The following is a 55447-nucleotide window of genomic DNA, read 5'->3' as shown; positions in this document are numbered from 1 at the left end:
CCCTGGATGTGGCTGGCGGCCTGGCCGGTGATCGCGGTCATGGCGCTGTCCAATGAGCCGACGCCGCTGTACGTGCTGTGGCAGGACCGGATGGGTTTCTCAGCCGCGACGCTCACGCTCATCTACGCCGGATACATCGGTGGGCTGCTGCTGACCTTGTCCCTCGGCGGCACCTTGGCCGACCGGTACGGGCGCCGTCCGGTGCTGCTGCCGGGCCTGGTACTGGGACTTATGGCCTCCGCCCTGTTCATCACCGCCCACTCCGTGGCGGTACTGGGGCTGGCCCGCGTGCTCAGCGGCATCTCGGTGGGGGCGATCCTGTCGGCCGGCATGGCCGCCGTATCAGACCTGGCACCGGAGGGTGACAAGAAGCTCGGCGGGCTGATCGCCTCGACCGCGATGGTCGCTGGTGCGGCGTTCGGGCCGCTGCTCACCGGCGTGCTCTCGGAGGCCCTGCCGTACCCGACGGTGACGGTGTTCGTGGTGCAGCTGCTTGTGATGCTGGTGGCGTGGTTGCTGGTGCTGCGGATGCCGCTGGCGAAGGCAACCAGCGTGCATCGATCAGGGCGGGTGCTGCGGATGCCGTCCGTGCCACGGGCCCATCGCCGCGCCCTGTTGACGAGCCTGGCCGTCTTCGCCCCGGCCATCACCGCCACCGGCTTCGTCCTTAGCCTGGGCCCTCCCTGCTCGCTGGACTCCTGCACTCGGACAACCGGCTGCTGTCCGGCGGCCTCATCTTCCTGCTCTTCACCGCAGCTACCGGCATCCAGTTCACGGTCCGCGCCGTGCGCGTCTGGGCGCTGTTCCAGATGGGTGCAGTGCTGACCATGGCCGGAATGGTGGCGCTGATCGCAGCGGTGGCGCTCACGTCGGTGCCGCTGCTGCTGGTCACGGCGGTGCTGTCCGGCCTTGGCCAGGGCGCATCGCAGCTGGGCGGCCTGTCCACGCTGGCCGAGGTGGTGCCGTCCGAGCGTCTTGGAGAGGCGAACGCGGCCCTGACCGCGGGCGGCTACCTCCTGGCCGGAACGCTTCCGGTGGCGGACGGCTATCTCAGCGACGCCGTCGGACTGACCGCCGGCACCACGGCGTTCGGAGTCGTCATCGCGGCGTTGGCGGCCCTCGGCGCCCTGACAGCCCGTCAGCGTCCACACATGTCACAGCCCGAACATCCACGCCTTGGACCGGAGGATTCTTGAGCAGCACCACGCGCCGCACCGTCCTGCTCCTCGTCGGCGCTGCAACTGCCACCGCCGCAGCGGCATTGCTCGCGGGAACCGTAGAACGCGACGACCCACCAGCCCCTACCGCATCCCCTCAGCTCTACACAGGAGATCTCATGCGCCCCACCTCCAGTGGCAAGCACCACACCACCTTCGAGTTCGGTGACCTGACAGTTGTCTCGCTGCGCGACGGCTACGTCGACATGCCGCCCACACGGCTGCGTGACGATAGCGGACACACGCTCGAGACGGTGCCGGACACGGTCCCGCTCATCGACGGCAATCTGCGTCTGTCGGTCAACGCGTTCTACATCACCGACGGCACCAGCTCGGTCCTCATCGACACCGGCGCGTCCAATGCCTGGCACTCCACCATGGGATCGCTTCTCGACGCCCTGAACGAGGCCGGCATCGACCGCGGTGACATCACCGACGTGGCCATTACCCACAACCACGAAGATCACGTGAACGGTCTGATCGCGCCCGATGGATCACAAGCGTTCCCCGCGCTGGAACGCGTATGGATCGGCGAGGGCGACGCGGCGGTGTTCACCGGGCGTCTCGCGCCGATCCGAGACCGGGTCGTGCCGGTCTCCGAGAAGGTCGCAGTCACCGACCGGGTCACAGCGCTACCCACTCCCGGACACACACACGGCCATACCGTCTATGAGGCACGCAGCAGCAGTGGCCGCCTTCTTGTGTGGGGTGACACCGTGCACGTGCCCTCAATCCAGTTCGACCAGCCGAACGTGTCATGGGAGCTCGACGGCGACCAGCCGCAGGCCCGCCAGGCCCGCAACGCACTGCTTCAGCAGCTCACCGAACCGGGATACTTCGTCGCTGGAGCCCACCTGGACTCCCCCGGCATCGGCAGGGTGACACGCCACGGATCCGGCTATGCACTCGAGTACGTAGCAGCACCCACCTCCTGACACGCCGACCATCCGCCAGCCCCGCCGCTCGGCCCGTCGGTACTCCCGAATCTGCGCCCCGGTGTCCTCGACCTGCGTCGAGGACACCGGGGCGCGCGCAGGTCGTCATGCTCCGTGCCCACGTACGGCCGAAATTTCCCAGCGCGCCGTTCAGAGAAGCGGGGTGCCCCAGAGTTCGTCGGTGAAGTCCTTGACCGCCCGGCCGACGATCTCCTCGCTGCTTCCGGCGCTGTACCCATTGGCCGTGTCGAGGAAGTTGACGCCGCCCTCGAGGGCCTGCTTGATGATGTCCCGGCTGGCGTCCGCGCCCAGCGACCAGGGCTCGCCGCCTCGGTCCGGCTCGCCGAAGCTCATACAGCCGAGGGTGATGGCGGAGACTTCCAGTCCGGTCGTCCCGAGTTCGATGCATCACATGCTTCCGAACCTAGGAGTTGGAGTGCGGGCTAACGCACATACGTCTCGGCCCGGAATCGTCAACCCCACACGCCTGGCCACGCTGACCCCACGGGAACGAGAAGTGCTGACCCTGGTGGGCACCGGTCTGGCCAACGACGAGATCGCCGAGCGGCTCTTCGTCACACCGGTCACCGTCAAGACCCACGCCAACCGGGCCATGGCCAGACTCGGCGCCCGCGACCGCGCCCAACTCGTCGTCATCGCCTACGAGACCGGCCTCGTTCGCCCGGGAGAACGACAAGCTTGAGGGCCCGCCCGGCCGTGGCCGGGGTCTTGGCTCTCCGGGGCGCTCTCCGGGGTGACGCCCACCTCACCTCTGTCGCGCGGCGGCGAGCGCCGCCTCTGCCTTCGTGCGGTAGACGGCGAGCTTCTCCGCGGGCGCGACGATCTGATGGCTGCGGGACCTGATGGAGACGTCGTGGTCTCCCGCGGCCCTGCGCAGGGCTCCCACGGTGGCCTGTTCGCGGGGAACATGGGCGAACGGGTCGAAGGAGTACCAGCGCATGGCGTTCTCGTGCGTCATCTTGTTGATGTCGTCGTCCGGCACGGAGTTCGCGGTCAGCACCTCGTGAAGCTCCTCGGGGGCGTTGGGCCACATCGAGTCGCTGTGCGGGTAGTCGGCCTCCCAGCAGATGTTGTCGATGCCGATGTCGTGACGGAGCCTCACCCCGATCGGGTCGCTGATGAAGCAGGTCAGGAAGTGCTCGCGGAAGATCTCCGAGGGCTGCTTCCCGCCGAAGTCCTGAAGGGTCCAGGTGGCGTGCATCTCGTAGGTGCGGTCCAGACGGTCCAGGAAGTAGGGGACCCAGCCGGTGCCGCCCTCGGACAGCCCGATCTTGATGGTCGGGTACTCCTTGAGGACACGGGACCACATCAGGTCGGCCGCCGCTTGGACGAGGTTGATCGGCTGGAGAGTGATCATCACGTCCGGCGGGGCGTCGGGCGCGGTGATGGCGAGGCGGCCGGAGGAGCCGATGTGCAGGTTCATCACCGTGCCGCAGTCGGTCAGGGCCCGCCATACCGGGTCCCAGTACTCGGAGTGGAAGCTCGGGTAGCCGAGGGGGACCGGGTTCTCCGGGAAGGTGAGGGCGTGACAGCCCTTCTCGGCGACCCGCCGGATCTCCTGGGCGCACAGTTCGGCGTCCCAGATCGCCGGGAGGGCCATGGGGATGAAGCGGCCGGGGTGGGCGGCGCACCACTCGTCGATGTGCCAGTCGTTGTAGGCACGCACCAGGGCGAGGGAGAAGTCGGAGTCGTCGGTGGCGAACAGCCGGGCGGAGAAGCCGGGGAAGGAGGGGAAGTTCATCTGGGCGAGGACGCCGCCGGCGTTCATGTCGGCGACGCGTTCGTCCACGTCGTAGCAGCCGGGCCGGATCTCGTCCAGGCCCTGCGGCTCCATCCCGTACTCCTCCTTGGGACGGCCCGCGACCGCGTTGAGCGCGGCGTTGCCGATCTTGGCGTCCCGGAACTGCCAGACGTCGCTGCCGTCCTCCCGGTGGACCAGCCGCGGGGCGTCCTTCTTGTAGCGGGCGGGCAGGTGTTTCGCGAACAGGTCCGGCGGTTCGATGATGTGGTCGTCGACGCTGATGAGGATCATGTCATCGCGGTCCATGGGACTCCTTGTGGCTGAGGTCGGATCAGTCCGAGGCGGGCAGGGCCTTGGGCGGTTTGACCGCCAGGGGCTTTCCTCCGTACGTGAGGTGGCCGGCGCCGGAGGCGGTGCAGAGGAGTTCGAGCGTGTCGGCGGGGTCGACGTAACGCTTGCCGATGAGGGTGTCCGGCGCCTGGCCGGTAGCCTGCGGGGCAGGGGCGTCCCGGGCCGGGAGCATCGGCGTGCCGCCGCAGGCGACCGGACCTTCGGCCTCCTGCGGGGCCCGGATCACGATGACGCGTGTGGTGCCGGTGGCCGAGGCCAGTTGGTCACCGGGGCGCAGGGCCGGGATGCGGGGTGACGGCATGGCGCGGTTCTCCTTGGGGTGCGGGTGCGGGTGCCGCTGGCGTGAGCATGTCTCCCAGCCGGTCCAGATCGTAGGACTGGCGGGCGAGCCAGAAGCGCAGGAATCCGGTGAGCGAGTAGCGCAGGAAGAGGGCACCGCCCACTACGGCGGCGGTGACGCCGCCGAGGCCGATGGCGAGGGCGTCGCCCTGGGCGAGGGAGTTGTCCGTGGCATGGGCGAGCGGGAAGGCGAGCGCGCCGAGCACCAGCCCCGCGGCCATCAGCAGTCCGCCCAGGCGCAGCCAGAGCGTCGCGCGTGCGGTGGCGGGGTCGGGGATCTTCAGCTCGGCGAGTTCGCGGACGAACCGTTCCGCACGGGTGTCGGGTGGTGCGGTCATGTCGGGCTCCCCAGGTAGTAGGAGGAGAGTTCGGCGTGCAGGGACCGGCCGGGAGGCCCCTGCCACTGGATGCGGCCGCCGACGAGGACGGCGGCTCGGTCTGCGATCCTCAGTACGGCGGTGGCGAACTGCTCGACGACGAGGACGGCGACGCCCTGCCGGGCGATGTCGGCGACCAGTTCGTAGAGTTCGGCGACGACCAGGGGGGCGAGTCCCATGGAGAGTTCGTCCAGGAGCAGGACGGCGGGGTCGGTGGCCAGGCCCCGGGCGAGGGCCAGCATCTGCTGTTCGCCGCCTGAGAGGGTGCCGGCGGGTTGGGTGCGCCGGGTGCCGAGGACGGGGAAGCGGGCGTAGGCGATCTCCTCGATCTCCTCCTGGGTGCGGCCCGTGAAGGTCATCATCAGGAGGTTGTCGCGCACGGAGAGATTGGGGAAGACGCCACGGCCCTGGGGCACCAGGCACACGCCGGCGCGGGCGAGTTCGCGCGGGTGGATGCCGGTGGCGTCCCGGCCGCCGAGCAGCAGTCGGCCTCCGCTGGGCGGATGCACTCCGGCGGCGACCGTCAGCAAGGTGGTCTTGCCGGCTCCGTTGGGACCGAGGAGGGCCACGACCCGGCCTGCCTCGATGACCAGGTCGACGCCGTGCAGGACGGCGATGCCCCCGTGGGCGGCGTGGACGCCGTCCAGCTCCAGCACGGGTCCGGTCATGGCGGGGCCTCCCCGAGGTAGGCCGCGAGCACCGTCTCGTCCTGCCGCACCAGGGCGGGTGGGCCACTGGCGACGACGGTGCCGAGGTCGAGGACGTGCACCTCGTCGCAGACGTTCATCACCAGGTTCATGTCGTGCTCGACGAGCAGGACGGCCGTGCCCTCGTCGGCGAGGGAGCGCAGCAGCGCGGCGAACCGCTGCGTCTCCTCGGCGTCCTGCCCGGCGGCGGGTTCGTCGAGGAGCAGGACGCCCGGGCCGAGGACGAGGGCGCGGCCGACCTCGACCAGGCGGGCCAGGCCGGTGGGGAGCGCGTCGGCGAGGTCGTCGGCCACGCCGGTCAGGCCGAGCCGTTCCAGTACGGCGTCGGCGGTGCGAGGCGCGTGGCGGCGCTCCGGGCCGAGTTCGGCGGCGACGAGCAGGTTGTCGCGCACAGTGAGGCGGCCGAAGAGTTCCAGGTGCTGGAAGGATCGGGACATTCCGCGTCGGGCACGGCGGGCGGGGCCCTCGCGGGTGACGTCGCGTCCGTCGAGTCGTACCCGGCCGGTGCGGGGGCGGCGCAGGCCGCACAGCACGTCGAACAGGGTGGACTTTCCCGCGCCGTTGGGGCCGATGAGGCCGGTGACCCGTCCTGCCTCGGCCGTCAGTGACACGCCGTCGAGAGCGGGGCGTCCCCCGAAGGAGAGAGTGATCTCCTCAGCTCGCAGCACTGGTGGCACGGCTCAGCACCTCCCCGTCCTCCGGCCGCCAGGGGCGGCGCAGTCCCCACCACTCGGGGGGTATGTCGCTGGGCGGCCGCTGGGCGGCGGCGCGCGTGCGCAGCAGCAGGGCCGTGCCGACGGCGATCACGAGGAGCAGCCATCCACTCGCCGTGTCGAGCGCCGCGAGCAGCCAGCACACACCGAGGACGCTGAGCAGCGTGTACAGCAGGGGCCGGTCCCGGCCGAGCGGTGCCCATTCGGCACGTATCCGGGCGACCACACCGCTGGGGCTCTGGGCCAGGCCCATGCCGGCGAGGGCGACGAGCAGCGCGGTCACGTCATGGGCCCAGGGGCCGGCTCCGTGCAGCAACTGCGCCGGGACGACGAAGGCGATACCGGTGAACAGGCCTGTGCCGACGGCGCCGAGGCCGCCGATGACCGCGATCAGGAAGACCGGTAGTCCGGCGACGAGGTTGAACTGCTCGGCGGTGACGGTCTGGAGCTGCATGCCGTACAGGGCGCCGCCCAGCCCCGCGATCCCGGCGGACAGGGTGAAGACGGCGGTCTTGGTGACGAGGAGCCGTCCGCCGAGGGTGGCGTAGGCGGCCTCGCTGTCGCGCAGCGCGATCAGCCGCCGGCCGAACCGGCCACGGCGCAGCGCGGCCACGCCGAGCGAGACGAGTGCGAGGCAGACGGCGGAGAGCAACAGCAGCTGGGCGGGGGAGGTGAGGTGCAGGCCGAACAGGTCAGGGCCGGTGACCGCCACCGAGCCCTGTTCGAAGAAGGCGACGCGCACGCCCAGTATCTCGAAGGCGGGCAGGGTGAAGATCCAGCGGTCGAGGACGACGGCGAATGCGGCGGTGCCGAGGGCCAGGTAGATGCCCGACAGGCGCAGCGCGGGCAGCGCGATCAGCGCGCCGACGGCTGCGGCGACCAGGATGGCGGCGGGGAGCGCCCACGGCTCGCCGTGGGCGCCCAGGTGTCCCCACACCACGGCGCCGATGCCGGCGATGGACAGCTGGCACAAGGAGATCTGCCCGGTGTATCCGGCGAGTGGCACGAAGGACAGGGCGATGACGCCGAGCGGGAAGAGGGTGCCGTAGGAGACGACGACGTCCTCCGTCAGGACCGTCACCAGGACCAGGCCGAACAGCACTGTCGCGCCCGCGAGGAGGAGGCTGCCGCGTGCCGTCGGCAGCGGAACCCGCACCGGGGTGCGGTCCCTGCCGCGCAGCCTGCGGTGCGGGAAGGCGAGCAGGGCCAGGAACAGCAGCAGGGCGGGGGCGGCCAGGCGCAGGCCCGGCAGGTAGTCGTTCCGCGGCAGGTATCCGGCGAGGTAGGCCTCCAGCAGACCCACGACGAGCGCCCCGAGGAAGGTCAGCGGCAGACTGCGCAGGCGGCCGAAGACGGCGGCGGTGTAGGCGCTGACGATGAGCAGGGACAGTTGCTGGGCGTCGAGCGCGACGGCGGGGGCGATGAGGATGCCGCCGACTGCGGCGAGCTGGATGCCGAGCACCCAGGCGAGGCGGGTGGCGCGCAGGGGGTCGGCGCCGGTGAGGCCGGCGAGCGACCGGTCGTCGACGGAGGCGCGCATCTCCGTGCCGACGCGGGTGCGGTGCAGCAGGAACCACAGGGCCGCGGCGATCGCGAGGGCGACGGCCATGGTGATCGCCTGGTGCCAGGTGACGGCTGCCGGGCCGATCCCGAGTGCGGGCCTGTCGGCGAAGAACGGGGTGAGCGGGCGCGCGGTGTTGGGGTCCCACACCCAGCGGGCGAGCGCGATGCACCCGGTGAGCAAAGCGACGGTCATCACGAGGCGTTCGGCCTCGCCGAGGGCCTGCACCGGCCGCATCAGCACGCGTTCGACGAACAGCCCGAAGGCCGGGGCCAGGACGAGCAGGACGAAGGCGAGGGCGAGCGGGACCGGCCAGCCCCAGCCGACGGCCAGTTGCCAGTAGGCGAAGGCGGACAGCATCCCGGCGGCACCGTGGGCGAAGTTGAACACACCGGTGGTGGCGTGGGTGACCACAAGACCGGTGCCGATCACGGCGTAGACGGCGGCGGTGCTCAGGCCCACCACCATGAAGGCCAGGAACTGATCCATGGCTTGGAAATTAGCTTCTCCCTATTGGAGAAGCAAGCATCCGGAGCAATACTCCTTGAGCGAGAATGGCATTCTCGTAAGGTTCGCAGAACGTCCGGAGACGGTTCGCAGACGAGAGGACGAGGCCCTTGAGCGACAGCGACGACCTGGTGGAGATCGAACAGCTTCTCGCCCGCTACGCGGTGGCGATGACCCGCGGGGACCTGGACCGAGTGCTCGCAGTGTTCACCCCGGACGGCAGCTACAGCGCCTTCGGGGACACCTACCCGCTCGACGAGTTCCCGGCGCTCGTCTCCGCTGCCCCGAAGGGACTGTTCCTCGTGGGAACACCGGTGCTCGAGATCGACGGCGACTCGGCCACCGGCACCCAGCCGCTGTGTTTCGTCGAGCACTCCGCGCACGAGATGCGCATCGGCTACTACAACGACACCTACGTCCGCACCCGCGACGGCTGGCGGCTACGCACCCGCGCCATGACCTTCATCCGCCGCAGCGGTGCCCACGACTCGGGCCGGCCGCACGCCTTCGAACGCACCCGCTCATGACGATCGAGGAGTTCCGGCAGGCGCTGGGCACCTGGTTGGACGGGCGTGACCTGTCCCCCGGCACGGACCACGGCCTGGACTCCCAGGTCGCCCAACTGGCCCGCGTCCGGCGGGAGCTGTGGGCAGCGGGCTGGATGCGGCACGGCTGGCCGGAGGCGATCGGCGGACTCGGAGGGCCGAGCGTGCTGCGGGCGGTGCTGGGCGAGGAGGTGGCCTCGCGGGACCTGGCGGAGCCCGGCCTGTGGTCGATGGTCGAGGTCCTCGTCCCCACGCTGATCGACTACGCGCCGCCCGCGCTCGCCGCCGAGGTGGTGCCCCGGCTGCTGGGCGGCGAGGAGCAGTGGTGCCAGGGCTTCTCCGAGCCGGGCTCGGGGAGCGACCTGGCGTCCTTGTCCACGCGCGCGGTGCGGGACGGGGACCACTGGGTGGTGACGGGGCAGAAGGTGTGGACGAGCCTCGCCCAGTACGCGGCCCGCTGTGTCCTGCTGGCCCGGACGGGAGGGCCGGGGCACGGCGGCATCAGCGCGTTCTTCGTCGACATGGACTCTCCCGGCATCGCCGTACGGCCGCTGCGCACGATGCACGGCGTGGACGAGTTCGCCGAGGTCTTCTTCGACGGCGTACGCGTCCCCGTCGGGCGCCTGCTGGGGGCCCCCGGTGACGGCTGGCGGCTGGCGATGGACCTGCTGCCGCACGAACGGTCCACCTGCTTCTGGCACCGCGTCGCCCATCTCTACAGCCGCCTCGACCGCCTCCTGGCCGACGGCTGCGAGCCGGACGCGGACGCGCTCGGCGCGGTCTGGCTCGACCTGCACGGTGTGCGCTGCCGCTCGGCCGCCACCCAGCGGGCCCTGGCGGACGGCGGGCGGCTCGGCCCGGAGACCTCCGTGGACAAGATCCTGCTGGCCGGTGCCGAGCAACGGCTGTTCGACACCGCGCGGGACCTGTTGCCGGGGGCGGTGGAACTGGCGCCGGACGGGGCGTGGCGCACGGAGTACCTGTACTCACGGGCCGCGACGATCTACGGCGGCACCGCCGAGATCCAGCGCAACATCGTCGCCCGCCGCCTGCTGGGCCTCGGGAAGGAGTGAGACGCGGTGGACGCCACCGATCGCGCACTGCTGGAAGGCGCCCTGCGCAAGACGCTGACGAAGAACGCGCCGGGCGTCGGCCCGGACGCGGGCCTGGCCGAACTGGGCTGGGCGGAGATGCTCACACAGGAGCCGGACGCCGCGATCCCGCTGGTGTTCCGGCTGCTCGGGGAGACCGGCGTCCAGGCCGCCGTCCTCAACGACGTCGTCCTGCTGGCGGCGGGCCGCCCGCTCGGGGGCACACCGCCGCTGCCGTACGCGGGCGGGGCCTGGGTGCGGTGGGCCCGGGGGGACGGAGCGCCGACCGGACCGCTGGACCCCGGACTCCCGCTTCGCCACGCCGAGCCCGGTGACCTTCCCGCGCCGGCCCTGTCGGCGGGCCGCCGGGCGCTGGGCTGGTGGCTGCTGGGCACCGGACGGGCCATGCTGGCACTCGCGCGTGAACACGTCCTGGACAGGGAGCAGTTCGGGCGCCCGCTCGCCTCCTTCCAGGCGCTGCGGCACCGGCTGGCGGAGACATACGTGGCGCTGGAGGCGGCCGAGGCGGTACTCGCCGCGGCCCGGCCCACCGACGCCCTGGACCACACCGGCGCGCTGCTCGCCAAGGCCGCCGCGGGCCGGGCCGCTCTGACCGCCGCCCGCCACTGCCAGCAGGTACTCGGCGGCATCGGCTTCACCGCCGAGCACCCCCTGCACCGGCATGTGAAACGTGCCCTGGTGCTCGACGGTCTGCTCGGCTCCACCCGTGAACTGACTCGCGAGGCCGGCCGGGTGCTGCTGCGTGAGACGCGCGCACCCCGCCTCGTCGACCTCTGAGGAGCCATCGTGACGGACCTGTGGAACGACCTGCTCGGCTGCCTCGACCTGACGCCCTGTGGCCCGGACGCGTACGAGGGCCGCTCGCAACAGCTGGAGTACCGGCGCCTGTTCGGGGGGCAGTTGCTCGCCCAGTGCGCCCGGGCCGCTCAGCTCGCCGCGCCGCACAAGGGCCTGAAGTCGCTGCACACGCAGTTTCTGCGGGAGGGACACACGGACGAGCCTGTGCGCTTCCAGACCGAAGTGGCGCAGCAGGGCCGGACCTTCGCCGCGGTACGGCTCACCGCACGCCAGGAGCACGGCGTCATCGCGGTGGCGAACGCGAGCCTGCACGCCTGGGAGGAGGGCCCGGACCGGCAGACGACGGGCCCCGTGCCGGCGCTGCCCGGTCCGGAGCGGGTCGTGGAACTCGGCCTGCTGCCCTGGGAGTCCAGGGCGGCGGACGATCTCGACACGCCGAAGGCCGAGGGCCCCGAGTATGAACTCTGGACCCGGATCCCGGAGGCTCCCCCTCTCCTCTCCCCCGCTCTCCTCGCCTACGCCACCGACCTCACACCGATCGGCACCGCCCTGCGGCCCGTCGAGGGCCTGACCCAGGCGGACGCCGGCCGGGCGTTCACCTCGGCCGTCACCTCGCACACCGTGTGGTTCCACCGGCCGTTCACGACCGGGGGCTGGCTGCTGCTGCGCCAGCACAGCCCGCTCGCCGCGCACGGACGGTGCTTCGGGCGCGGCGACGTCCTCGCACCGGACGGCGCGCTGCTCGCGTCGTACGCGCAGGAGGCGCTGTTGCGGTTCACGGTCTAGCCGGGGTCACGGTGTGGGCACCTCCAGGACCAGGGCGGAGCCCATGCCACCCCCCGCGCACATCGACGCGACCCCCACTCCCCCGCCCCGGCGGCGCAATTCGTGGACGAGCGTGACGACCATGCGGGTGCCGGTCGCGGCCACCGGGTGACCCAGCGAGCAGCCGCTGCCGTTGACGTTCACCGTGTCCGGGTCGAGGCCCAGGCGGCGGATCGCGGCGAGCGGCACCGATGCGAAGGCCTCGTTGATCTCGAACAGGTCGACGTCGGAGAGGGACATTCCCGACCGCTCCAGTGCCTTGGGGATGGCGCCCACCGGGGTCAGGCCGGTCTCGGCCGGGTCCAGGGCGACCGAGGCCCAGGAACGCACCCTGGCGAGTGCGGGCAGACCGAGCCGTTCGTCGGCCACGGCGACGGCGGCCGCCGCGTCGTTGGCGCCGCAGGCGTTGCCCGCCGTGATCGAGAAACCCTCGATCTCCGGGTGGAGCGGCTTGAGCGCGGCCAGCTTCTCCGCGGTGGTGTCGCGGCGCGGGTGCTCGTCGGCCTCGAAGGGGCCGTGCGGGGTGTCGACCGGCACGGTCTCGTGCTTGAAGCGGCCCTCGTCGAGCGCGCGGACGGCGTTGCGGTGGGAGCGCAGCGCCCAGGCGTCCATCTCCGCGCGGGTGAGGCCCTCCCGTACGGCGGTGTTCCAGCCGACCGTGACCGACATGTCCAGGTTGGGGGCGTCCGGGCGGTCGGGGTGGGAGGGCGGCACCCAGCGCTCGCGGCCCAGGAAGGACAGCTTGGGTGCGGTGGACGCGGAGTTGACGCCGCCGGCGAGCACCAGCCGGTCCATGCCGGCCCGGACGGAGGCCGCCGCGGTCGAGACGGCGGCGAGCCCGGCCGCGCAGTGCCGGTTCAGCGCGAGTCCCGGGACCTGTGGCAGGCCCGCTGTCACGGCGGCGTGGCGGGCGATGACTCCGCCGCCGTAGTGCGATTCGGCGAGGACCAGGTCGTCCACGAGGTCCGGGTCCAGGCCTTCGGCGACCGCCGTGACGACACGGTCAGCCAGGTCGTAGGCGGTCGTGTCGCGCAGGCTTCCCTTGAAGGCGGTGCCGATCGGGGTGCGCAGGGCGGCGACGAGCACGGCTTCAGGCATCGGTGGCCTCTTCCAGTTCGGCGACCAGGGTGCGGCGCAGGAGCTTTCCGGTGGGGGTGCGGGGCAGTTCGGGGCGGAAGACGACGGTGTCCGGCGTCTTGGAGGAGCGCAGGCGCTGCTTCGCGAAGGACCGGATCTCGTCCGGGTCGCCGGCTCCGACCAGCACCGCGACCAGGCGCTGCCCCCACTCCGGGTCGGGCAGCCCGAGGACGGCGGCCTCGCGCACCCCCGGGTGCTGGAGCAGGACGTCCTCGATCTCGGCGGGGGCGATGTTCTCCCCGCCCCGGATGATGGTGTCGTCGGCGCGGCCCTCGATGAAGAGGTAGCCGTCCTCGTCCAGTCGGCCCCGGTCGCGGGTGGCGAACCAGCCGTCCGTGTCCGCTCCCCCGCTCGTCTCCGTGTACTCACCGGAGATCTGTTCGCCTCGCACGAAGACCAGCCCCGTCTCGCCGGGCCCCGACGTCTTCCCCTCCTCGTCCCGGATCTCGATCCGCACACCCGGCAGGGGGCGGCCGACCGAGCCGAGCCGCGCCCGGACCGCCGGGTCGCCGGAGGCGATGGCCCGCCAGTGGTCGTCGGGGCCCAGCACACAGATGGACGAGGCGGTCTCCGTCAGGCCGTAGGCGTTGACGAAGCCGGTCCGCGGGAACTGCCGCAGTGCCCGCTCCACCACCGGCCGGGGGCAGCGCGCGCCTCCGTAGGCCAGGGTGCGCAGGGTCGGTGTCCCCGCCTCCGCGTCACCGAGTTCCGCCGTGATCCGGGCGAGCATGGTCGGCACGACCATGGCGTGGGTGACGCCCTCGCGACGCACGGTGGCCAGCCAGTCGGCCGGTTCGAAGGCGGACCGGTACACGGCACGGCGGCCGGCGTACAGGTTCGTCAGCAGGTTCATCAGTCCGCCCACGTGGTAGGGCGGGAGGGCCACGAGGCTCGCGTCGGACGTCTCCGCCGAACCGAAGTCCTGGGTGTTGAAGACATAGGCGAGCAGATGGCGGTGGCGGAGCAGGGCCGCCTTGGGGGCGGCGGTGGTGCCGCTGGTGTAGAGGACGACGGCGGTGGCGTCGCGGTCCTCGGGGACGGGCCTCGACTCGGGCTCGCCCGGCGGCGGGGCCAGCAGCGCGTCGAGGTCGGCCGGGTGCAGCACCTCGGCCCCAGGGTGCCGGTCGATCAGCGCGCCCAACTGCTCCTCGCCCAACCGGTAGTTCAGCGGGACGAACGGTAGGCCGGCCAGCGCCGCGCCGAACAGGGCGACGGGGTAGGCGAGGTGGTTCGGGCCCAGGTACAGGACCGCGGTGCGGTCGCGGAAGCGGTCGGCGGCCGCGTGACGTGCGAGGCGATGGAGCTCGGCCGCGGAGAGCGAGCGGCCGCCCTCCGTGACGGCCGGCCGGTCCCCCGCGGAGGCGGCCATTTCCAGGATCACGACTATATTCATGAGAACGTCATTCTCATACACTCAGATCGTGACTCGCAAGAGAGGGGAACGACGTGCGCATCGATGATTCGGCGGCCCTGGTGGTCGGAGGCGCGGGCGGCCTCGGCGAGGCAACGGTCCGGCGCCTGCACTCCGCGGGCGCCCGGGTGGTGGTCGCCGACCTCGCCGACGACCGGGGCAAGGCCCTGGAGGAGGAGCTGGGCGTGCGGTACGTCCGCACCGACGCCACGGACGAGGGCTCGGTGGCCGCCGCGGTGACAGCGGCCGAGCAGTCGGGCGAGTTCCGGATCGCCGTCGACTGCCACGGCGGTCCGGCCGGCGGCGGCCGGCTGGTAGGCAAGGACGGCTCACCCCTGGACCTCGCCGGCTTCCGCACCACCGTCGACGTCTATCTGACCGGCGTCTTCAATGTCATGCGCATGACTGCGGCAGCGCTCGCCCGCACCACCCCCCGCGGAGAGGACGGCGCGCGTGGCGTGATCGTCACCACGTCGTCCATCGCCGCGTACGAGGGCCAGGTCGGCCAACTGCCGTACGCCGCCGCGAAGGGCGGCGTGAGCGCGATGACGCTGGTCGCCGCCCGGGATCTGTCACCCCTCGGCATCCGGGTGGTCTCCGTCGCTCCGGGCACGGTCCTGACACCCGCGTACGGAAAGGCGGCCGACCACCTTCAGGCGTACTGGGGTCCGCAGGTGCCGCATCCGCGGCGCATGGGACGGCCGGAGGAGTACGCCGCACTCGTCCAGCACCTGTGCGAGAACGACTACCTCAACGGTGAAGTGGTCCGTCTGGACGGCGCGTTGAGGTTCCCACCGAAGTAGCACGACTCCCCCACGAAGGAGTGTCATGCGTACGAGAACCAGGGGCTTAGCCGCCCTGGTGGCCCTGGTGGGCGTTACCGCCTTCCTGTCACCCGCGCAGGCCGCCCCGGCCTCCGCGTCCCGTCCGGCCTCACCGTCCCCTCCCGCTCCCGAGCGGATCAAGGCGGAGCGGCTGCCGCTGCCGCCGACCGCCCCATCCAACGCGCAAGGAGCGTGCACCAATGCCGTGAACCCGCGCGGCACGGGGTGCATGGCCGCCGGCTGGAGCTCCGGCCTGCGCACCGGCGGCTTCCTCCCGGACAGCCGAACGGTCACCGTGAACGTGCGGTTCGCCGGCGCCCCCTCCGCGCCCGACCCCGCGAGCGTCTACAGCGGAGACCAGCTGATCCTGGTCCGGACCGACGGCAGGACCTTCCCGAACGGTGACGCCTGGAAGTGCCTCACCTGCGGCACACCGCCCGCCAACCAGCAGGGCATGAACGATGACGTGAGCTATCCGCAGCCGTTCTCCGACGGCAAGCGGGTGCTGTACGGGACGAACATCGTCGACTGCGGTCCGTACGGCCTCGCCTCGGCGGCCTGCACCCCGGCCCGCCTGCACATCTACCCGATCCGCTGGAACAACACCGCCGACGGATCCGGGCCGGGCGGCTCCATCCGGGAGCTGCGCCTGCATCCGGACCAGGTGCACCTCGGTTTCAACGGCATCTCCGTCACCGGCGGACGCCTCGACCAGTACGGCTACTTCGGCCGGCTGCGCTTCGAGCCGGCGCCGAGGACCGGGACGCCGCTCGTGCCCCGCTACGAGGTCGAGAAGGTCACGCAACTCTTCGACGCCTCCCCCACCGCGCAGCCGGTGCACGCCGACCCCCGCAACCCGTCGAGACTCGTGTTCGACCCGGCCCTGCCCGGCTTCGGTGAGCTGCGCGGCTTCTCCAAGGACGGCCGGGAGGTCTTCTACGTCGGCTATCCGGTCGAGTCCTCCAACATGGACCTCATGGCCATCGACCTGCGCACCGGCAAGGTCCGCCGGATGACGGCCGACCCCGGGTACACCGATCCCGTGGACGCCTCCCCGGACGACCGGTGGATCGTCGCCCTGGACACCCGCGGCTACGACCGCATGATGTTCACCTCGGGCATGACCGGCGTACCGGCGATCACCGACCTGCTGACCACGTCCGTGGTGTCCTCGGTGCGCAACAACGGCCAGCGGCGCTTCTTCCAGCCGTATCTGATCGACCGTCACGGCGACCGCGGCTCCTACCGGGGCCAGCAGCTCAACTACTCGGACACCTCGCCGGACTGGAACGCCGGCGCGGACCCGCGCTGGTCCCCCGACGGCACGGCGGTCGCCTACCACGAGCGCCTGGTGTCGGCACCGGCGTGCGGCGGAGCCAACCCGCTGCCGTGCCCGGTCTCCACCGAGCCGGGCGGCCGCCGCACCCGGATGATGATCGCCCGCCTGGTGGACCGGGAGCCCGTGCACCGGCGGCCGGTGAAGCCGGTGTCCGACACGGTGCCATGGGGAACGCCCTACGTCCCCGGCAGCGCGGCGCCGGAGCGGCCGTATCCGCCGCAGGGCACGTACACCCTGCGCGGCAAGGCGTCGGGCAGCGCGAAGGTCGACATCGTGTGGGACGACGCCAAGACGTCCGTGAAGACGGTGTCCGTGGACTACCGGCGCTACTCGGACGACGGCAGGAACTTCGTCGACGGCTCCGAGAAGGTGACACGCACCAGTACCAGCACCACGCTCACGACCCTCGACTGGCACTCGGACCTGGTGAAGACCGGGCGGAGCGGCAAGGTGCTGGCCACCAAGAAGACCAGTGCCGACGGCTTCCACGTGACGATCGACCTCTGGGAGACGGTCTTCCAGGCGACCGGCACGCTCACCACGACAGTCGGCGGACGGACCTACCACCAGCCGGCGAACGGGACCTGAGCGGGCGGTGAGGGCGAGGGCCGCCGCGGTCACAGCCGCGGCGGCCCCGCTGCCGGAGGACTCAGCCTGTCCTGGCTCCGGTGTCCCGATGTGTGCCGGTCGCCGGGCCGCCCGGGATGCCACCCAAGCCGCTCATGATGGCGTCGATGACGCCCCGACGGGTCACCGCAAGGTACGCCGGCTGATCAGCCCGAACCCGTAGCGTCCGGTCGCGCCGTTGTCCCGGTAGACCGTGGCCGATCCGTGCTTACTGGCCGTGGAGACGACGGCGCGCTAGTCCGCGCGGTACCTGGGGTTCCCCCGAGTCGAAGGCCGACTTGTCCATGGCACCGTACTCACCTACGACCACCGGATATCCCCGCACACGGACGCCGGCGAGCTGCGCGTGAACGTCGGCCAGAACCAACGCTGGGACGTCAACGCGAACGGCACGATCACCAGTGCTCGGTCCGGTCTGTGCCTCGACGCGTACAACGCCGGAGCCGCGAACGGCACCCAGGTCGTCCTGTGGAACTGCAACGGCGGGGCCAACCAGCGGTGGACCGTCGGCTAGAGCGGCCAAAGCCTGTTCCCGAGAACGGGGCAAGCCGAAGTACCCGGACACGCTCGGCACTTCGGCCACCGCCTCCACCCGACTCGCATGCGCGGCTTCGCACCACGCTCAAGAGGCCGATTCGCCATTACCGAACCTTGACAATCAGCCCTCACCTGCACGGATACACACCCCGCCATGATCTAAACACTCCGTGTATACATGCCACGTATACACGGAGTGTAGAGTCCACATCATGTCCATCAGTCACACCCTTCTGGGGCTCCTGGAATCGGGGCCCCGCCATGGCTACGACCTGAAGCGGGCCTTCGACGAGAAGTTCGGTCACGACCGGCCGCTCCACTACGGCCAGGTCTACTCGACGATGTCCCGCCTGCTGAGGAACGGGCTCGTCGAGGTCGACGGCATCGAGGCGGGCGACGGGCCCGAGCGCAAGCGGTACGCGATCACCGAGGCCGGCATCACCGATGTCGAGCGCTGGCTCGCGACCCCGGAGAAGCCGGAGCCGTACCTCCAGTCGGCCCTCACACCAAGGTCGTCCTCGCGCTCCTCACCGAACGGAACGCGGGCGACGTCCTCGACACCCAGCGCTCCGAGCACCTGCGCAGCATGCGGATCCTCACCGACCGCAAGCGCAAGGGCGATCTGGCCGACCAGCTGATCTGCGACCACGCCCTGTTCCACCTGGAGGCGGACCTGCGCTGGCTGGAACTGACCGCGGCACGTCTGGACAAGCTTCATGAGGCGGTGGCCCGGTGACCGTTCCCTCCGGCTCGCTGCTCGCCGCCCGGGACCTGCGCAAGGCGTACGGCCCGACCACAGCGCTCGACGGCGCCGAGTTCTCCATCCACCCCGGCGAGGTCGTCGCCGTGATGGGCCCCTCGGGCTCGGGCAAGTCCACGCTGCTGCACTGCCTCGCCGGGATCGTGACACCCGACTCCGGGTCGGTCACGTACGACGGCCGTGAGCTGGCCACCATGAGCGATGCCCGGCGCAGTGCGCTGCGCCGGTCGGAGTTCGGGTTCGTCTTCCAGTTCGGCCAGCTCGTTCCGGAACTCACCTGCGTGGAGAACGTCGCGCTCCCGCTGCGCCTCAACGGCACCTCCCGCAAGGAAGCCGAGCGGACCGCCCTCCGCTGGATGGAGCGGCTGGAGGTCGATCATCTGCGCAAGAAGCGCCCCGGAGAGGTCTCCGGCGGTCAGGGACAGCGCGTGGCCGTGGCCCGGGCGCTGGTGACCAACCCGCGTGTGATCTTCGCCGACGAGCCGACCGGCGCACTCGACTCACTCAACGGCGAGCGCGTGATGGGGCTGCTGACGGAGGCGGCCCGGACGGCCAACGCGGCCGTCGTCCTCGTCACGCACGAGACCCGGGTCGCCGCCTACTCCGACCGCGAGATCCTGGTACGGGACGGTAGGTCGCGGGACATGGAGCACGCCATATGAAGGCGCTCAGGGGACACCACCCGCGCGAGCGAAGCGTGGCGTGGGGTTGGTCCCGTGATCTGAGCACGGGGGTCAGGTTCGCCTTCGCCGGCGGACGCGAGGGATGGGTGCGGTTGCTGCTCACCGGCGTCGGCGTGGGGCTCGGCGTGGCGCTGCTGCTGCTCACCACCGCGATCCCGAACGCGCTGGCCGTCCGGCACGACCGGGAGGAGGCACGCACCGACTTCACGTACAACACCTCGCCGGTGAAAAAGGCGGACGACACACTGCTGGTCGGACAGGCCGGGACGACCTTCGGCGAGAAGAGCGTACGCGGCCGGGCGTTGCAGCCCGAGGGCCCCGACGCACCGATTCCGCCGGGGGTGGCGAAGTTCCCCGGGGCGGGCGAGATGGTGGTCTCCCCCGCGCTGAAGCGGCTGCTGGGGTCCGCCGACGGGAAGCTGCTTCGGGAACGGCTGCCGGAACGGATCGTCGGCACCATCGCCGAGCCCGGCCTGATCGGTTCCCAGGAACTCGCCTTCTACCGCGGCGCGGACGACCTCGTACTCAAGAAGGACAGCTTTCTCGTCACCCGCGTCGACCAGTTCGGCGACCCGCATCCGGCCTCGAAGAAGACGGACCCCGTCCTGGTCCTGCTCGTCCTCGTCATGTTCCTGGTGCTGCTGATTCCGGTGGGGGTCTTCATCGCCACGGCCGTGCGGTTCGGCGGCGAGCGCCGGGACCGGCGACTCGCGGCCCTGCGGCTGGTCGGCTCGGACAGCGGGATGACCCGGCGGATCGCCGCCGGCGAGGCCCTCGCCGGCTCCGTGGCCGGCCTGGCCCTCGGCATCCTCTTCTTCCTGATCGGCCGGGAGCTCGCCGGCTCCGCGGACCTATTCGACGTGAGCGTCTTCCCGAGCTATCTCAACCCCTCCCCCGCGCTCGCCCTGCTGGTCGTGTTGGCGGTCCCGGCGGCCTCCGTGCTGGTCACCCTCCTCGCGCTGCGGGGCGTGGTGATCGAGCCCCTCGGCGTGGTGCGCACCGCGAAGCCCCCACGGCGCCGACTGTGGTGGCGACTGCTGCCACCACTGGGCGGACTCGGACTGCTCTACCCGATGATCGGCAACGGCCGGGACAGCGGGGAGTTCAACCAATACCAGGTCACCGGTGGCGTTCTGCTGCTGCTCGTCGGAGTCACGGCACTGCTGCCGTGGGTCGTGGAGACGGTCGTGAACCGGCTCGACTCCGGCGGGGTCGCACAGCAACTGGCCGTCCGACGGCTTCAGCTGAGCAGCGGCACGGCCGCCCGCATGGTCAACGGCATCGCGGTCGCCGTGGCCGGCGCCATCGCGCTGCAGATGCTGTTCTCCGGACTGGAGGGCCAGTACACCAAGCACTCCCCCAACGATCTCACCCGTGCCCAGATGCAGGTCACCCTGCCGGACAGGGTTCCCCTGGCCCGGGCGGCGGCCGACTTCAAGGCGACCAAGGGAGTCGAGAAGGTCTACGGCTTCGAGGAGGGCTACGTCGCCGACCAGCGCAAGTTCGCCGAGCACAGCGCCCAGGTCACCATCGCCGACTGCGCGTCCCTGCGCCAAGTGGCTTCGTTCGGCTCCTGCAAGGATGGTGACTCCTTCGTCGTCCACGGTGGCGAGGACGGGGACACGGCGGCGACACCCGGCATGTCCAGACCCGGCAGCACACTGTGGTTCGACCCGATCGACGGCTCGGAGGGTGTGCACAGGCCGGTGCCCTGGACTGTTCGGGCGGACCTGAAGCAGGCGCGGGCGATCAAGGACCCGAGCGGCATGAAGCGCGGCGGCCTGCTGCTGACACCGGGCGCGCTGCCCCCGGGTGCCGAGCGGGGTCTGTCCCGGCAGATCTATCTCGGGCTCGACCAGACGCTGGCCGGCGCGCCCGACTACGCGCGGAACACGGCCCGCCGGGTGGGCCTGCCCACCGACCCGATGCTGTGGGTGGCCAGCAAGCGCGCGGAGAGCTACGACTCCATCCGCACCGGCCTGCTGCTCGGCGCCGCCGGAGTGCTGGCGTTGATCGGCGCGAGTCTGCTGGTCTCTCAGCTGGAACAGTTGCGCGAGCGCCGCAAGCTGCTGTCGTCGCTGGTGGCCTTCGGTACCCCGCGCCGCACGCTGAGCCTGTCCGTACTGTGGCAGACGGCGATCCCCATCGGTCTCGGTCTGGCCCTGGCCACAGCGGTCGGGCTGGCCCTGGGTGCGGTACTGCTGAAGATGACGGACACCCCGTTGGGCGTGGACTGGGCCAGCGTGCTGTCGATGACCGGCATCGGCGCGGGAGTCGTCCTGCTGGTGACCCTGCTCAGCCTCCCACCCCTGCTGCGGCTGCTGCGACCCGACGGGCTGCGCACCGAGTAGGACCACTGGAGGGCCCTCTCCGGGCAGGATTCGGCCTGGTCCGTCCCGACACGTCCCGGCCGTCGGGTCCGGCTCAGAGGCTGCCCGGGCGCACCAGTCCGGTCCTCTTGACGCCGGTCAGGATGGGGGTGACCTCGACGGTGGAGATGTGTGCGAGGGCGCCGACGGTGTCGCTCATGAAGTGGTAGAGCGCGTCGAGGTCTGCTGCCGCGACAGCCACGAGCAGGTTGGCGCGGCCGGTGGTGGCGGAGGCGAAGCGGACCTGGGGGTGGCGGCTGAGCCGGGCCCTGCGGCATCAGACCGGGTCGTCGTGTTCCCCCAGTCCCGGCGGCGGCCCGTACTCCGGCTCGTACCCCGCGATCCGGTACGGGCTGCCGACCAGGCGGTGCTCCCCGGCCCGCACCACCGCGTCGGGGAACTCGACCAGCGCCTGAGGCAGAGTGCGCACGGCCGCCGCCGGCACTCCCAGCGGGCGCAGGCGGCGCTCCCAGCTCGCCGCCGTGTCGGCGGCGAGCGCCTTCGTCACCGCGGCCACCACCTCCTCACGGTGGGCGGCGCGCTCGGCCATCGTCGGGTAGCCCTCGATCCTGGCCTCGGCGGTGAAGGAACGCCAGAAGCCGTCGTGGGTGATGAAGAGGGCGAGGTGTCCTTCGGCGGTGGGGAAGAGCTGGGCGGGGACGTAGTACGCGTGTGCGCCTCCGAGGCGGCGCGGGGCCTTGCCGTCGTTGAGCCAGGCGGCGGCGTGGTAGTTCAGCTGGGAGAGCATGACGTCGCGCAGCGAGACCTCGATCTGGCCGCCGCGTCCGGAGTGGACCTGGGCCAGCAGGCCCAGCGCTGCCGCCATCCCGGCCGAGTTGTCGACCGCTGAGTAGCCGGGCAGCGCGGGCGGTCCGTCCGGGTCGCCGGTCATGGCCGCGATGCCGGTGGCGGCCTGGACGACGTAGTCGAAGGCGGGTGTGTCACCGGCGTCCGTGCCCCAGCCGGTGACGGCCACGCACACCAGGCGCTCGTTGAAAGGCTTCAGCGCGTCATAGGTGAGGCCGAAGCGCTCGATGGCGGACGGTTTGAGGTTGACCAGCAGGGCGTCGGCGTGGCGCACCAGCTCGTGCAGGCGGTCCTGGCCTGCCGGAGCGCTCAGGTCCACGCGGACCGAGCGCTTGTTCCGGTTGAGGCTGGCGAAGTAGGCGTCGGAGACCTGCCGGGACAGGTCGCCGCCGGGCGGCTCGACTTTGGTGACCTCGGCGCCGAGGTCGGCGAGCAGCATGGTGGCGTAGGGGCCGGCCAGGATGTGGCCGACCTCCAGGACCCTCAGCCCCGCCAGAGGGCCGCTTCCCTTCACCGGAGGTCCGCGGCGATGGCGGCGACGGCGTCGCGGGTGCGCAGCTTGGAGGCGACGAGTTCGTCGCGGCCGCTGCCGATGGGCAGCAGGCGGACGGACAGGTCGGTCACGCCCGCGTCGGCGAACCGCCGGAAGCGGGCCGCGATGGCCGCCTCGTCGCCGGCCGCGCACAGGTCGCCGACGTCACGGGCGTCGCCGTACTCCAGTAGGCGCTGGTAGTTGGGGGAGACCTCGGCCTCGCCGAGAATGCGGTTGGCGCGCTCGCGGGCGGCGTCGACCTCGTGCGGTGCGCACAGGCACACCGGGATGCCGGCGACAACGCGGGGTGCCGGACGGCCCGCCGACTCGGCCGCCTTGGTGATGGTCGGGGCGACGTGCTCGGCGACCGACCGCTCGTCGGCCATCCACAGGACCGTGCCGTCGGTGTACTCCCCCGCGATGCGCAGCATCACCGGGCCCAGCGCGGCCATCAGGACCGGCAGGGAGGTGAGCGGGGCGATGGTGAGCGGGTTGTGGACGCTGAACACGTCGTTCTCGACGTCCACCGAGCCGTCCCCGGACAGCGCCGAGTTGAGCACTTGCAGGTAGGCGCGGGTGTATGCGGCGGGCTTCTCGTAGGGCAGGCCCAGCATGTCCCGGACGATCCAGTGGTGCGAGGCGCCGACGCCCAGGGCGAGCCGTCCGCCCGCCGCCGCCTGCGCCGACATGGCCTGGCGGGCCAGCGCGATCGGGTGCTGGGCGTAGACGGGGACTACGGCGGTGCCCAGTTCGATGCGCTCGGTGGCCTGCCCCATCAGGGCGACGGCGGTCAGGGCGTCGAAGTCGGTCGGCACCTGGGGCACCCACACGGTGTCGAACCCGGCCTCCTCGGCCCACCGGGCGTCGTCGACCATGCGGGCCGCCTTGTGCGCGGCATCACCCCGTTCGGGGCCGCTCATCACGCCGACTCGCATGTCAGTCCTCCGGGGCTGTCAGGGCGCGGATGTCCGCGACGATCGCGTCGAGCGGGGTGCCCGTGGGGTACACCCCGGCGGCTCCGGCCTCCCGCAGCCGGGCCACGTCCGAGGCGGGGATGGTGCCGCCGACCACGACGGGGATGTCGTCGCCGCCCGCGGCGCGCAGCGCGTCGACCGTGCGGCGGGTGAGGGTGAGGTGGGCGCCGGAGAGGATGGACAGGCCGACCAGGGCGACGTCCTCCTGCACGGCGGTGACGGCGATGTCGTCCACGCGGTGCCGGATGCCGGTGAACACCACCTCGAACCCGGCGTCCCGCAGGCCGCGGGCGACCAGCTTCGCGCCCCGGTCGTGGCCGTCCAGGCCGGGCTTGGCGACGAGTACGCGTACCGGTGCGGTCATCAGAACACCACCGGCTGCCGGAACTCGCCCCACACCGCGCGCAGGGCGTCGGCCATCTCGCCGACCGTGCAGTAGGCGCCCGCGCAGGCGACGAGCGGGTCCATCAGGTTGGTGTCTCCTTCGGCGGCGCGCCGCAGGTCGTCGAGGCGGGCGCGCACCTCGGCGGCGCTGCGCTCGGACTTGACCCGCGCGAGCCGCTTGAGCTGGCGTTCGCGGCCCTCGGCGTCGAGTTCGTAGGTGGCGAGGTCGGGCGGGGGCTCGTCCGCGGTGAACCGGTTGACGCCGACGACCGGCCGCTCGCCGGAGGCGGTCTCCTGGTGCAGCCGCCACGCCTCGTCGGCGATGAGTCCCTGGAGGTAGCCGTCCTCGATGCAGCGCACCATGCCGCCGTGCGCCTCCAGGTCGGCCATGATCTCGACGATCCGCTCCTCGGTGGCGTCGGTCAGTGCCTCCACGAAGTACGAACCGCCCAGCGGATCGGCGACCTTGGTCACCCCCGTCTCGTGCGCGAGGACCTGCTGGGTGCGCAGGGCGAGCGTGGCCGACTCCTCGCTCGGCAGGGCGAACGGCTCGTCCCAGGCGGCGGTGAACATCGACTGCACGCCGCCGAGCACGGAGGCGAGCGCTTCGTAGGCGACGCGCACGGTGTTGTTGCGGGCCTGCGGAGCGTGCAGGGAGGCACCGCCGGCGACGCAGCCGAAGCGGAACATGGCCGCCTTGTCGGTGCTCGCGCCGAACCGCTCGCGCACGAGGGTCGCCCAGCGCCTGCGTCCCGCACGGTACTTGGCGACCTCCTCGAAGAAGTCGCCGTGGGTGTAGAAGAAGAACGAGACCTGTGGGGCGAACTGGTCGATGGTCATCCGGCCGCGTTCGAGGACGGTCTCGCAGTAGGTGACGCCGTCGGCGAGGGTGAAAGCCATCTCCTGCACGGCGTTGGCGCCCGCGTCCCGGAAATGCGCCCCGGCGACGGAGATCGCGTTGAAGCGCGGCACCTGCGCGGCGCAGAACTCGATCGTGTCGGCGATGAGCCGCAGCGAGGGCTCCGGGGGCCAGATCCAGGTGCCGCGCGAGGCGTACTCCTTGAGGATGTCGTTCTGGATCGTGCCGGTGAGCTTCGCCCGGGGGATGCCGCGCTTCTCGGCGGCGGCGACGTAGAACGCGAGCAGGATCGCCGCGGTGCCGTTGATGGTGAAACTGGTGCTGATCCGGTCCAGCGGGATGGTGTCGAAGAGGATCTCGGCGTCGGCGAGGGTGTCCAGCGCGACCCCGACGCGGCCGACCTCGTCGGCGTACTCCGGGTCGTCGGAGTCGTAGCCGCACTGGGTGGGCAGGTCGAGCGCGACCGACAGGCCGGTGCCGCCCTGGTCGAGGAGGTAGCGGTAGCGGCGGTTGGACTCCTCGGCGGTCCCGAAGCCGGAGTACTGGCGCAGGGTCCAGGTGCGGCCGCGGTAGCCGGTGGGGTAGTTGCCGCGGGTGAAGGGGAAGGCGCCCGGCTCGGGGGGTTCGGCGCGGCGGTCTGCGGGCCCGTACACCGGCTTCAGGGGGATGCCGGAGTCGGTGCGGAAGTCCTGGGTCATGACAGTTGGTCCTTCATCACCTTTCCGGTGGCGTTCAGCGGCAGTTCCGCACGGAACTCGACGCGGCGGGGCACCTTGAAGCCGGCCATCCGCTCGCGCGCCCAGGCGATCAGCTCGGCCTCCGTGATCCCGGTGCGCGAGACCACGAAGGCCTTGCCGACCTGCCCCAGCCGCTCGTCGGGCACGCCGATGACGGCGGCCTGGGCGACGGCCGGGTGTCTCAGCAGGAAGCCCTCGATCTCGGCGGGGTAGGCGTTGAAGCCGCCGACCACGAACATGTCCTTCTTGCGGCCGACGATCCGCAGGCGGCCCTCGGAGTCCAGTTCGCCGAGGTCGCCGGTGTGCAGCCAGCCGTCGGCGTCGACGGCCTCGGCGGTGGCCTCGGGGTCGTCGAGGTAACCGCGCATGACGGCGTAGCCGCGCACGAGCACCTCCTGGTCCTCGGCGACGCGCACGTCGAAGCCCTCGCACGGCCTGCCCACGGTGGTGGCGACGGCCTCGTAGGGGTCGCCGGGGCGGGACGCGGTGACGGTGCCGGCCTCGGTGAGGCCGTAGCCGGTCATCAGGTGCGTGAACGGCAGCTCGGTGGTGATGCGCCGGACCAGCTCGACCGGGATGTCCGCCGCGCCGGTCACCGCGACCCGCAGGGAGGACAGGTCACGGTCCACGCCGGCCTCCAGGAGGGAGTGGTACAGGGTCGGCGGTCCCGGCAGGACGGTCACCCGTTCCTTCTCCACCAGGTCCAGCACCCGGTCCACGTCGAAGACGGCGACCGGGAGGACGGTGGCGCCCCGGATCATCGACGCGACCAGGCCCGCCTTGTAGCCGAAGATGTGGAAGAAGGGGTTGACGATCAGGTACCGGTCGCCCTGCCTCAGCCGGGCCAGGTCGCACCACTCGGTGTACAGGCGCAGCGTCTGGCCGTGCGTGGTCATCACGCCCTTGGGGCGTCCCGTCGTACCGGAGGTGAAGACGATGTCCGCCAGGTCGTCCTCGCTGCTCCTGGGTTCCTTCGGGTCACCGGAAGCGAGAAAGCCGGAGGTCTTCAGGTCGATGACGGGAATGCCGGGCGGACCGGTGAACTCCCGGTCCAGGAAGCCGTTCTGGACGAGCAGCGCCTTGGCGCCGCTGCGTACGACGATGTCGTGGGCCTCCTCGTCGAGGAAGCGGGTGTTCACCGGCACCAGCACCCCGCCGGCCGTGAGCAGGCCGAACGCGGCGACGATCCACTCGGCGGAGTTGGGCGCCCATAGTGCCACTCGGTCGCCCGGGCCGACGCCCGCCGAGGCGAACGCCCCGGCGGTGCGGCGGACCCGGTCGGCCAGGTCGCGGAAGGTGAGGCGCACCTCGCCGTCCACGACGGCCTCGGCGTCGCCCAACCGGTCGGCCGAGCTCAGCACCAGTTCGGGGATGGTGCGGGCGGTGGTCATGCGTCGATCAGCCGGGCCAGATTGCCGCCCATGACCTTGGCCTTGTCCTCCTCGGACAGCTTCGGAAGGTGGTCGACGTAGGTGACGGGGTCGGCGAGGCCCTCGGGGTGGGGGTAGTCGGAGCCGAACAGGACCCGCTCGATGCCGATGAGGTTGCCGAGTTCCGCCATGTCCTCCTCCCAGAACGGGCTGATGTGGATGTGCCGCTTGAAGACGTCCACCGGGTTCTCCCGGAACTCGTGGGGCATCTTCTTGTGGACGTCGGCGAGCCTGCTCAGCAGGGGCTCCACCCATGAGGCGCCGTTCTCGATGACGGCAACCTTCAGCTCGGGGAAGCGGGACAGCGCGCCGTGGCAGATCAGCGAGGAGACGGCGTCCTCGATCGGCCGCCACTCGTTGACCTGCCGGAAGGCGTTGGGCTTGAAGGGCAGGAACTCGCGCCGCCGGCCCTCCCAGTCGTTGGCGTAGTTCGAGTAGCCGCTGTCGGAGGAGTGGAGGGCGACGAGCACGCCGGTCTCCACCACCCGCTTCCAGAACGGGTCGAACTCGGGCAGCGCGAAGGACCGGGTGCCACCGAAGCCGGGGACCGGTGCGGGGCGGATGAGGATGGCGCGGGCGCCGCGCTCCACGACCCAGTTCAGCTCCTCGATCGCCTTGTCGACGATCGGGAGGGTGATGACGGGGACGGTGAAGATGCGGTCCTTGTAGGTGAAGCCCCAGGTGTCGTGCAGCCACTGGTTGAGGGAGTGGACGACGACGTGGATCAGCTCCGGGTCGTCCTTCATCCGCTCCTCGATGAGGCTCGCCAGTGTCGGGAACATCAGGCTGCGCTGGATGCCGAGCTCGTCCATCAGCTGCAGGCGCGGGGCCGGTTCGCGGAAGGCCGGGATGGAGCGCATGGGCTCGCCGAAGATCTCCCGGCGGGTCTTGCCGTCCGGGTTGCCGACCCGGAAGTACTCCTCCATCGCGCCGGGGCGGGCGACGACCTCGAAGGTGGGGTTCGGGATGTACTCGCTGATCTGCCCGCGTATCGCGATCTTGGTGCGGCCGCCGACGTTCACGTACTGGATGGCGCCCTGGTACTCCTCGGGGAGGTACTTGGTGAGCGCTTCCTGCGTCTCGTACAGGTGGTTGTCCGCGTCGAACAGCGGATACGCGAGTTCGCGAGAGGGCATGAGATTCTCCTTCACCGTTTACGAGAATCGTATTCTCGCATCGGGGGAGTGGCAATGCGCTTGCGAAGGACGAACTTCTTCACCTTGCCGCTCGGGGTGCGCGGGAACTCCTCGACCTTGTGGACCGCCTCGGGCCACTTCTGCCGGGCCAGGCCCGCCCGGCCGAAGTGCAGGCGCACCTCGGCGAGACTCGGCGCCGACCAGCCGGGCAGCATGCGCAGGACAGCGGCGGCCCGCTCCCCCAGACGCGGGTCCGGCACGGCCACCACGGCCGCCTCCGCCACGCCGTCCAGCCCCAGCAGGACCTCCTCGACCTCCAGGGCGCTGATGTTCTCCCCGCCTCGGATGATGACGTCGGCCTTGCGGTCGGTGACGGTCAGCCAGCCGTCGGCGTCGAGCACGCCGATGTCGCCCGTGCGGTACCAGCCGTCGGCGTCGAAGGCGGTGGCGGTGAGCTCCGGGTCGGTGTAGCCGAGGCAGAGGTCGGGACCGCGGGTGAGGATCTCACCGTCCTCGGCGAGCCGGACCTCCGTGCCGGGCAGCGCGAGCCCGTCGGTGCGCAGGCGTTTGGCGGCAGGGCCGTCGTACGGCGTGCAGGTCACCGAGGGGTGCTCGGTGGAGCCGTAGGCGCGGAAGACCGTGATGCCGAGTGACTCCAGCCGGGTCGTCACGGCGGAAGCGATGGAGGCGCCGCCCAGTCCGGCGTACTTCAGCCGCGCGACGTGCTCCTCGGTGCAGTCGGGGTGGTCGAGCAGGCTGGTCATGTAGTACGTCGCCCCGCCGCCGACGGTGAGCCCCTCGTCCCGCATGAGGGCGAGCGCCCGGGCCGGGTCCCAGGAGTCGCCGAGGTTGACCGGGGTGCCGTCGAGGACCGGGATGAGGAACGCGTTGATCATGCCGATGAAGTGGCCCACCGGCGCCACCGTGAACTGCCGTCCCCGGTCAGGGGGGTAGCTCGCGGCCAGCTGGCGGGTCTCGAAGCCGAGGGTGCGATGACTGTGGATGACGCCCTTGGGGTCGCGGGTGGTGCCGGAGGTGAACGCGATGAGGGCGGGGGTGTCCGCGTCCACCGGAAGAACGCCGGCCAGCGGCTCGTCGGCGAGCAGTTCGTCGAAGTCCCGGCCGACGATGCCGATGACGGGCACCTCGGCGCACAGTTCCGGCCGGAACTCGGCCCGCCCGAAGCGCTCGGCGGCGAAGAACGCCTTCGGGCGGGTGGCCTCGACGATGTAGTGGAGCTCCTTGGGCCCGTAGAAGTGGACCACCGGGACGACGACGGCACCGAGGAAGGCCGAGGCCCAGAAGACGGCCGCCGCCTCCATCCAGTTGGGCAGCTGCATGACCAGCACGTCCCCCGGGCCGACGCCACGCGCCCGCAGACCGGCGGCCAGCCGCCGAGCCGTCCGCTCCACGTCGGCGAACGTCCCCCGCCAGGGCCGCACCGCGGAGTGCACGCGGAACTCCACGTCCCCGGACTTGCCCAGCCCGTGCGCCAGCAGCTCGCCCAGGGTCTCGCTGGTCCACCAGCCCTCGGACTCGTAGCGGGCCACGAGCCCGGGCGGGATTGACCGCAGGGCGCCGGGGGGAATCGTCGTCATGACTGATGCTCCTCCCTCGTTTGGAGAATTGCACTCTCCCATAGCGAGAAGGTAAGTTCCATACATGGCACGGGACCATGGATTCCATCCGGTGCGGATCACCCGGGTCGTCGACGAGACACCCGACACGCGCACCTTCGCCCTCGACGCGCGCTTCCCCTACCGGGCCGGGCAGTTCCTGACCTTCAAGGTGTGCGGGACGCTGCGCAGCTACTCGATGTCGTCCTCGCCCGACACGGACGGGGAGGTGTGCGTCACGGTCAAGCGCGTGCCGGGCGGGCTGGTCTCCGGCTGGATGCACGAGCGGCTCAGGCCCGGCGACACGCTGGAGGCCACGCTGCCCGGGGGCTCGTTCTGCCTGCGTGCGGACGCTACCGACCGGCCGCTGGTCGCGTACGCCGGCGGGAGCGGCATCACCCCGGTGTTCTCCCTGGTCAAAAGCGCGCTGGCGACGACGCCACGCAACGTCCGGCTGCTGGCCGCCCACCGAAGCGCCGACGCCGCCATCTTCCGCGAGGCACTGGACGCGCTCGCCGCGCGCCACCCCGGCCGGCTCACCGTCCGGCACCACCTGGACGACCGGGACGGACTGGTCACGGCCGAGACGATAGGGACGCTGGCCGACTCGGACGCGGACCACTACCTGTGCGGGCCGGAGCCGTTCATGGCGTTGGTGGAGGCCACCCTGAAGACCTTCCGGGTGGCCTCCGAGCACCTCTTCGTCGAGCGGTTCACCCCGGCGGCACCGGAAGAGACACCCGTCGCTCCGCCCGAGCCCGTCGCGGGCAGCGTCACCGTCGACCTGCGGGGCGGGCGCCGTACGGTGCCGCAGCGCCCCGGCGAGACCCTGCTGCAGAGCGCCCGCCGGGCCGGCTTCACGCCGCCGTTCTCCTGCGAGTCAGGGGACTGCGCCACCTGCATGGCCCGACTGACCGACGGCGAGGCCAAGATGCGGGTGAACAACGCCCTGGACCCCGACGAGGTCGCCGAGGGTTACGTGCTCACCTGCCAGGCCGAGCCGACCACCCCGGACGTGACCGTGGTGTACGAGGACTGACCCGGCAGCATCCGCACCCGCCCGACGACCGGAAGGTCACGCATGGTTGAGCTGGAGCTGGAGGACGGCCTGGCCGTCGTCACCATCGATCGTCCGCACGCCCGCAACGCCATCGACCCGCACACCATGGGCGAGCTGGAGAAGGCGCTGGACGCGGCCGGGGGCGCGCGGGCCCTGGCGGTGACCGGGTCGGGCGAGAAGGCGTTCGTCTCCGGCGGCGACCTGAAGGAACTCGCACGGCTGCGCACCGAGGGCGAGGCGTCGGACATGGCGCTGCGGATGCGGGCGCTGTGCGACCGGATCGCCGCGTTCCCCGGGCCGGTGGTGGCCGCTCTCAACGGGCACGCGCTGGGCGGCGGCGCCGAGGTGGCGGTGGCGGCCGACATCCGCGTCGCCGCCGACGACATCCGGATCGGGTTCAACCAGACGAAGCTCGCCATCGTGCCCGCCTGGGGCGGTGCCGAGCGGCTGGCGCGGCTGGTGGGGCCAGGGCGGGCACTGCTGCTGGCCGGCACCGGGCGGGTACTGGAGGCGGCCGAGGCCGAGCGGCTGGGGCTGGTGGACATGGTCCTGCCCCGCGCGCGGTTCGCCGTCGGCTGGCGGGAGCTGGCCCGCTCCCTGGCCACTCCGCAGGCGAGCGAGATCAAGAACCTCACCACCCGGACCCGGCCGGCGCACGAGGCCGCCGGGGCGTTCGCCCGGCTGTGGGTGTCCGAGGAGCACTGGGAAGCGGCGGAAAGGGTGATGTCCCGTGGCAAGTGAAGTTCGCGTCGACGAGGGGCCGTTCGGCCCGGAGGTGCGCCCCGAGGGCGGTGCCGTGGCGCAGACGGTGTTGTACCTGCACGGCGACCCGCGGCTCGCGGGCACCCCGCGGGACGCGCTGCCGACCGCCCGGGAACTGGCCCGGCTCACCGGGTACGCGGTCGTCTGCGCCCGCTACCGGTCCCGGTTCCCGCAGGCGTTGGACGATGTGCAGGCGGCCTGGGAGCACTGCCACGCCGGTGGACCGGCGGCGGTGGCGGGCAAGCGGCTCGGCGGGGCTCTCGCCGCCGGCCTGCTGCTGCGGCTGCGCGACGCGGGCGCGACACTGCCCACCTGCGCGGTGCTCTCCTCACCGGTGCTGGACTTCACGCTCGACACGCCCAGCCTGCTCTTCAACGCGGCCGCCGACCGCACCGTGGACGCCGAGGCACTGCCGGTCCGGGCTGCCGCGTACGCGGGGACGGCACCACGCGACCACCCGCTCCTCAGTCCCCTGCACGGCAACCTGCACGGCCTGCCGCCGCTGCAACTGCACGCGGCCGGTACGGAGGTGCTCCTCGACGACACGCTGTCCTTCGCGACCCGGGCTGCGCACTCCGGGGTCGCGGTGGACATGCGGATCCACGAGGACTCCGCCGCTCAGGGCCTGCGGCAGTTGGAGGCGACGGCGGAGTTCCTGCGAGCCTGGTGCCCGGACGGGCTGGTCACTCCTCGTCGCGGATGAACTCGGCGGCGCGCCACGCCATCGCCATCACCGGCCCGTTGAGGTTCCCGGACACCATCGTCGGCAGGACGGACGCGTCGACCACCCGCAGGTGGTCGACGCCCCGCACGCGCAACCGCGCGTCCGTCACGTCGTCCGCTGCGGGGCCCATCGCGCAGGTGCCGATGGCGTGGAAGCCGCAGTAGCCGCCGTCCAGCGCCGAGCGGACGATCTCCTCCTCCGCGTCGGACCGCACGTCGGGCCCGGGGAACGTCTCGCGCCGGATGCGGGAGGCGATGGGGTCGGTGGCGAAGAAGTCCCGCAGCCGGCGGAAGAGGTCCGCCGCCACCTGGCGGTCGTACTCCGTGGAGAAGTAGCCGGGGTCGATGTCCAGTCCGGCGCCGGGGTCGGCGGAGGTGATGGCCAACGACCCCTCGGAGGTGGGGCGCAGGACCATCGCGCACGCCGAGACCCCGGGCTCCTTCTCCACTCCCGCCGGCCTGCCCGGCTGGAGGGCGGCGAGGGACCAGGGGGCCAGCAGGACTTCGGTGTCGGGCCGTTCGAGGTCCGGGCGTGACTTGAGGAAGGCCATCACGTCGTAGGCCGGACGGGCAAGCGGGCCCCGGCGCGTGAGCAGATAGGCGGCGGCCGTGCGGGCTTGGGCAGCCGGGGTGGCAAGGTGCCGGTTGACGCCGAGCGGGGCGTTGAGCCGGAACCGCAGGGCCAGGCAGCGGTGCTCCCGCAGCCGGGCCCCCACGTGGGGACGGTCGAGGCGTACCTCCACACCGGCGGCGCGCAGCACGTCGGCCGGGCCGATGCCGGACAGCTGGAGCAGCCGGGGCGTGGCCAGGCTGCCCAGGCTCAGGATCACCTCACGTAGGGCGCGGACGTCCTCCTCCTGCCCGCCGGCCCGTCGCACCCGGAACCCGACCGCCTTGTCGCCGTCGAACAGCACTCTGGTGACGGTGGTGTCCCGGGCGACGGTCAGGTTCGGGCGGGAGCGGGCGGGGCGCAGGAAGGCGCGGGCGGCGCTGAAGCGCTGTCCGGTCTTGATGGTGGCCATCGCGTAGCCGATGCGCTCGCCGTCGTCCTCGTTGACGTCCGGCACCGGTCGCAGCCCGAACGCGTCGCCCGTGGCGATGAGCTGATCGCACAGCGGGTCCGGGTCGCGGACCGTGGAGATGTGCAGCGGACCGGCGGTTCCGCGGGTGGGTGAGGGCCCCAGGGCGTTGTCCTCGATGGCCCGGAAGGCCGGCAGGACGCTCTCCCAGCCCCAGCCGGGGTTGCCGAGCCGTTCCAGGCCGTCCCAGTCGGCGCGGCCTCCCCGGTTGTAGACCATGCCGTTGACGGAGCTGGATCCGCCGAGCACCTTGCCGCGGACCCAGACCTCGGGGTTGCCGCCCTCCCGGAGCGGACGGGTGCGGTAGTGCCAGGAGAACGCGGGGTCACCGAAGAGCTTGCCGACGCCCTTCGGTATCCGCAGGTAGGGGTGACGGTCGGCGCCGCCCGCCTCGACGAGCAGCACGCGTACCGCCGGTTCGCGCGAGAGCCGTTCGGCCAGGACACAGCCCGCCGATCCGGCACCCGCGATGACGTAGTCGTACATCACGGTCCTCTCTGTGGGTGAGAGGCCGCGACGGCGCCGCGCGGTCCCCTCCTCGGCTTCCCGCGCGGCGCCGGCCAGGTGGTGGCAGCGGGGTCAGGAGTCCGGGGTGTCGTCTCGGTACACCCGGCCGCCCTTCATCACGAAGCACACCCGTCCGGCGACGGACAGGTCGGTGAGCGGGTCGCCGGGGACGGCGATGACGTCGGCCAGCAGTCCGGGGGCGATCCGGCCCCGGTCGTCGGCGTCGATCAGCTCGGCGGCGACGGTGGTCGCGGCGCGCAGGGCGTCGACCGGCCGCATGCCCCGGTCGGCGAGGGCGAGGAGTTCCATGACGCCCTTGCCGTGCGGGATGGCGGGGGCGTCGGTACCGAAGGCGACCTTGACCCCGCGCCGGATCGCACGGGCCGTGGACTCCCGGGCACGCGGGAAGACCTCGGCGGCCTTCGCCCGGAGCGCCGGGTCCGCGTGCGCGGTGTCCATGTCCTCGGTGAGAGAGGTGGTGGCCACCAGGAAGGTGCCTCGTTCGACCATCAGGTCGAGGGTGGCGTCGCTCGCCAGGAAGCCATGCTCGATGCAGTCGATACCGGCCTCGACGGCGGCCCGGATCGCCGAATCGCCCATGCAGTGCGCGGCGACCTTGAGCCCCGCGCGGTGCGCCTCGTCGACGGCGGTGCGCAGCTCCTCGTCGGAGTACTGCTGCGCGCCGGTGGGGCCGGTGTGCGACATGACCCCGTTGGAGGCGCACACCTTGATGACCCGTGCCCCGTACTTGATCTGGTGGCGGACCGCCTTGCGCACCTCCGCCACCCCGTTGGCGATGCCCTCCTCCACGGTGAGGGGCAGCACACCGGGGGCGAACGCCTGGAACATGGTCGGGTCGAGGTGTCCGCCGGTCGGGGCGACAGCGTGCCCGGCGGGCACCACGCGCGGGCCCTCGACCCAGCCGAGGTCGATCGCCTTCTTCAGCGCGACGTCGAGCAGCACTCCCCCGGTCTGCACGAACAGACCGAGATTGCGCACGGTGGTGTAGCCCCGCCGAAGCGTGCGCCCGGCGTTGGCGACCGCGCGCAGGGTCCGCACGGCCGGGTCCTCCTGGACCGGGATCAGCGGGCTGCGGTGGTCGGGGCCGCCGAGGAAGAGGTTGACCTCCATGTCCATCAGGCCCGGCAGCAGGGTGACGTCGCCGAGGTCGCGGACGACCGTTCCTTGCGGCAGCCGGGCCGGCTGGATCTCGGCGATGTGCTCGCCCACCACGAGCACCTCGCCGGGCTCGGCGATCTCGCCCTTGTCGATGTCCAGCAGACGCGCCGCCCGCAGCAGCACCGGGGCCTGCGGTGTCTTCTCCCGGGCGGCCCGCCCTGGTTCCCGGGCGGCCATCACACGGCGGGTTCGATGACGGCGTCGATGCTGGACGGGCCGCTGTCCGGGACCCTCGGCTGGCCCCACGCCTCCACCGGGAAGGCGACGGTCACCAGCGCGCAGAACGCCCACAGCAGGTGCTTGTCCTCGTCGCCGATGTCGTCGAGGCTCAGGTCCTCCAGGTACTCGGTGTTCTGCTGGAGCAGCGGGTACGCCACGTCATAGAAGGCCTGAAGCTCCTCCATGGTGCTGCTGACGCGTTTGGCGTAGCGGGCCTTCTCGCCCTGGACCGCCCAGTCGGCGAACGGCTCCAGTGCGGCGAAGTCGGCGGGAAAGACGTTGCCCATGTCAAGGTCTCCATGTCTGTTAGGCGGGCGTCTGCGCGGGGTGGAGGTCTCAGCCGGTGGGCGACGCGGACTTCTGCTGCTGGAACTCGCGCACGTAGTTCTGCGTGGTGGTGTGCAGATGACGCAGCAGGACCTCCTGGTCGCAGAGCGGGAACTGGTCCACCGTGCGCGACTCGAGCATGGTCTGGGTCGCTTCCAGGGTGTTGCCGTCCTGGAGGCCGTACTCCTTGAACGTCACCGCGGCCAGTTCCTGCTGGAGTCGCTCGAAGCCGTTCTTCGGCGGGACGAAGTAGCAGGTCCCCTCGAAGATGTGGGTGTTGTACGAGGTCGGCCAGTAGTGGTAGGTCAGCACCCAGTTGGGCCGCCAGATCAGCAGCATGAAGTTGGGGAAGAAGACGAACGAGTCCATCCCCCAGACCTTGCTGCGCGTCGGGTTGATCGCCGGTGGCAGCTCCTCGGTCGTCATGCCGATGTCGGGGGCGTCCCATGGGCCGAAGAGCCCGCTGCGCAGGACCCGTTCGATGGGCTTGACCATCGCCTTCTCCTTGGGGGGCGCGATGCCGCCCCAGGACGAGACCATGCTGTGCGGGCCGTCGATGTCGTAGGCCAGCGCCTCGTAGCCGTACTTCTTGATCTTGGCGGCCTCGCCGGCCTCGTACTGCCCGGCGTGCAGGATCGGCGCGTGGTAGAACTCGGCGAACGCGTCGATGAACAGCTTCCAGTTGCTGCCGATCTCGGCGCGGTACTTGTGCACCCGGGTGAGCTCGTGGAACGGGTAGCCGTCGATGCCCTGTGCGAACTTGCCGAGGTAGGTCCTGAGGGGCGTGGTGTTCTCGGGGTCGAGGTTGACGAAGACGAACCCCTCCCACACCTCGGTCTGCACCTGCATCAGCCCGTACTTCGACTTGTCCATGTCAAAGAACTCGGACTCCTGCTGGACGAAGGTGAGCTTGCCCTCCAGGTCGTACCGCCAGGCGTGGTACTTGCAGGTGAAGGCCCGGCAGGTGCCCTTGGTCTCCTCGCGCGGGTAGTCGTCCCACACCAGTTTGTTGCCCCGGTGGCGGCACACGTTGTGGAAGGCACGCACCTCGCCGTCCGAGCCCCGGACGACGACGACGGACGCCCGCGCGGCATCCAGCTCCTTCGTGAAGTAGCTGCCCTTGCGCGGAAGTTGCTCGACCCGTCCGACGTTCAGCCAGGTCCGGCGGAAGATGGCGTCCCGCTCCAGCTCATAGAACTCCGGTGAGATCGAGTCCGCGTAGGACACGGGACCGGTGTCGATCTTGAAGTGCTCGGTCCAACTGCCCTCGGCGGGCTTGGGGAAGTGGGCCATGGGTCGGAACCTCCGCTCGGGGACGACACCGCCACGATAACAACAGTCTCCGATTTCGAGAATGACGTTTTCAAATACCGCCTAACACGCTTGGTCGTAGATGTTGATGGTCCTTCCCGTCAACGGTAAGTTCGTATCATCCGCTGCACAGCCCCTCACGCTTCACGCCGCCACCGCCGGCCTCGGTCCTTCCACCGAAGCCCACAAGCGAAGCGACGCATCGAGGAACAAGGAGGCCGGATGACAACAGACCGCACAGACACGACGGGTTCGGGTCACAGGAGAAGGGCGCGGCTGACCAGCGTGCTGATCACCGTGTCCAGTGTCGCCCTGCTCGGATCGGCCCCCTCGGGCGTCTCCGGACAGCACCCGGCAAGAGCTTCCGACAGGATCTCGCAGCTGGTGGCGGAGATGACCCTGGACGAGAGGCTGTCGTTCGTCCAGGGCCGATGGGACGATCCGCGGCAACAGGAGATCGGTGAGTCGGGATACATCCCCGGAGTGGCCCGGCTCGGGATTCCGCCGCTGCGGATGAGTGACGGTCCGGCCGGTACCCGCGCCGCCCCCGACTCGACGGCGATGCCCGTGCCGGTGGCCCTCGCGTCCTCGTTCGACGACAGGCTGGCCCGCGAGTACGGAAAGGTCCTCGGACGCGACGGACGTGCCCGGGGCATGGACGCGGTGCTGGCTCCGATGGTCAACACCATGCGCGTGCCCTACGCGGGCCGCAACTTCGAGTCCTACAGCGAGGACCCGCTCCTCAACTCCCGCATGGTGGGCCAGGAGGTCCGCGGCATCCAGGACGAGGGTCTGATCGCCACGACCAAGCACTTCGCGGCCAACAACCAGGAGACCAACCGCCAGAGCATCGACGCGAGGGTCGGGGAGCAGGCGTTACGCGAGGTCGAACTCTCCGGTTTCGAAGCAGCCGTCAAGGCCGGCACCGGCGCGGTCATGTGCTCCTACAACAAGGTCAACGGCACCCACTCCTGCAGCAACGAGACCCTCCTGACCTCCGTTCTGAAGGAGCAGTGGGGATTTGGCGGATGGGTGATGTCGGACTGGTCCGGAACCCGCGCCACCACCGATATCCTGCGCGGACTCGACCAGGACATGCCCGGCCCGCCCATCGGGCCCGACTACTTCGGTGCCCCGCTCAAGAAGGCGATCCAGAACGGCTCGATACCGGTCGCGGCTCTGGACCGGTCCGTCACACGCATCCTCGGAACCATGCAGAGGTTCGGCCTCCTGCGCTGCGCGTCCCTCCAGGGGCCCTTGCCGGGCTGCTCGTTGCCGACACGTCCCCGATTCGACGCCCCGGCCAGTAACGCCGTCGCCCAGCGGGTCGCCGAGGACGGTGCCGTCCTGCTGCGCAACAAGGGCGACGCCCTGCCGCTCGCCCGGGGGGCCGCCCGCGACATCGCCCTCATCGGCACACCCGCCGTCGAGCCCGTGATCGGGGGCAGAGGCAGCTCCCAGGTGAACCCCACGACCGTGACCGTGCCACGCGAGGAGATCGTCAAGCGCGCGGGACACCGCTCGAAGGTCTCCTACCATCCGGGGGTCGACACCATCGGCACGGTGATCCCCGGCTCGGCGCTGTCCGGCGGAGCGATCGACCACACCGGAGACGACGAGCTCACCACCAGGACCTACGACCAGACACGCACACTGACGGCACCCGAGGACGGCGACTACCTGATCAGCATCCGCTCGACGCTGAGCAACCGGACGCTGACCGTGGACGGCAAGCGGGTCGCCACCGGACACAGCTACCGCAACGACACGCTCACCAGCACCTCCGCACGGGTCCGTCTCACGGCGGGGACGCACAAGATCGGTGTGAAGGTGGAGGGCTATCACGACGACTCGAAGCTGCAGGTGCAACTGACCTGGACCCCGCCGCAGACCGCGCGAGCCGATCTGGCGAGGGCCGTCGCCGCGGCCAAGAGGGCCAAGACCGCCGTGGTCTTCGTCTACAACGAGCAGACCGAGGGTGCGGACCGCACCACACTCGCGCTGCCGCACGACCAGGACGCCCTCGTTTCCGCGGTCGCCAAGGCCAACCGCAACACGATCGTCGTCCTGAACACCGGCGGACCCGTCACGATGCCGTGGCTGAACTCGGTCGAAGGCGTACTGGACATGCACTACCCCGGTCAGATGGGCGGGGCCGCCACCGCCCGGTTGCTCTTCGGCGACGCGGTGCCCGGAGGCAGGCTCACCCAGACATTCCCCCTGGACGACGCGCACACGATCGTCACCGGTATGCCTCGACGGTACCCGGGCGTCGACGGAAAGCAGGAGTACTCCGAGGGTGTCTTCGTGGGTCACCGCTGGTACGACCAGAAGAAGATGAAGACCCTGTTCCCCTTCGGCTTCGGTCTGTCCTACACCACGTTCTCCTACAGCGGCCTGAAGGTCACACCGCGGCCCGACGGACTGCGGGTCAGCTTCAGGGTCGAGAACACCGGTGAACGCGCCGGCCAGGCGGTCCCGCAGATCTACCTCGGGCCCAGCCCCAAGGTGAGGAACGCCGAGCAGCCCGTGCGGAAGCTGGTGGGGTACCAGAAGGTCCGCCTGCGCCCTGACGAGTCCCGTCGCGTCACCATCACCGTGGCCGAACGGCAACTCCAGTACTGGGACAGCGCCACGGACGGCTGGGTCAAGGGCACCGGTCTCCGCGACGTCTGGGTGGGCTCGTCCTCGCGGGATCTGCCGCTCCACAGCAAGGCCGTGCTGCGTCGATGACCATGATGCGACCCCATGGGGGCCAGAGCGAGCGGCCGGCGCCGGTCGGATTCGTGGGCCTGGGCGCCATGGGGGGGCGCCCTGGCGGCCAACCTGGTCAGGGCCGGTTTCGAGGTGGTGGCGTACGACGCCGCCGGCCCGGCGCGCACCCCGCTCGGTGCGCGCTGGGCGCCCAGTCCGGCCGAAGTGGCGCAGGCGGCCGGAACCGTGGTGCTCAGCCTCCCTGACGGAGGTGTCTGCCAGGAGGTGGTGCGAGATCTCGCGGATGCCAGGGACCGGCAGGTCACCCACGTCGTGGACACCTCCACAGTGGGGTTGACCGCAGCCCGTGTGCTGTCCGCGATGGGGTTGGCGTATGTGGACGCACCCGTCTCGGGCGGGGTGGCCGGAGCACGGCGACGCACCCTGATGGTCATGTACGCGGGAGCGGACGCGGACTGTGCCCACGTGAAGCCGGTGTTGGCCGGGCTCAGCGACCGACGGCGCAGGGTCGGCGACCGGCCCGGGCAGGCTCAGGCACTGAAGCTGGCCAACAATTTCCTGACCGCGACCGCGCTCGCGGCGACCAGCGAGGCCGTCGCCTTCGGGCGGGCGGCCGGCCTGGACCCGGCCGTGATGGTGGAGGTGCTCAACGCCTCGAGCGGTCGCAGCGGCGCCAGTACGGACAAGTTCCCGGGCGAGGTACTGACCGGCCGCTACGCCTCCGGGTTCAGCAACACCCTGATGGCCAAGGACGTGCGGCTCTATCTCGCCGAGGTGGAGCGGCTGAGCGGTTCGCGGGCCGTGGGGGCGGTGACGGACTCGGTGTGGGAGGCGTTCACCGCGGCGGAACCGGGTGCCGACTTCACCCGTATCTACCCCTTCGTCGCCGGGGACTGACCGTCCGGGGTGGCGGCCTCGTCGCCGAGCAGGACCGCCACCGTCTCTCGCACGATCCGCGGATAGCGTTCCAGGTCCAGGTCCGCTTCGGGGTCCACCAGCCATAACTGGTGGACCCCCTCGACCAGGGCCAGGACCGCGGCGGCCGCGGTCGGTGCGCTCAAGCCGCTGGGCAGGTGCTCCCCGTAACGCTCGGTCAGGCTCGCGGCCAGGTGGTCCTGGAGGGACCGGCACCGCTGTCGGAGGTGGCCGGCGGCCGGTTCCTGGCCGGTGACCGCCTCGGCCAGCACCACACTGTGCACGGTGGCGAGTGACGGGTGGCTCTGCTCGAACGCGACGGCCTCGGCGAAGTCACCGGCCAGGTCCTCGCCGACCCGTCGGTCCGCCAGGTTCTCCCGGTTGAGCTGTTCCCGGAAGTTGAGGACCTCCAGCAGCAGCCGCTTCTTGCTGGGGAAGTAGTGCAGGACGCCCTGCCTGGTCAGACCGGCCCGCTCCGCCACGGCGTCGATCGAGGTGCCCTTGAAACCGCGGGCGGCCAGCACCTCCAGCGCCGCTTCCAGGATCCGTTCACGCTGCTCCGACACCATGCCCTGCCCCTTCCCGGAGGTGCCCGCACACAGTACGCACGGGCCCCGCCCCGGGGCGAGTCCCCGTACCGCTTCAGGATCTGCGCCCCATCGCCGCGAGAGCGGCCAGGGCGGCCTCCCGGAGGACCCCCGCGTCCGGTGCGCCGGCCCTGCCCGCTATCTCGGCGAAAAGGCGGACGTCCTTGGCGAGCAGGCTCCCCGCGTGGGCGGCGATACGATCCAGGCCGCCGTCGGCGTCGGCGACCCTGTCCAGTGCGAAGCTGGCCGCGCTCCCTTTGGGCAGCACCCTGCTCAGCGCCGAGTTGTCCAGGCCGAGCGTGGCACCCAGCCGCAGCGCGTCGGCGGCGAGACCCAGGTGAGCGGTGAACAGCAGGTTGTTGAGGATCTTGGCGAGCTGGCCGGAGCCGGTCGGACCGAGGTGGACGACAGGGTCACCGAAGGTGGCGAACACCGGACGGCAGTAGGCGAAGACCTGGGGGGCGCCGCCCGCCATGACGACCAGGGAGCCCTGTTCGGCGGCGCGGCCGCCTCCGCTGACCGGCGCGTCCACGAGCGAGACACCGAAGGTGCGGGCCGATGTCTCCAGGCGCCGGCAGGTGTCGGGGTGCACCGTGGAGTGGACGGCGATCACTCCGCCCCTGCGCAGTCCGGCGAGCACGCCGTCGGGCCCGGTGACCACCTGCTCGACATCGGCATCGTCGACGACGCACAGGCACACCAGGTCGCTCGCGGTCGCCAGGTCGGCCGGGGAGCCGGCCACACCGGCACCGGTGTCCGCGAACGGCGCCAGGGTGGCCGGTCTGCGGGCCCACAGGGTCGTCTCGTGGCCCGCGGCGATGATGCGGCGCGCCATGGGAGCCCCCTGGCTTCCCAGCCCGATGAATCCCACGCGCAGGAGAGGTCTGCTCATGCCGTCCTCCGGGGGCGCCAGAAGACGGCGAGGAGTCCGGCGGTCGCCACCACGCCCAGTCCGAGCACGATGCCGGCGCCCGCCCACCCGGTCACCGCGATGCCGGCCGTGGTGTCCACCGCGTACTCCCCCGGCCCCCAGGCACCGAGCGCCGACGCGAGGACGCCCAGGACGAGGACGTACTCGTAGCCCTCCTTGAAGACGAAGAATCCGTGCGGCCGGTGGGCGAGCAGTCCGGCGACCAGCATCACCGACAGCACGGCCGCGCAGGCCAGGGGCGTGAGCAGCCCGAGGAGCAGGAGGGCGCCCGCGCCGATCTCGGTGACCACACTCAGCCAGGCCTGGAGCCGTGACCGGGTCAGACCCAGGCCGGCGAACCAGCTCGCCGTGCCCCTGATGCCGCCCCCGCCGCGCCAGTGGTTCCAGCCGTGCGCCACCATGACCGCACCCAGTACGAGCCGGACGAGCAGCAGGCCGGCGTCGGATGCCTCACCCATCGCGCCGCCCCCGCTCCGTGGGCAGTGCCCGCACACCGAGCGCGCATTCCTCGACGAAGGCCAGGACGCGCAGATGGTAGGCGAGAGCGGTGCGGCCGACGCTGGTGTTGTGGCCGGCCCCCGCCTGTTCGTGGAGCACCACGCGGGGCGCGCCGGTGAACATCGAGGCCAGGTCCGCCAGGCCCTCCGGCCCGTTGACCCACACCTGTTCGTGTTCGGCGAGAGTGATGTGGACCGGGACGGCGACGCCCGCGGCCAGCCGGGCCAGGTCCTGCTGCCAGCCCTCCCGGTGCCCCTCGTAGGCCGGCGAGGCCGAACCGATCCGCTGTCCGCCGTGCACGTCGGGCGGGTAAGCCTGCGGCGGGTACCACAGCGCCCGGCGGAGGCTGGGGCGGGTACGGGTCGGGTCGCGCCGCCACTCGTCCATCGCCTGGACGGCCCTCGGGTGATGCACCCGGCCCATGCCGGCCAGCTCCACGCCGAGCGGCTCTGCGCCTCGCGGGTCGTCGGCCATACGCAGGGCGAGTTCGGAACCCGCCGAGTGCGCCCAGAGGAACACACCGACGCCCCGCTCGCGGTCCTTCAGCAGCGCGTCGACTGCTTCGTGCGCGAAGTCGGTGCGCTGTCCGGGTGTGCGCAACCGGTCCTCGTGTCCTGCGGAGCTGCCGTAGCCGGGGCGGTCCAGGGCGAGGACGGTGAAGCCGGCAGCGGCGGCGGTGCGCAGGAGGGAGAGCCTCGGGTGCCCGGGGTGGTCGAAGTAGGCGGAGGTGGTGGCGCCTCCGTGCAGCGCCACGATGACGGCCTGCGGGCGTGGCACCTCGGCCACCAGCGCGGAGGCCGGGACGCCGCGCACCTCGACGACCTGACGGCGTACGGCGGTGGTGAGTTCGGGTTCGAGAGAGGTCATGCCACGGTCCTGGAGGTCACGGTCGTGGAAGTCACGGTCATGGGGGTCACGGTCCTGGGGGTCATTCGTCCGTCCTGAGCAGGAGTACGCCGCTGGGGGTGAGCCCGCCGCTGGAGACCACCGCGGTGCGGGCGCCCGCGACCTGCCGCGCGTCCGCCTCGCCCCGCAGCTGGAGCACAGCCTCGTGGAGCAGGCCCATGCCGTGGGTCCGGCCGTGGGAGAGCTGACCACCGTGCGGGTTCAGCGGCAGCACGCCGTCGGGGGCGATGTTCTTGCCGCCGTCCAGGAAGTCACTGGCCTCGCCGATTCCGCAGAAGCCGAGCGCCTCGATCCAGGACAGGCAGTTGAAGCTGAAGCCGTCGTACAGCAGTGCCACGTCCACGTCGGCGGGGCGCAGGTCGGTGCGGGTCCACAGGTGGGCGGACTGGCCAAGCACCTGTGGCTCGTGAGTGAGGGTGGACTGGTCCCACTCGGGGCGTTCGAGGATCTGCGTGCCGACCGCCTCGACACGTACCGGGGGCCTCGGCAGGTCGGGCACGGTCTCGGCGGCGGAGACGACGACGGCCACGGAGGCGTCGCAGGGGACGTCGCAGTCGTAGAGGCCGAAGGGGGTGGTGACGGTGCGCGCGGAGAGGTAGTCGTCCATGGTGAGCGGGTCGCGGTAGACCGCCTCCGGGTGGCGGGCGGCGTTCGCGCGCTGGTTGAGGGCGATCCGGCCGAGGGTCTCGCGTGTGGTGCCGTAGCGGTGCATGTGCCGCTGGGCGTTCATCGCGAGCATGATGGCGGGCGAGAGAGCGCCGAAGGGCTTGAACCAGCCGTCCGGGCCGGCCGGTCGCGGCAGACGGATCCTGCCCTGCCGGACGAGCTCGCCGTGCGTCGTCTCCCACACCGTGCGGAAGCACAGCACGTGCCGGGCCAGTCCACCCGCGACCGCCAGCATCGCGGCGATCACCGAACCGCCCGGGCCGAAGGTCTCCCCCGCGCCGTTGTGCCACACGGGGTGGATGCCGAGCGCGGACTCCAGCGTGTGCACCCCGCCTTCGGCGAAGCCGCCGTAGGGGCCGGCGCCGGGGTAGGTGGACAGACCGTCGATGTCGTCGAGGGTGAGCCCGGCGTCGCCGACGGCCTTCTGGCAGGCCTCGACGGTGAGTTCGAGGGGCGGGACCATCAGGCGGCGGCCGATGCGGGAGGCGCCGGCGCCGCTGATGACCGCGCGGTCCTCGAACCTGGGCCCCCGCAGCGGTCCGCGCAGGTGTCCGGTGACCGGGGCGTCCTCGGGCAGGGGCGCGGGCGTGGGCTGCTCGGCACACGGCCGGAACAGGGGCAGCCAGGCGTCACCGACCTGCTCGAAGACCACCTCCATCCGCATGCCGATCCGCAGTTCCTCCGGCACGCAGTCGACGACGTTGGTGGTCAGCCGGACGCGCGGATCCTCCTCGATCGCCACCTGGCCGACGACGAACGGGGAGGGCAGGCCCGGGAAGGGGAAGCGGTGGTTGACGGTGAAGCCGATCAGGGTGGCGAACCCCGAGACCTCCTCGACTCCCGTGTCGCGTCCCCGGCAGTGCCGGCACACCGGCTGCGGCGGGTGGATCAGTGCCCGGCAGGCGGTGCAGGCCTGGAAGCGGAGCTGTCCGTCCCGGCCGGAGGTCCAGAAGAACTCGGTCTCCTGGCGGATCTCCGGCTGCGGACGGACGGCGCCCCCGGCCTCGCTCAACGGATCTTCGCCTCGGCCTTGCGGACGGTGACCGGCTCGGCCAGCCCCTGTTCGTCGCAGGCCTGCTGGAGATTCTCCAGGGTTTCCGCCAGGCAGGGCCCGAGGCGGGTGCCCGGCGTGAAGGTGGCCGGGAGGTGGCGCATGCCCTGGATGACCCCGATGGTCTCGTAGTGGACCGTGCCCTCGGCCTCGCAGACGTAGTCCGGGATGCGGTCGAGGACCTGGAGCAGCATCCGCTTGAACACCGTGCGGGCGACGTTGGAGCCGATGCAGCGGTGGATGCCCAGACCGAAGGCGGTGTGGCGGTTGCCGCCGCGGGCGAGGTCCACCCGGTCGGGGTCGGTGAAGACCTGCGGGTCCCGGTTGGCCATCGCCCAGGACAGCCACAGCCGGTCGCCCTCCCTGAACTCGGCGCCCGCGATCTCGCAGTCCTCGGCGACGGTGCGCCCGTCGCCGGGTGCCGGGGTGAAGTAGCGCAGGAACTCCTCGGTGGCCGTGTCCAGCAGCGTGTCCCGCTCCCCGCTCAGCTGGGCCCGTTCACCAGGGTTCTGGGAAAGCCATTCCAGGGCGTGCGCGGTCAGGGCGGTGGTGGTGTCGAAGCCGCCGCCGATGAGCAGGGCCAGCGCACCGACCAGGTCCTCCTCGCGCGGGGCCGCGTCGTCGATCTCCAGGCGGACGAGAGCGTCGACGAGGCCGGGGCGGGGATGCGCGCGGACCTCCTGCAACGTGGTGGCGATGTCCCTGATCATCGCCATGTGGGCCTCCACCACCCGGGCCATCTCCGGCGACTGCGGCGGGGTGTAGACACCGGCATGGGCGGGCTCGTTGTACAGTTCCCACTTCTTCAGCGGGATGCCCATCATGGCGAGCGTGAACACGGCCGGGACGATGTTGGCGAGGTCGTCGACGAAGTCGATCCGGCCCGTCTCGATCTTCTCGTCGATGCAGGCGCGGGCCACGTCGTCGATGAACGGGATCCACCGCTGCACGGCGGCCGGGGAGAGGTAGGGGTTGAGGGCGGTGCGGTAGGCGCGCTGCTCGGGCGGGTCCATCTCCAGGAAGCCGCCGCGCAGGCCCCTGCCGCGGGGCGGGGCGGGGATGCTGATGCCGCGGTAGCCGCGGCGCTCACCGTGGATGTCGTGGTCGTTGGACAGCTTCTCCCCGGCGCGGGCGAAGGCGAGCAGTTCACGGTTGCCGGCGGCCACCCAGTGTCCGTCGTAGGTGTCGGTCCAGGCGAGCGGGCAGCCGCTGTGGAACGCGCGGGTCTGCTCCTCGAACCGGTCGCGGTACTCCGGGGCGTGCCGGTCGAAGTGGACGCGGGGCTGTTTGCGGGCGTCGTCGCCGGTGGTGTCCGGTGCGGTCATGCCTGTGCTTCCTCTCGGTCCGCCGGGTGCGGCTCAGAACACGCCGATCGCGCGTTCGGGGCAGGAGCGGACGGCCTCGACCACCGCGTCCTCCTGGTCGGTGGGGACGTCCTCGGCGACGGGCGAGGAGTGTCCGTCGATCTCGCTCAGCTCGAAGACCTTGGGGGCGCGCATGGCGCACAGGGTGTGCCCCTGGCAGCGCTCGGGGTCGACGCGTACCTTCACGTCTCTCATCTCCGGTTCATGTCAGGTCGGACAGGGACTTGCCGACGCCGGCGAGGGTGGCCGGCTCGCCGTAGTCGCCCTTGTACTTGTAGGTGGGGGCGTCACAGCGGTAGGCACCCTGGTCCGGCTCGAAACCGGCCGCCTGCCAGCCCTTGTCGGTCGCCTCGACGATGGAGTAGCAGGTGGGTGGCTCCTTCGAGGTGAGGTCGAAGGGAGCCTGCAGGCCGCCCGCGGTGAAGTCGGTGTTCTTCATGGCGTTCTGGTGCACGCACTTCCGTGTGAGCTCGGCGCAGTCGCGGGCCGCGGTGGCGAACAGCAGCCAGGCGGAGAAGGCGCGCAGGGCCGGGTAGGTGACCTGTTTGCCGGGGGCGTACTTCTCGAACAGGTCGGTCAGCTGCCGCACGGCCGGGTTGTCGGCGGCGCTCTCCAGCGGGGCGGTGGCGAAGAGTTCGGCGTAGTTGTGCTGCTTGCCCAGGGCGGCTCCGGCCAGTTGCGGGAAGGCGGGGCCGTAGGCGTTGCTGTTGGCGTCGATCCAGTCGGGGCTGTAGCCGATGCCGGTGAGGGCCTGCTCCAGTTTGGCGAGGCTCGCGAAGTCGCCCAGGAAGACCAGGCCCCGGACGCCGGACTTCTTGATCGACTGGGCGTAGGGGGCCCAGTCGGAGACGCCGGCCGCCGGGTACAGGTCGTTGTAGGAGACCTTGCCGCCGAGACCAGCGACGGCTTCCTTGAACTGGGCGGCCAGGACCTTGGTGACGGGAGAGTCGCCCGCGATGATGCCGACCTTCGCCGCCGAGTCCGGGTACTTCTCCTTCAGCAGCCAGGAGTAGTAGCCCGCGTACTGGAAGTACCCGGCGGTCGGGCCGGAGGCGAGTGCCTGGAGGTCGGAGCCGATGGCGCCGATCTGGCTGGACTGGGCCGGGAAGTTGGGCAGCAGGCACTTCAGCCGGTCCTGGACGCCGAGGCTGTCCAGGGCGGCGCCGCCGCCCACGAGCGCGAAGTCCGCCTTGCATGCCTCCAGCACCCGCTGGCGGACCTCCGTCAGCCTCGCGTCCCGGGTGACGGGGGCGAGTTCGCGGCCGTTGATGCCGCCCGCCTCGTTGCACCAGGAGGTGAACACCTCGGCGGTGTCCACGAACTCGGACCTCTTGGTGAAGCCGATGTCGGACAGGACGCCGACGTGGATCTTGTCGTCGGTGACGCCCTGGACGGACGAGGGCCCGGCGGTGCCGGGACCGCACACATCCTTCAGCGTCCCGAAGTCGGAGCTCTTCTGCGCCGCGGGGCTCGTCTGCGGCGCGGAGTCGGTGCCGGGGTCGTCGCCGGAGCGGGTGGAGCAGCCGGCCAGCAGCACCGCGGTCACGGTGACCGCGCCGATCAGCATCCTGCGCATGGTGCCTCCTCGGGGAGCTCGGACGCCGTCGTCCGAGGGAGGTGAGCGAGTGCGTGGGGTGGCGGGAGCCGGATGCCCCGTCCCTGGGCCGTCAGGTGATCGCGCCGCTCGCCTTGAGGGCCAGGATGCGGTCCCAGTCGTAGCCGAGCTCGGTGAGGATCTCCTCGGTCTGGGCGGCGAACTCCGGGGCTGCTCCGAGGCGGGTGTCCTCGACGTCGAACTGGACGGGGCTGGAGACCAGTTCGAGGTCGCCCGCCTGCCCGATGTAGCCGTTGGCGCGAACCTGCTGGTCGGCCGCGGCCTGCTGGTCGGCCGCGGCCTGCAGGGTGTCCTGGACGGGAGCCCAGGGCCCGTCGAGTGCGACGAGGTCCTTGGACCAGTCGGTGAGGGTGCGGCTCGCGATCACCTCGCGGAGGATCTTCACCGCGTCACCCGTGTGTTCGGCGATGCCCTCGGCGGTGGCGAAGCGCGGGTCGTCGGCGAGTTCGGGACGGCCCAGGCAGCGGCACACGTTGGGCCAGAACCTGGCCGGCTGGAGCATGACGAAGGCGATGAACCGGCCGTCGGCGGTGCGGTAGAGCCCCGAGAGCGGGTTGGTGGGTGAGCCGTGCGCGCTGGGCCTGACGCCCTCCCACGCTCGGTCGAGGTGGACGGACAGAGCGATGGAGTGGCCGAGTGCCCACAGGCCGCTGCCGAGCAGGGAGACGTCCACGACGGGGGCCTCGCCGGTGCGTTCGCGGCGCAGCAGGGCAGCCGCTATGCCGCCGGCGAGGTTGGTGCCGGAGACGGTGTCGCCGTAGGCGGGGCCGGGCGGGCTGATCATCCCGTCGCTGCCGGGCGGGGTGATGCTGGCGGCGGTCCCCGCACGCGCCCAGAAGGCGGTCATGTCGTAGCCGCCCTTGTCCGCCTCGGGGCCGCGCGGGCCGAGGGCGGTGCCGCGGGCGTAGACGATGCGCGGGTTGACGGCGCGGATGTCGTCGACGTCGATGCCGAGTCGGGTGCGGGAGGCGGGCATGAAGCTGGTGAGGAAGACGTCGGAGTCCTTGACCAGTTCGTAGAGCACCTCGCGGCCCTCGGGGCGGGACATGTCCAGGCCGAGGGAGCGCTTGCCGCGGTTGGCGTGGGCGACGTTGGGGTTGGGGTCGCCCTCCACCCGGAACGAGCCGGTCCGGCGCAGCCCGCGCTGTGGGTCGCCTGTGACGGCGTGCTCGATCTTGACGACGTCGGCGCCCCAGTCGGCGAGCACGGCCCCGGCCGAGGGGACGAAGCCATACATGGCGACTTCGAGGACGCGCATGCCTTCGAGTGGCTTCATGCCGCCTCCCCGGGCGGTACGACCCGGCCGAAGGCCTTCTCCTCCAGGAACTCCTCGAACCCGGCGCGTCCGCTCTCCCGGCCGATACCGGACTGCTTGTAACCGCCGAACGGCACGTCGGCGGAGAAGTAGTTGCCGCCGTTGATCGAGAAGGTGCCAGTGCGGATGCGGCGGGCGATGCGGATCGCGCGCTCGTCGTCGGCGCTGTGCACGGCGCCGGACAGGCCGTACTTGGAGTGGTTGGCGATACGGACGGCGTCGTCCTCGTCGTCGTAGGGGATGACCGCCAGGACGGGGCCGAAGACCTCCTCCTGGGCGATCTCGCTGTCGGGGTCGACGCCCGCGAGCAGGGTGGGTTCGTAGAACCAGCCGGGGTCGACGCGTGTGCCGCCGCGGACGAGCGTCGCCCCGGCCTCGACGGCGCGCCGCACCATGGCGTCGACCTTGTCGCGCTGCTGCTCGCTGATGAGCGGGCCCATGGCGGTCTCCGGGGCCTTCGGGTTGCCGACGCGGACGCGTTCCATGCCCGCCGCGACGAGTTGCACGATCCGGTCGTGGTCGGCGCGCGGGACGAGGAGGCGGGAGGTGAGGGCGCAGCCCTGGCCGGAGTGGGAGCAGATGGTGAAGGCGGCGAACATGGCGGCCCTGGTGTAGTCCGCGTCGTCCAGGACGATCATGGCGGACTTGCCGCCGAGTTCGAGGAAGACCCGCTTCACGGTACCGGCCGCGGCGGCCATGATGGCACGCCCGGTGGTGGTGGCGCCGGTGAAGGTGACCAGGTCGACGTCGGGGTGGGTGGTGAGCAGCTCGCCGACCTCGGTGCGCGAGGAGCTGAGGACGCTCACGACACCGGGCGGGATGTCGGTGTGCTCGGCGATGAGTTCGCCGAGCGCGAGGGTGGTCAGTGGGGTCTGCGGGGCGCCCTTGAGGACGACGGTGCAGCCTGCCGCGAGCGCGGGGGCGAGCTTGGCCAGGGCGAGCTGGTTGGGGAAGTTGTACGGCAGGATGGCGGCGACGACCCCGGCCGCCTCCTTCTCCACCCAGCGGTGGTGGCGCTGGCCGCGGCTCTCCCTCTCTCCGAGGTCCTCGGTGAACTCGTAGGTCTCCAGGAGGTCCGCGTAGTACGTCACGAGGCCGATCGGCTCGTCGAGCTGGGGGCCGTGGGTGAGCTGGCGGGGCGCGCCGACCTCGGCGATGGTCAGCTCGCGCAGCTCCTCGCGGTGGTCGTCGAGGGCCTGGTGGAGCTGGCGCAGACAGCGCAGCCGGAAATCCTTGTCCGTGGCCCAGTCAGTGGTGTCGAAGGCGCGGCGGGCGGCGGCGATCGCGGCCTCGGCGTCGGCCTTCGTGGCGTCCGGAGCGTGGCCGAGCAGGTCACCGGTGGCGGGGTTGTACGAGGGGAAGGTGCTGTCCGCGGCGATCAGCTTGCCGTCGATCAGCTGGGACTTGACGACAAGACGGCTCACAGCCGCACCACCGATCCGCCGTCGACGGCGATGACCTGTCCGGTGACCCAGGCGGCCTCGTCGGAGAGCAGGAAGAGCAGGGCACCCGCCTGGTCGGCGGCGGTGCCCATGCGTTTGAGGGCGAAGGACTGCACCATGGCCGCGCGGTACTCCTCGGGGATGATGCTGCGGGCCGCCTCGGTGTCCGTCGGGCCGGGGGCGATCGCGTTGACGCGGATGCCACGCGGGCCGAGTTCGGCTGCGAGGGAGACGGTGAGGTGGTTGATGCCGGCCTTGGCGAGACCGTAGAAGCCGGTGGCCTGCCAGGCGGCGGTGGAGGACTGGTTGACGACGGCCGCGCCCACCTCGAGGTGCGGCAGGGCGGCGCGGGTGACGTGCAGCGCGCCGAGCAGGTTCACCTTCAGGAAGCGGTCGAGGTAGTCGTAGTCGACGGTGGCGATGCCCTCGCGGCGCATGCCGTGGAAGATCGCTGCGTTGTTGACCAGGTGGTCGATCCGTCCGAACTCGCGTATCACCGTCTCGATGAGCGCTTCGGCGGAGGCGGGGTCGGCCACGTCGGTCCGCACGAACAAGGCGTCGCCGATCTCCTTGGCGACGCGCTGCCCCTGCTCCTCGTTCAGCTCGGCGACCACCACCCGCGCGCCCTCGGCGGCCAGCGCCCGTGCGTACCCCTCGCCGATGCCCTGGCCGGCTCCGGTGACGATGATCACCTTGTCCTTGAACCGCATCCCAGCCTCCTCGCTCGGTTGCTCCGGAAACTACATTCTCTATTTGCGCGAATCAAGCATTCGAACGGGAGAACTGGATACTCTTACCGGGTAGCAGCAGCGGCGACATGGAGGAAGGGGAATCGCCCATGATCGATTCCAAGGCCCTGAGTCCGGCACTCGGCGTGGAGTTCACCGGCGTCACCGACCCGCTCGACGACTCCTTCGTCCACCGCTGTGCGGAGGCCCTCAAGTGGCGGGGCGTCCTGCTGGTGCGCGGGCTGCACCTCGACGACGAGCAGCAGCTGGCGTTCAGCCGCCGGCTGGGCGAGGTGGTGGCGCTGAACGGCCAGGAGATCTTCCCGATCTCCATCAATCCGGAGAAGAGCAGGACCGCCAAGTACCTCAAGGGCGCGTTCTTCTGGCATCTCGACGGCACCACCGACGACGTGCCGGTGAAGGCCACCACCCTGACCGCCCGTCAGATCGCCATGACCGGCGGCGGCACCGACTTCGCCAGCACCTACGCGGCGTACGAGAACCTGCCGGGGAAGGACCGTGAGCGCTTGGAGTCCCTGCGGGTGGTGCACAGCTTCGAGGCCGCCCAGCGACTGGTGAACCCCGACCCCGACGAGGAGGAGCTGACCGCCTGGCGCACCCAGCCCAGCCACGAGGTGTCCCTGGTGTGGCGGCGCCGCGACGGCCGCAGCTCCCTGGTCACCGGCGCCACCGCCGACCATGTCGTCGGCATGGACCCCGACGAGAGCCGCGCTCTGCTGGACGAACTGCTCGACCGGACCACCCAGGAGCGTTTCCGCTACACCCACGACTGGGAGGTCGGTGACCTCGTGGTCTGGGACAACACCGGCGTCCTGCACCGGGCCCTGCCCTACGCCGAGGACTCCGAGCGGCTGTTGCACCGCACGACCGTCGTCGGCGACGAGGCGTTCGCATGAGCGCCGCGCCTGCTTCTACGGCCGTTGTGACCGGCGGCGCCTCCGGCATAGGCCGGGCGATCGCACAGCGGCTCACCGCCGACGGCCTGAACGTGGCCGTGCTCGACCTCTCCCCCGCCGAGGAGGGCTTCGGGCTGACGGTGGACGTCACGGACCGCGCCCAGGTCGACAAGGCGATGGACGCGGTGCGCGAGCGCTTCGGGCCCGTGCGTGTCCTGGTCAACGCGGCCGGCAAGGACGGCTTCACCCGCTTCGCCGACCTGCCCTTCGCCGACTGGCAGCGGGTGGTCGACATCAACCTCAACGGCGTCTTCCACTGTGTGCAGTCGGCGCTGCCGGACATGCTCCGGGCCCGCTGGGGCCGCATCGTGAACATCTCCTCCTCCAGCACCCACTCAGGACAGCCGTTCATGGCGCACTACGTCGCCGCCAAGTCCGCCGTCAACGGACTCACCAAGGCCCTCGCCCTCGAACTCGGCCCGAAGGGCATCACGGTGAACGCCGTCCCGCCCGGCTTCATCGACACCCCCATGCTGCGCACCGCCGAACGGAACCAACGGCTCGGCGGCACCATCGAGGACCACATCGCGCGCACACCGGTACGCCGGGTCGGCCGCCCGGAGGACATCGCCGCGACCTGCGCCTTCCTGGTCAGCGAGGAGGCCGGGTACATCACCGGGCAGATCATCGGCGTGAACGGGGGCCGCAACACATGACGAGGGTGCCACCCGTCCCGTACCACAAGTGGGACACCGAGGTGCTGCGGCCGCTGACGGGCGGGCGTACCGTCCCACCGTCGAACGTGCTCGGCCTGCTGCTGAACCACCCGGAACTGGCCAAGGCGTTCCTGACCTTCGGCACCCACCTGCTGTACCGCAGCACCCTGCCGGCGCGCACACGGGAGCTGACGATCCTCCGGGTCGCCTGGCGGCACCGGTGCCGGTACGAGTGGTCCCACCACGTGCCGATGGCGCGGGGGGCGGGTGTCACCGAGACGGAGCTGGAGGAGGTGCGCCAGGGCACCGGCACCCTGCTGAACCGGGCCGTGGACGAACTGGAGACCACCTCCTCCCTCTCCGACGAGGTGTACGGGGAACTGGCGAAGGACCTGGACGAACGGCAGCTGATGGACTTCGTGTTCACCGTCGGCGCGTACGGAATGCAGGCCATGGCCTACAACACCTTCGGCGTGGAGCCCGACCCGGGGACGGACGACGGGGGCATGGGCGATCACGGGCCGGCCGCGTAGCCGAGAGGGATGGCGGACATGGAGCGTTCCGCACAGCACGACAAGCCGCTTCGCGTAGTCCAGTGGGCCACGGGAACCGTCGGCGCGCGATCACTGCGCGCCGTTCTCGGCCACCCCCGCATGACCCTGGCCGGAGTTCACGTCCACTCCCCCGGCAAGGCCGGACGTGACGCCGGCGAACTGTGCGGCACGGACCTCACGGGAGTCACCACCACCCACCGTCTCGACGACGTCCTCGCCCTGGCCGCCGACTGCGTGCTGTACATGCCGCGTGCGACCGGCCTGGACGAGCTGTGCGCCCTGCTCGCCTCCGGCGCGAACGTCGTGTCCACGACCGGCGGGTTCCACCACCCGGCGGGCATGGATCCGGCGGTCCGCGGACGCGTCGAGGCGGCCTGCGAGCGGGGTGGCACCTCGCTCCACGACACCGGCAGCAGTCCCGGCTTCATCACCGAGGCCGTTCCGCTCGTCCTGGCCTCCGTCCAGCGACGGCTGGAGAACCTGACCGTCCACGAGTACGCGGATCTGTCCCAGCGGGACTCGCCGGAACTGCTGTTCGACATCATGGGCTTCGGCCGGGCTCCTGCTGCGGCGTTCGACGAAGGGCGCCTCGAGCACGTCCAGGGCAGTTTCGGGCCGTCGTTGCGTCTGGTGGCCGACGCCCTGGGACTGCCGCTCGACTCCGTACAGGCACGGGGGAGGTTCGCCACCGCGGCACACACGACCCGCATCGCCGCCGGTGCGCTGCTCGCCGGGACGGTGGCCGCGCAGCGGATGACGCTGTCCGGCCGACGCGCCGGCCGCACGCTGCTGGAGTTCCACGCGACCTGGTACTGCACCACGGACCTGGACCCGGCCTGGGACCTGCGTCCCACGGGATGGCATCTGAAGGTCGACGGCGACGCGCCCCTCGACATCGACATGCGCTTCCCGGTGCCGCTGGAGCGGCTGGGCGCGGTCTCCCCCGGCTACACCGCGCACCGTGCCGTCAACGCGGTACCCGCCGTCTGTGCGGCGGCCCCGGGCATCCGGACCACGGTGGACCTTCCCCCGTTCACCGCCGTGCTCGGCTGAGCCGGGGACGGCCCCGGCTCAGGACTGCCTCAGTCGCTGCTTCATCTCGTCGAGGCGGGTCAGGATCGGGAAGCCGTCCACGCTCAACGCGTTGCCGTGCCCCGTCTGGTGGATGTCGAAGACGGACTGGAGGGCGGCGTAGAAGCCCTGGACGTCGAGGGTCTGGTTGACGGCCCGCTTGGCCTGGCGCAGCCCGAAGGGCGGCATCGCGGCGATCCGTTCCGCCAACTCGTACGTTGTGTCGCCGAGTTCGTCGAGCGGCACGACCTGGTTCACCATGCCCACCTGCTCGGCCTCGCGGGCGGTCAGTGGCCGTCCGGTGAACAGGATCTCCTTGGCCTTGCGCGGGCCCAGCTCCCAGGTGTGGCCGTGGTACTCCACACCGCCGATGCCCAT

Annotated in this window: 50 protein-coding genes and 5 pseudogenes (1 of these 55 cut by a window edge); 22 read left to right on the top strand and 33 right to left on the bottom strand. The window is 71.3% G+C overall.

Features of this window, described 5'->3' with window-relative positions:
- Nucleotides 1-6 precede the first annotated feature (6 nt).
- Both ACIBK5_RS40370 and ACIBK5_RS40365 read left to right on the top strand, forming a co-directional pair.
- Nucleotides 7-1196, top strand: a pseudogene (locus ACIBK5_RS40370) (MFS transporter).
- Nucleotides 1193-2152: an MBL fold metallo-hydrolase gene (locus ACIBK5_RS40365; protein ID WP_399027943.1), complete on the top strand. Its 960-nt coding sequence runs from the start codon at nt 1193-1195 to the stop codon at nt 2150-2152. Before ACIBK5_RS40370 ends, ACIBK5_RS40365 begins: the two are co-directional and overlap by 4 nt.
- A 180-nt stretch (nt 2153-2332) precedes the next feature.
- Here ACIBK5_RS40365 and ACIBK5_RS40360 read toward each other — a convergent pair.
- Nucleotides 2333-2557: pseudogene (locus ACIBK5_RS40360) on the bottom strand (aldo/keto reductase); the annotation flags it as partial.
- 76 nt (nt 2558-2633) lie between these two features.
- Here ACIBK5_RS40360 and ACIBK5_RS40355 point away from each other — a divergent pair.
- Nucleotides 2634-2855: pseudogene (locus ACIBK5_RS40355) on the top strand (response regulator transcription factor); the annotation flags it as partial.
- A gap of 63 nt (nt 2856-2918) precedes the next feature.
- Here ACIBK5_RS40355 and ACIBK5_RS40350 read toward each other — a convergent pair.
- Genes ACIBK5_RS40350 through ACIBK5_RS40325 form a run of 6 tightly spaced genes read right to left on the bottom strand, consistent with a single transcriptional unit; the run spans nt 2919 to nt 8451 of the window.
- Complete coding sequence (locus tag ACIBK5_RS40350; protein WP_399027941.1) at nt 2919-4220, bottom strand: amidohydrolase family protein; 1302 nt, start codon at nt 4218-4220, stop codon at nt 2919-2921.
- Nucleotides 4221-4245: 25 nt separating this feature from the next.
- Nucleotides 4246-4566 carry a hypothetical protein gene (locus ACIBK5_RS40345; RefSeq protein ID WP_399027939.1) on the bottom strand — a complete coding sequence of 107 codons (321 nt, stop codon included), beginning with the start codon at nt 4564-4566 and terminating at the stop codon, nt 4246-4248.
- Nucleotides 4529-4942: a hypothetical protein gene (locus ACIBK5_RS40340; protein ID WP_399027937.1), complete on the bottom strand. Its 414-nt coding sequence runs from the start codon at nt 4940-4942 to the stop codon at nt 4529-4531. Before ACIBK5_RS40340 ends, ACIBK5_RS40345 begins: the two co-directional genes overlap by 38 nt.
- Entirely contained in the window at nt 4939-5649 is a 711-nt protein-coding gene (locus tag ACIBK5_RS40335; RefSeq protein WP_399027935.1) for an ABC transporter ATP-binding protein, read from the bottom strand. Before ACIBK5_RS40335 ends, ACIBK5_RS40340 begins: the two co-directional genes overlap by 4 nt.
- Complete coding sequence (locus ACIBK5_RS40330; protein WP_399027933.1) at nt 5646-6365, bottom strand: ABC transporter ATP-binding protein; 720 nt, start codon at nt 6363-6365, stop codon at nt 5646-5648. Before ACIBK5_RS40330 ends, ACIBK5_RS40335 begins: the two co-directional genes overlap by 4 nt.
- On the bottom strand, nt 6343-8451 hold the full coding sequence (locus ACIBK5_RS40325; protein ID WP_399027931.1) for an ABC transporter permease: 2109 nt from the start codon (nt 8449-8451) through the stop codon (nt 6343-6345). Before ACIBK5_RS40325 ends, ACIBK5_RS40330 begins: the two co-directional genes overlap by 23 nt.
- A gap of 128 nt (nt 8452-8579) precedes the next feature.
- Between ACIBK5_RS40325 and ACIBK5_RS40320 the strand changes: the two genes are divergently transcribed.
- Genes ACIBK5_RS40320 through ACIBK5_RS40305 form a run of 4 tightly spaced genes read left to right on the top strand, consistent with a single transcriptional unit; the run spans nt 8580 to nt 11710 of the window.
- Nucleotides 8580-8996 carry a nuclear transport factor 2 family protein gene (locus ACIBK5_RS40320; protein ID WP_399027930.1) on the top strand — a complete coding sequence of 139 codons (417 nt, stop codon included), beginning with the start codon at nt 8580-8582 and terminating at the stop codon, nt 8994-8996.
- The gene (locus ACIBK5_RS40315; protein WP_399027928.1) at nt 8993-10087 is read left to right on the top strand and encodes an acyl-CoA dehydrogenase family protein; all 1095 of its coding nucleotides are present in this window, start codon (nt 8993-8995) and stop codon (nt 10085-10087) included. Before ACIBK5_RS40320 ends, ACIBK5_RS40315 begins: the two co-directional genes overlap by 4 nt.
- Before the next feature lie 6 nt (nt 10088-10093).
- Nucleotides 10094-10903, top strand: coding sequence for an acyl-CoA dehydrogenase family protein (locus ACIBK5_RS40310; RefSeq protein WP_399027926.1), 810 nt, complete (start codon nt 10094-10096; stop codon nt 10901-10903).
- Between the two features lie 9 nt (nt 10904-10912).
- Nucleotides 10913-11710 (top strand): acyl-CoA thioesterase, encoded by a 798-nt coding sequence (locus tag ACIBK5_RS40305; protein ID WP_399027924.1) that lies wholly within the window; start codon nt 10913-10915, stop codon nt 11708-11710.
- Nucleotides 11711-11716: 6 nt separating this feature from the next.
- Here ACIBK5_RS40305 and ACIBK5_RS40300 read toward each other — a convergent pair whose 3' ends face one another.
- Both ACIBK5_RS40300 and ACIBK5_RS40295 read right to left on the bottom strand, forming a co-directional pair.
- Nucleotides 11717-12847: a thiolase family protein gene (locus ACIBK5_RS40300; protein WP_399027922.1), complete on the bottom strand. Its 1131-nt coding sequence runs from the start codon at nt 12845-12847 to the stop codon at nt 11717-11719.
- The gene (locus tag ACIBK5_RS40295; protein WP_399027920.1) at nt 12840-14279 is read right to left on the bottom strand and encodes a class I adenylate-forming enzyme family protein; all 1440 of its coding nucleotides are present in this window, start codon (nt 14277-14279) and stop codon (nt 12840-12842) included. Before ACIBK5_RS40295 ends, ACIBK5_RS40300 begins: the two co-directional genes overlap by 8 nt.
- 53 nt (nt 14280-14332) lie before the next feature.
- Here ACIBK5_RS40295 and ACIBK5_RS40290 point away from each other — a divergent pair, with 53 nt between their 5' ends.
- The 6 genes and pseudogenes from ACIBK5_RS40290 to ACIBK5_RS40265 all read left to right on the top strand — a co-directional run bounded on the left by ACIBK5_RS40290 (nt 14333) and on the right by ACIBK5_RS40265 (nt 21418).
- On the top strand, nt 14333-15100 hold the full coding sequence (locus ACIBK5_RS40290; RefSeq protein ID WP_399027918.1) for an SDR family oxidoreductase: 768 nt from the start codon (nt 14333-14335) through the stop codon (nt 15098-15100).
- Between the two features lie 25 nt (nt 15101-15125).
- Nucleotides 15126-17048: a TolB family protein gene (locus ACIBK5_RS40285; protein ID WP_399027916.1), complete on the top strand. Its 1923-nt coding sequence runs from the start codon at nt 15126-15128 to the stop codon at nt 17046-17048.
- Between the two features lie 385 nt (nt 17049-17433).
- Nucleotides 17434-17601, top strand: a complete 168-nt coding sequence (locus tag ACIBK5_RS40280; RefSeq protein WP_399027914.1) for a ricin-type beta-trefoil lectin domain protein — start codon at nt 17434-17436, stop codon at nt 17599-17601.
- Between the two features lie 235 nt (nt 17602-17836).
- Nucleotides 17837-18360 (top strand): annotated as a pseudogene (locus ACIBK5_RS40275) (PadR family transcriptional regulator).
- Nucleotides 18357-19046, top strand: a complete 690-nt coding sequence (locus ACIBK5_RS40270) for an ABC transporter ATP-binding protein (protein WP_399027912.1) — start codon at nt 18357-18359, stop codon at nt 19044-19046. Before ACIBK5_RS40275 ends, ACIBK5_RS40270 begins: the two are co-directional and overlap by 4 nt.
- Complete coding sequence (locus tag ACIBK5_RS40265) at nt 19043-21418, top strand: ABC transporter permease (protein ID WP_399027910.1); 2376 nt, start codon at nt 19043-19045, stop codon at nt 21416-21418. The genes ACIBK5_RS40270 and ACIBK5_RS40265 overlap by 4 nt, the downstream gene beginning before the upstream one ends.
- Before the next feature lie 73 nt (nt 21419-21491).
- Here the strand turns inward: ACIBK5_RS40265 and ACIBK5_RS40260 are convergent.
- The 8 genes and pseudogenes from ACIBK5_RS40260 to ACIBK5_RS40225 all read right to left on the bottom strand — a co-directional run.
- A pseudogene (locus tag ACIBK5_RS40260) lies at nt 21492-21692 on the bottom strand (Lrp/AsnC ligand binding domain-containing protein); the annotation flags it as partial.
- Between the two features lie 21 nt (nt 21693-21713).
- The gene (locus ACIBK5_RS40255; protein ID WP_399027908.1) at nt 21714-22757 is read right to left on the bottom strand and encodes a CaiB/BaiF CoA transferase family protein; all 1044 of its coding nucleotides are present in this window, start codon (nt 22755-22757) and stop codon (nt 21714-21716) included.
- Nucleotides 22754-23710 carry a TIGR03564 family F420-dependent LLM class oxidoreductase gene (locus tag ACIBK5_RS40250; RefSeq protein ID WP_399027906.1) on the bottom strand — a complete coding sequence of 319 codons (957 nt, stop codon included), beginning with the start codon at nt 23708-23710 and terminating at the stop codon, nt 22754-22756. Before ACIBK5_RS40250 ends, ACIBK5_RS40255 begins: the two co-directional genes overlap by 4 nt.
- 1 nt (nt 23711) lies before the next feature.
- A complete protein-coding gene (locus ACIBK5_RS40245) occupies nt 23712-24113 on the bottom strand; it encodes a cobalamin B12-binding domain-containing protein (RefSeq protein ID WP_318807662.1) in 402 nt (133 codons plus the stop codon).
- Nucleotides 24113-25690, bottom strand: coding sequence for a methylmalonyl-CoA mutase family protein (locus tag ACIBK5_RS40240; protein ID WP_399027904.1), 1578 nt, complete (start codon nt 25688-25690; stop codon nt 24113-24115). Before ACIBK5_RS40240 ends, ACIBK5_RS40245 begins: the two co-directional genes overlap by 1 nt.
- Complete coding sequence (locus ACIBK5_RS40235) at nt 25687-27120, bottom strand: FadD3 family acyl-CoA ligase (protein WP_399027902.1); 1434 nt, start codon at nt 27118-27120, stop codon at nt 25687-25689. Before ACIBK5_RS40235 ends, ACIBK5_RS40240 begins: the two co-directional genes overlap by 4 nt.
- Entirely contained in the window at nt 27117-28295 is a 1179-nt protein-coding gene (locus tag ACIBK5_RS40230) for an amidohydrolase family protein (protein ID WP_399027900.1), read from the bottom strand. The genes ACIBK5_RS40235 and ACIBK5_RS40230 overlap by 4 nt, the downstream gene beginning before the upstream one ends.
- Nucleotides 28296-28306: 11 nt before the next feature.
- On the bottom strand, nt 28307-29893 hold the full coding sequence (locus tag ACIBK5_RS40225; protein ID WP_399027898.1) for an AMP-binding protein: 1587 nt from the start codon (nt 29891-29893) through the stop codon (nt 28307-28309).
- Nucleotides 29894-29957: 64 nt separating this feature from the next.
- Here ACIBK5_RS40225 and ACIBK5_RS40220 point away from each other — a divergent pair, with 64 nt between their 5' ends.
- Genes ACIBK5_RS40220 through ACIBK5_RS40210 form a run of 3 tightly spaced genes read left to right on the top strand, consistent with a single transcriptional unit; the run spans nt 29958 to nt 32436 of the window.
- Complete coding sequence (locus tag ACIBK5_RS40220; RefSeq protein WP_399027896.1) at nt 29958-30950, top strand: 2Fe-2S iron-sulfur cluster-binding protein; 993 nt, start codon at nt 29958-29960, stop codon at nt 30948-30950.
- Between the two features lie 42 nt (nt 30951-30992).
- The gene (locus ACIBK5_RS40215; protein ID WP_399027894.1) at nt 30993-31712 is read left to right on the top strand and encodes an enoyl-CoA hydratase/isomerase family protein; all 720 of its coding nucleotides are present in this window, start codon (nt 30993-30995) and stop codon (nt 31710-31712) included.
- Complete coding sequence (locus ACIBK5_RS40210) at nt 31702-32436, top strand: alpha/beta hydrolase fold domain-containing protein (protein WP_399027892.1); 735 nt, start codon at nt 31702-31704, stop codon at nt 32434-32436. The genes ACIBK5_RS40215 and ACIBK5_RS40210 overlap by 11 nt, the downstream gene beginning before the upstream one ends.
- Here ACIBK5_RS40210 and ACIBK5_RS40205 read toward each other — a convergent pair.
- The 4 genes from ACIBK5_RS40205 to ACIBK5_RS40190 all read right to left on the bottom strand — a co-directional run bounded on the left by ACIBK5_RS40205 (nt 32417) and on the right by ACIBK5_RS40190 (nt 37060).
- Nucleotides 32417-34021 (bottom strand): GMC family oxidoreductase, encoded by a 1605-nt coding sequence (locus ACIBK5_RS40205; RefSeq protein WP_399027891.1) that lies wholly within the window; start codon nt 34019-34021, stop codon nt 32417-32419. The two genes, ACIBK5_RS40210 and ACIBK5_RS40205, sit on opposite strands and share 20 nt — an antisense overlap.
- A 93-nt stretch (nt 34022-34114) precedes the next feature.
- Nucleotides 34115-35398 carry an amidohydrolase family protein gene (locus tag ACIBK5_RS40200; protein WP_399027889.1) on the bottom strand — a complete coding sequence of 428 codons (1284 nt, stop codon included), beginning with the start codon at nt 35396-35398 and terminating at the stop codon, nt 34115-34117.
- Nucleotides 35398-35727, bottom strand: a complete 330-nt coding sequence (locus ACIBK5_RS40195) for a hypothetical protein (protein ID WP_399027888.1) — start codon at nt 35725-35727, stop codon at nt 35398-35400. The genes ACIBK5_RS40200 and ACIBK5_RS40195 overlap by 1 nt, the downstream gene beginning before the upstream one ends.
- Before the next feature lie 49 nt (nt 35728-35776).
- Entirely contained in the window at nt 35777-37060 is a 1284-nt protein-coding gene (locus tag ACIBK5_RS40190) for an aromatic ring-hydroxylating dioxygenase subunit alpha (RefSeq protein WP_399027886.1), read from the bottom strand.
- 240 nt (nt 37061-37300) lie between these two features.
- On the opposite strand from ACIBK5_RS40190, the gene ACIBK5_RS40185 reads away from it, so the two are divergent.
- Entirely contained in the window at nt 37301-39811 is a 2511-nt protein-coding gene (locus tag ACIBK5_RS40185) for a beta-glucosidase H (RefSeq protein ID WP_399027884.1), read from the top strand.
- Nucleotides 39812-39826: 15 nt separating this feature from the next.
- Complete coding sequence (locus ACIBK5_RS40180) at nt 39827-40690, top strand: NAD(P)-dependent oxidoreductase (RefSeq protein ID WP_399027883.1); 864 nt, start codon at nt 39827-39829, stop codon at nt 40688-40690.
- Here ACIBK5_RS40180 and ACIBK5_RS40175 read toward each other — a convergent pair.
- The 11 genes from ACIBK5_RS40175 to ACIBK5_RS40125 all read right to left on the bottom strand — a co-directional run bounded on the left by ACIBK5_RS40175 (nt 40666) and on the right by ACIBK5_RS40125 (nt 51793).
- Entirely contained in the window at nt 40666-41277 is a 612-nt protein-coding gene (locus tag ACIBK5_RS40175) for a TetR/AcrR family transcriptional regulator (RefSeq protein WP_399027881.1), read from the bottom strand. The genes ACIBK5_RS40180 and ACIBK5_RS40175 overlap by 25 nt on opposite strands.
- A gap of 73 nt (nt 41278-41350) precedes the next feature.
- On the bottom strand, nt 41351-42187 hold the full coding sequence (locus tag ACIBK5_RS40170) for an NAD(P)-dependent oxidoreductase (RefSeq protein ID WP_399027879.1): 837 nt from the start codon (nt 42185-42187) through the stop codon (nt 41351-41353).
- A complete protein-coding gene (locus ACIBK5_RS40165) occupies nt 42184-42684 on the bottom strand; it encodes a DoxX family protein (RefSeq protein WP_399027877.1) in 501 nt (166 codons plus the stop codon). Before ACIBK5_RS40165 ends, ACIBK5_RS40170 begins: the two co-directional genes overlap by 4 nt.
- The gene (locus ACIBK5_RS40160) at nt 42677-43591 is read right to left on the bottom strand and encodes an alpha/beta hydrolase (protein WP_399027875.1); all 915 of its coding nucleotides are present in this window, start codon (nt 43589-43591) and stop codon (nt 42677-42679) included. The genes ACIBK5_RS40165 and ACIBK5_RS40160 overlap by 8 nt, the downstream gene beginning before the upstream one ends.
- Nucleotides 43592-43652: 61 nt before the next feature.
- A complete protein-coding gene (locus ACIBK5_RS40155; protein ID WP_399027873.1) occupies nt 43653-45308 on the bottom strand; it encodes a thiolase C-terminal domain-containing protein in 1656 nt (551 codons plus the stop codon).
- Nucleotides 45305-46672 (bottom strand): cytochrome P450, encoded by a 1368-nt coding sequence (locus tag ACIBK5_RS40150; RefSeq protein WP_399027871.1) that lies wholly within the window; start codon nt 46670-46672, stop codon nt 45305-45307. The genes ACIBK5_RS40155 and ACIBK5_RS40150 overlap by 4 nt, the downstream gene beginning before the upstream one ends.
- A 33-nt stretch (nt 46673-46705) precedes the next feature.
- Nucleotides 46706-46906, bottom strand: a complete 201-nt coding sequence (locus ACIBK5_RS40145) for a ferredoxin (protein WP_319165086.1) — start codon at nt 46904-46906, stop codon at nt 46706-46708.
- Between the two features lie 7 nt (nt 46907-46913).
- Nucleotides 46914-48287, bottom strand: a complete 1374-nt coding sequence (locus ACIBK5_RS40140) for an ABC transporter substrate-binding protein (RefSeq protein WP_399027869.1) — start codon at nt 48285-48287, stop codon at nt 46914-46916.
- Nucleotides 48288-48378: 91 nt separating this feature from the next.
- Nucleotides 48379-49602 (bottom strand): CaiB/BaiF CoA transferase family protein, encoded by a 1224-nt coding sequence (locus ACIBK5_RS40135; protein ID WP_399027867.1) that lies wholly within the window; start codon nt 49600-49602, stop codon nt 48379-48381.
- On the bottom strand, nt 49599-51065 hold the full coding sequence (locus tag ACIBK5_RS40130; protein ID WP_399027866.1) for an aldehyde dehydrogenase family protein: 1467 nt from the start codon (nt 51063-51065) through the stop codon (nt 49599-49601). Before ACIBK5_RS40130 ends, ACIBK5_RS40135 begins: the two co-directional genes overlap by 4 nt.
- Nucleotides 51062-51793 carry an SDR family oxidoreductase gene (locus tag ACIBK5_RS40125; protein ID WP_399027864.1) on the bottom strand — a complete coding sequence of 244 codons (732 nt, stop codon included), beginning with the start codon at nt 51791-51793 and terminating at the stop codon, nt 51062-51064. The genes ACIBK5_RS40130 and ACIBK5_RS40125 overlap by 4 nt, the downstream gene beginning before the upstream one ends.
- A gap of 128 nt (nt 51794-51921) precedes the next feature.
- Between ACIBK5_RS40125 and ACIBK5_RS40120 the strand changes: the two genes are divergently transcribed.
- Genes ACIBK5_RS40120 through ACIBK5_RS40105 form a run of 4 tightly spaced genes read left to right on the top strand, consistent with a single transcriptional unit; the run spans nt 51922 to nt 55051 of the window.
- Complete coding sequence (locus tag ACIBK5_RS40120; RefSeq protein WP_399027861.1) at nt 51922-52728, top strand: TauD/TfdA dioxygenase family protein; 807 nt, start codon at nt 51922-51924, stop codon at nt 52726-52728.
- Nucleotides 52725-53444: an SDR family NAD(P)-dependent oxidoreductase gene (locus tag ACIBK5_RS40115; protein WP_399027859.1), complete on the top strand. Its 720-nt coding sequence runs from the start codon at nt 52725-52727 to the stop codon at nt 53442-53444. The genes ACIBK5_RS40120 and ACIBK5_RS40115 overlap by 4 nt, the downstream gene beginning before the upstream one ends.
- Nucleotides 53441-53977 (top strand): carboxymuconolactone decarboxylase family protein, encoded by a 537-nt coding sequence (locus tag ACIBK5_RS40110; protein ID WP_399027857.1) that lies wholly within the window; start codon nt 53441-53443, stop codon nt 53975-53977. Before ACIBK5_RS40115 ends, ACIBK5_RS40110 begins: the two co-directional genes overlap by 4 nt.
- Nucleotides 53978-53995: 18 nt before the next feature.
- Complete coding sequence (locus tag ACIBK5_RS40105) at nt 53996-55051, top strand: dihydrodipicolinate reductase (protein ID WP_399027855.1); 1056 nt, start codon at nt 53996-53998, stop codon at nt 55049-55051.
- 18 nt (nt 55052-55069) lie between these two features.
- On the opposite strand, the gene ACIBK5_RS40100 is transcribed toward ACIBK5_RS40105, so the two are convergent.
- Nucleotides 55070-55447, bottom strand: the end of a protein-coding gene (locus ACIBK5_RS40100; protein ID WP_399027853.1) for an enoyl-CoA hydratase. 414 nt of this gene lie beyond the right edge of the window; 378 of the gene's 792 nt are visible here — the last part of the coding sequence; the start codon falls outside the window, past its right edge; its stop codon occupies nt 55070-55072.

Source organism: Streptomyces sp. NPDC050546 (genome assembly GCF_044457425.1).
GTDB lineage: Bacteria > Actinomycetota > Actinomycetes > Streptomycetales > Streptomycetaceae > Streptomyces.
Note: the sequence above shows the minus strand (reverse complement) of the source record. Positions and strands in the feature narration are given on the sequence as shown.

Excerpts from the sequence above, each read along its gene's own strand:
- ACIBK5_RS40350 (WP_399027941.1), bottom strand. The coding sequence starts at position 4,220 with ATGGACCGCGATGACATGATCCTCATCAGCGTCGACGACCACATCATC.
- ACIBK5_RS40345 (WP_399027939.1), bottom strand. The coding sequence starts at position 4,566 with ATGCCGTCACCCCGCATCCCGGCCCTGCGCCCCGGTGACCAACTGGCC.
- ACIBK5_RS40340 (WP_399027937.1), bottom strand. The coding sequence starts at position 4,942 with ATGACCGCACCACCCGACACCCGTGCGGAACGGTTCGTCCGCGAACTC.
- ACIBK5_RS40335 (WP_399027935.1), bottom strand. The coding sequence starts at position 5,649 with ATGACCGGACCCGTGCTGGAGCTGGACGGCGTCCACGCCGCCCACGGG.
- ACIBK5_RS40325 (WP_399027931.1), bottom strand. The coding sequence starts at position 8,451 with ATGGATCAGTTCCTGGCCTTCATGGTGGTGGGCCTGAGCACCGCCGCC.
- ACIBK5_RS40315 (WP_399027928.1), top strand. The coding sequence starts at position 8,993 with ATGACGATCGAGGAGTTCCGGCAGGCGCTGGGCACCTGGTTGGACGGG.
- ACIBK5_RS40300 (WP_399027922.1), bottom strand. The coding sequence starts at position 12,847 with ATGCCTGAAGCCGTGCTCGTCGCCGCCCTGCGCACCCCGATCGGCACC.
- ACIBK5_RS40295 (WP_399027920.1), bottom strand. The coding sequence starts at position 14,279 with ATGAATATAGTCGTGATCCTGGAAATGGCCGCCTCCGCGGGGGACCGG.
- ACIBK5_RS40285 (WP_399027916.1), top strand. The coding sequence starts at position 15,126 with ATGCGTACGAGAACCAGGGGCTTAGCCGCCCTGGTGGCCCTGGTGGGC.
- ACIBK5_RS40265 (WP_399027910.1), top strand. The coding sequence starts at position 19,043 with ATGAAGGCGCTCAGGGGACACCACCCGCGCGAGCGAAGCGTGGCGTGG.
- ACIBK5_RS40250 (WP_399027906.1), bottom strand. The coding sequence starts at position 23,710 with ATGCGAGTCGGCGTGATGAGCGGCCCCGAACGGGGTGATGCCGCGCAC.
- ACIBK5_RS40245 (WP_318807662.1), bottom strand. The coding sequence starts at position 24,113 with ATGACCGCACCGGTACGCGTACTCGTCGCCAAGCCCGGCCTGGACGGC.
- ACIBK5_RS40240 (WP_399027904.1), bottom strand. The coding sequence starts at position 25,690 with ATGACCCAGGACTTCCGCACCGACTCCGGCATCCCCCTGAAGCCGGTG.
- ACIBK5_RS40235 (WP_399027902.1), bottom strand. The coding sequence starts at position 27,120 with ATGACCACCGCCCGCACCATCCCCGAACTGGTGCTGAGCTCGGCCGAC.
- ACIBK5_RS40230 (WP_399027900.1), bottom strand. The coding sequence starts at position 28,295 with ATGCCCTCTCGCGAACTCGCGTATCCGCTGTTCGACGCGGACAACCAC.
- ACIBK5_RS40225 (WP_399027898.1), bottom strand. The coding sequence starts at position 29,893 with ATGACGACGATTCCCCCCGGCGCCCTGCGGTCAATCCCGCCCGGGCTC.
- ACIBK5_RS40220 (WP_399027896.1), top strand. The coding sequence starts at position 29,958 with ATGGCACGGGACCATGGATTCCATCCGGTGCGGATCACCCGGGTCGTC.
- ACIBK5_RS40215 (WP_399027894.1), top strand. The coding sequence starts at position 30,993 with ATGGTTGAGCTGGAGCTGGAGGACGGCCTGGCCGTCGTCACCATCGAT.
- ACIBK5_RS40205 (WP_399027891.1), bottom strand. The coding sequence starts at position 34,021 with ATGTACGACTACGTCATCGCGGGTGCCGGATCGGCGGGCTGTGTCCTG.
- ACIBK5_RS40200 (WP_399027889.1), bottom strand. The coding sequence starts at position 35,398 with ATGGCCGCCCGGGAACCAGGGCGGGCCGCCCGGGAGAAGACACCGCAG.
- ACIBK5_RS40195 (WP_399027888.1), bottom strand. The coding sequence starts at position 35,727 with ATGGGCAACGTCTTTCCCGCCGACTTCGCCGCACTGGAGCCGTTCGCC.
- ACIBK5_RS40190 (WP_399027886.1), bottom strand. The coding sequence starts at position 37,060 with ATGGCCCACTTCCCCAAGCCCGCCGAGGGCAGTTGGACCGAGCACTTC.
- ACIBK5_RS40185 (WP_399027884.1), top strand. The coding sequence starts at position 37,301 with ATGACAACAGACCGCACAGACACGACGGGTTCGGGTCACAGGAGAAGG.
- ACIBK5_RS40180 (WP_399027883.1), top strand. The coding sequence starts at position 39,827 with ATGGGGGCCAGAGCGAGCGGCCGGCGCCGGTCGGATTCGTGGGCCTGG.
- ACIBK5_RS40175 (WP_399027881.1), bottom strand. The coding sequence starts at position 41,277 with ATGGTGTCGGAGCAGCGTGAACGGATCCTGGAAGCGGCGCTGGAGGTG.
- ACIBK5_RS40170 (WP_399027879.1), bottom strand. The coding sequence starts at position 42,187 with ATGAGCAGACCTCTCCTGCGCGTGGGATTCATCGGGCTGGGAAGCCAG.
- ACIBK5_RS40165 (WP_399027877.1), bottom strand. The coding sequence starts at position 42,684 with ATGGGTGAGGCATCCGACGCCGGCCTGCTGCTCGTCCGGCTCGTACTG.
- ACIBK5_RS40160 (WP_399027875.1), bottom strand. The coding sequence starts at position 43,591 with ATGACCTCTCTCGAACCCGAACTCACCACCGCCGTACGCCGTCAGGTC.
- ACIBK5_RS40150 (WP_399027871.1), bottom strand. The coding sequence starts at position 46,672 with ATGACCGCACCGGACACCACCGGCGACGACGCCCGCAAACAGCCCCGC.
- ACIBK5_RS40145 (WP_319165086.1), bottom strand. The coding sequence starts at position 46,906 with ATGAGAGACGTGAAGGTACGCGTCGACCCCGAGCGCTGCCAGGGGCAC.
- ACIBK5_RS40140 (WP_399027869.1), bottom strand. The coding sequence starts at position 48,287 with ATGCGCAGGATGCTGATCGGCGCGGTCACCGTGACCGCGGTGCTGCTG.
- ACIBK5_RS40135 (WP_399027867.1), bottom strand. The coding sequence starts at position 49,602 with ATGAAGCCACTCGAAGGCATGCGCGTCCTCGAAGTCGCCATGTATGGC.
- ACIBK5_RS40125 (WP_399027864.1), bottom strand. The coding sequence starts at position 51,793 with ATGCGGTTCAAGGACAAGGTGATCATCGTCACCGGAGCCGGCCAGGGC.
- ACIBK5_RS40120 (WP_399027861.1), top strand. The coding sequence starts at position 51,922 with ATGATCGATTCCAAGGCCCTGAGTCCGGCACTCGGCGTGGAGTTCACC.
- ACIBK5_RS40115 (WP_399027859.1), top strand. The coding sequence starts at position 52,725 with ATGAGCGCCGCGCCTGCTTCTACGGCCGTTGTGACCGGCGGCGCCTCC.
- ACIBK5_RS40110 (WP_399027857.1), top strand. The coding sequence starts at position 53,441 with ATGACGAGGGTGCCACCCGTCCCGTACCACAAGTGGGACACCGAGGTG.
- ACIBK5_RS40105 (WP_399027855.1), top strand. The coding sequence starts at position 53,996 with ATGGAGCGTTCCGCACAGCACGACAAGCCGCTTCGCGTAGTCCAGTGG.